Raw genomic sequence first — 57,081 nt, 5'->3', positions numbered from 1 at the left:
ATGGCAATGTATATTTGCGGGACGTTATACGGTGCAGTTTGGATGGGTGTTATCGCCAGTGTTATCGCAGGACTCGATATTATGAGCCCACTTGCTTTAGCCATGGGTGCTGGTGTGGGTAGTGGTTCGATGCTAGCAGCATCTGTTGCCCCATTATTGGAACTTTATCCTGAACACGCCGCAGATATTCAAGCATTCTCATCCTCTGCAAACTTGATGTCTTCGGTATTAGGTCTGTACATCTACATCTTCTTCTCCTTACCGTTTGCCTCTTTCTTGTACAACAAGTTGAAAAGAAAACGTGCAACCGCATCAGCAGATACAGAATAAGGATATAAGATCATGAAAAAGATGGCAGAAATTGCAATAATCATCGTGTTAGTCATCATCTTCACTTCACTGGGTGATGCACTCGGCGGTTCAATTTATGGCCGTGGTAGCTTTGGCGCAGTCTTTAGTGACTCACTTATCGCCATGGCATTATTAGGGGGTATGTCATTTGTGGCATACTTAATTGCACAAATCCCACCTTTAGGTAAGTTACCCGTGATTTTCTGGGTATCTTTAATTGCGGCGGGTCTGTGTTCACCGTTATTCCCTTACGATAAAGAAATGATCGCAATGACAGGTAAAATCTCACTTGCCGTCATCAGTACGACAGTACTTGCCTTTGCTGGTCTTTCACTCGGTAAAGATATCGACAAATTTAAAGCCATTTCATGGCGGATCATCCCAGTTTCACTGGCGGTCTTTACGGGAACATTCTTATTCGCTGCACTTATTGGTCAAGTGACACTTTCATGGAGCGGCGTTATCTAACAATAGGAAATATTTACCATGACAATGACCAAAGACCAATTGAAAGCCATCGTCTGCGAGACAATTGCATCCCATAAAGGGGATATCAAAAAATTGGCTGAAGATATTTGGGCAGAACCTGAGCTCGGCTATAAGGAAGTTAAAACAGCAAAAAAAGTGGAAGCTGCATTTTCTGCCTTAGGCGTTAATTACCGTAACCAACTCGCATTGACGGGGGTTAAGGCTCGCCTTAAGGGTGGAAAAGGGAGTAAACATAGTATTGCTGTGATTGGTGAGCTCGATGCAATTATTTGTGCGGAGCACCCAGAAGCTGATGATTTAACGGGCGCTGCCCATTGCTGTGGGCACAATGCACAAATAGCTAACATGATGGCAGTCACTATTGGTCTGGTTAAGTCAGGTGCTATGCAATACCTCGCGGGAGACGTCGTTCCTTTCGCCGTTCCCGCAGAGGAATATGTTGAACTAGCTTATCGTAATAAACTGATTGAGCAAGGAAAAATCAGTTATATCGGCGGTAAACCTGAGCTGATATCTCTTGGTGAGTTTGATGATATCGATATGGCAATGCAAATTCATTTAACCAGTGTCAAACCTGAACGTGAGACTGGTTTTATTGAAATGTCGACCACCACCAATGGGTTTATTGGCAAGCTGATTAACTACAAAGGCAAAGCATCCCATGCGGCGGCGGCCCCTCATCTGGGCGTTAATGCACTCAATGCGGCAATGATGGGGATCATGGGGGTGAATGCAATTCGCGAAACCTTCCAAGAAAAAGATTATATTCGTTTCCATCCTATCATCACACAAGGCGGTGATTTAGTGAATGTCACCCCAAGTGATGTCCGTATGGAAAGTTATGTCCGAGCGTCAAATGTTCCCGCAATGATTGATACGAATGAGCGTATTACTCGCGCATTGGTTGCTGGCGCAATGTCAGTCGGTGCAGAAGTAGAAGTCAAAGATTTACCGGGTTACCTGCCGCTATATAACAACGATACGTTAAACGACTTATTGCAGCACAATGCCCACGACTTGATTGGCGAAGAAAATGTTTGGGTTGCTGGCCATATGACTGGAAGCACAGATACAGGTGACTTATCACATATCATGCCAGTGAGTCACCCGTGGATTGGCGCAATTCGCGGTGGCTTGCACGGTAAAGATTACGTTGTTTTTGATGATGATATGGCCTACATCCGCCCTGCGCAAATGATGGCAATGGCAATTATTGACCTATTATTTGATGATGCATCCCAAGCTGACGAAATGTTAGCTGATTACACCCCATTGATGAGCAAAGAGGAATATCTCTCATTTATTGGCTCTTTTAAGAACTAATTATAGAAACATGCCCCTTATTAATGCGTTAATCGCAATAAGGGGCATATAATCTTTCCAGCTTTAATCCTATCTTTATAGTTTCCCCTCTCATTAATTCAATATATTTTATATTCGTCATCTCATGTAAAATAATTTGTAAAGCCATGCTATCTACATCCTATTTCAAATAATAAAATTTAGCGTAAACTCAATAACCGCCTCTCTTAAATATAAAAATTTTTAATATAAAAACCAGAAAATACAAATTTAACATGCTGATATTAAAGGGATTTAATTATCTTTACATTTCCTGATGATTATTTTATTAAATTACCATCCTTATTATTCATGAGCCATGCAATACTGATATGATATAAATACGATCTCCATCACGCTCACTTTTTTAATATCCACGTTAAAATTCACTCTATGAATTGTTAGATAAAATAACATCTAGCAGAAGTGACTTATTTCTGAATCTAGCGCTTAAAATATACATAAATTAAATGAGTACGCTGTTTCTTATTCATGCTCACACCAGGGGCTCCTTAACAGCATTAAAAACGCTTTTTGTATACGGGATAAAACGTAATGACCAATAAATACAATATCAGTGAAAAGCTCTTTGCTTTAGAAACGTTTAGCAAAAAAACACGTCAGGATTTACATAAGATCCCTGAATTATCTGGGCAAGAATTCAAAACCTCACAATATTGCCGTGAATTGATGGAAAGCTTTGGCTATAACATCCGTTTATTTGAAGGTTACACCGGTTTTACCGCTGAATTGATTATCGACCCAGCAAAGCGCTTGATTGCCTATCGTACCGATATTGACGGCCTTGAAATGCCTGATTTAACATGCAATGAGCACAGCTCTGTCCATGAAGGTTGCGCTCATAACTGTGGCCATGATACCCACATGACCATCGCCTTAACGGCAGCAAAATACCTTAGCGAAAACCGTTCTGAACTCACTCATAACGTCCGTTTTATCTTCCAAATGGCCGAAGAAGACATGCGAGTACCGGGCGCTAACAAAATGGTAGAAATGGGCTGTATGGAAGGTGTTGATGAGGTTTACGGCTTACATAATGATGCCGCTTTTGAAACAGGTTATATTAAATTCAATTCAGGGGTTATGTCCTCTTATGGCTCAGCGTGGACGCTAGATGTTCATGGCGTTTCAGCCCACGGTTCAACCCCACATAAAGGGTTAGATGCTATCCGCGAAGCAACACGTATCATTGATTATATGGACTACATTGTTGCCAAAAAAACCGATCCTTTCAGCCCTGCCGTATTTGGTTGTGGAATGATTAACGGTGGAACTATTCCAAATGCGTTGGCTGATCATGTTCAGGCACGCGGTACCATCCGTTCAATGGATGAAGAAACCGACAAAATTTTAAAAGCCAGCTTTCATGAAATTGTCGCTCGTAGTGAAGCCGGCGGGTTTAAAACCACATTAGAAGCAAGCGGTTATCCCGCTGTCGTCAATCACCCGCAAGCCGCAAAAGTGATTTATGATGCTGCTGCTGCATTCTTACCTACTGAACAGATTGATGCGAATGGTAAACCAATGACGGGTAGTGAAGACTTCAGTTATATGATCAATGCCACTAAAGATAAACTCGGTGCCATGTACTTTTTAGGAAGTGGTAATCAAGCAAAAGGGATTAATAATTATTTACACGCTAACCCTTACTTTGTTGATGACGATTTTTTGCTGATTGGCGCTCAAATTTTTATTAATATTGCCACTCGTTAGAATAAAAATAACACACACAGTAATTTCAAAGCCGAGTAAATCATATTACTCGGCTTTTTTCTTATAGCTCAGGTAATTCTCTATATAACCTATCTCGCTCATTTTGTTCTGTAGGCACCCATTGATTCGGTTGATGAATATAGTTCAAATCAAGGTGAGGTGCATAATTAGAGATAAAATCATACATATAATCTTTTAAATGCATATGCCGGTTAATGCATACATGTGTATAACTTGGCTTCACTAAATGGCTAATATCAATACAGCGTAATGTCTCGCTATCTTCCTCTGGGTCAAAAGCCACCGTTGAAATAATACCTACCCCAGCACCACGTTTTACATAGTATTTAATAATTTCGGTATCTACCGCAGTTAAAACAACATTTGGCGTTAATTTATGTTGGTAAAAAACTTGGTCAAGTTTTGAATGCCCGGTAAAACCAAATACATAGGTAATTAATGGGTAACCAGCAAGGTCTTCAATAGAGAGCTGTTCACATTGAGCTAGCGGGTGGTCATGGGGCACAATAATACTGCGCGACCATTGGTAGCAAGGCATCACCAATAAGTCATCATAAAGGTGCATAGATTCGGTCGCAATAGCAAAATCCACATCCCCATTATTCACCATTTCTGCTATTTGGGCGGGAGCCCCTTGGTGAAAATGCAGTGAGATATTGGGGTAACGTGCGTTAAAACGTTCAATCACTTGGGGTAATTTATAGCGGATTTGTGTGTGTGTGGTTGCGATATGAAGATTTTGTTTTATCGTGGTATCTTCATGTGAAACGATACTTTTAATTTTATCGAACTGCGCCAGAATATCACACGCGACATGATGAACTTTCTCCCCAATCGGGCTAAGAGACAATAAGTTATTATTTTTTCTATTGAATAATGAAACGTTCAGTTCATCTTCCAATATTTTAAGTTGCTTACTGACAGTCGGCTGAGAGGTATATAATTTTTCAGCCGCGTTGGTGATATTGAAATCACTTCTAACCACTTCAACAAAACTTTTAAGCTGACTAATGTTCATTGCTGATTTATCCAATGCAAAATGGATTAAAAAATAGAGATATAAATCCAGAGTAAGATGCGACACCTTGGTTGTTATGTACAGTAATTATACCATAACGAATGGATTAGCAAGAACTACACTGTTGCTTATTCCCAAGCAAATCACCCCTCTTTTATAATAAAGCAACCTAACATTAGTAAATGAAAAGCAAATTATTCACTCAAGATCACTAAAATTAAATTAATCACAAAATAAATAGTCATTTTGTGATAGCCATCTTACTTACTTTGGTTTTTACGCCATTTTCAAAAATATCTGGCTAAACAATACAATTAATCCTAATTCATTTTACTTAGATTGGGGGCGCCAATTTCTTATTAATCAATTGGTAGACAGGTTAATTATGCCACTAAGAATGGCATTATAAATAAATTATAGGTGCAAACATGAAAAGAATTAAAACCAAGTTTCTTTTGTTATTTTATATAATTATTTCAATAACCTCCACCAGTGCTTTAGCTACATCAGATAGCGATGCCCTTTATTTTTACCTTGTTAGACATGGACAAACTTATTCTAATATTAAAGAAATGACCATTGGTGGAGGCGGTAATGCTCAGCTTACAACCAAAGGGCGCTATGATGCACGCAGCCTTGGTTTAGGTTTAGAAGATGTCGATTTTATCGCCGGATACAGCAGTACATTAGGTCGAGCTCATGAAACCGCCAGTAATATTTTAACTGGCCGTAACATGGATATTATTGAGATTGAGAACTTAAAAGATATTTCTTGGGGTAACGCTGAAGGCGGTAGAATTGATGACTTAACGAGCCAATACGGCCATTCTGGTAATGAATTTGAATACTACTTTGGGAACTATAAAGATAAAAACTTCAAATCTGTCGTCAACACTGAAAACATGTATGACTTTTCCCAACGCTTCGAGTCTGCATTATTAGATATTGCTAACCGTCATAAAAATGAAACTGGTAATATTTTAGCCGTTGGCCACTCATCAATGGCATTTTACTTGCAGAAATATCGTCAAGATAAGCCATTATCAGGGTTAAGCAATACTGCCGTTTCGGTATTAAAATATAAAGATGGTCAATTTACGCTTATCGACTTTAATAATACGGATTATTTAAAATCAGGTTATGCAAAACAAGAGAAACTTCCGCCTCTTGAAATCTCGATTGTCATCAACCCAATGACTATTTTAAATGATGCCAATGTAATGGAAGGCACTTCAGACTCCGATCTCAGTAAATCAGGTGTTGCGGCGGTTAATCAATTGAAACAACACATTAACCCTACTGACTATTTGGCGGTTTATAGCAGCACATTAAATAGAGCCAAATATACTGCAAACCACTTATTTGAAAATAGCACCCTACCAATCCAAATTAATCGTAATTTAGATGAAATTTTCCTTGGCCTTTGGGAAGCGGAGAAAATCAGCACATTAGAAAAAGACCCTAAAGGCCAGTTTACCAAATTACATTCAGGAAAAAATGTGTTGAGCTTTGAATCCCCAGTCGATGGTGAAACAGGAGCTATTGCAGCCTACCGATTAGAAAGCTTACTTAGAGATATTGGTATCCAAAATGAATTCCATACTGGAAAAATCATGGTGGTTACTCACCCGATTATTTTCAGTGCGTTTTTAAATAAAGTTCAGCCAGAGTACCAATTCATCCCTAAAAAAGACTTACAACTGATTACCCTGCAATATAAAAATGAAAAATTCAGTGTCAAAAACATCCAGTCTTTTAATGGTAAATAAGAGAAATTAACACCTTATAATCGCCAATAAAAAACCTCGCCATTGCGAGGTTTTTATCTCTTCAGAAAAGCTCAAAACGAATTATACATTTTTCCTTTCGATAGTTTCTTCCCCCCAATATAGCCTATCCGCAGTGGTCTTCGAAAAGGCCAAAGGTAAAACTTCATCAGAACCTTCCTCCCAAATTTGTTCTGCTAACACTTCATCATTATTCGCTAACTCAAAAATAGCTTGAGCAATTTCAATTGAGGTTTCTCTAACTTTAGCCCATTCAGCTATATCGTGAGGCTCTTTCATTATTCGCTCCTGATTAAATGGTTCTGGTAAAAATACTGAGAGATTTCAAGTCTGTGAATAAGATCACTACGACTTTAAATATATTGCCATTTTTCCCTTTTAGTGGCGCTCCATTGAACGCGCTCACTATTCACTCTCTCTAGTATATGACTATAAGTTAAGTAATAGAGATAAAAAAGTCATGAATATTCGCCATGTTGTTGCTATTGATTTAGGCGCATCTAGCGGTCGAGTCATGTTGGCTTGCTATGATGTGCATAATAAAAAATTATCATTAGATGAAATTCATCGTTTTACAAACCATTTGATCACTGAAGGCAACCATTGCTATTGGGATCTTGACGACATTGAGAACCAAATCCTGATTGGCTTACACCGTGTAGAACAATCTGGCATCAACATTGACAGCATCGGGATCGACACTTGGGGTGTTGATTATGTCCTACTTGACCGTGAGGGTCATACCATTGGTCGCAATTTCTCCTACCGAGATAACCGCACGCAAGGTGTCATGGAACAAGTTCAAACCGATCTCGGTGTTCAAAATATCTACCAAAAAACAGGGATCCAATTTCTCCCTTTCAATACCTTATATCAATTGAAGGCATTGCAACAATCACACCCTCAATGGTTGAAACAAGCACACCATTTATTATTGATTCCTGATTATTTAGCATACCGTTTGACCGGGCAAGTCAACCATGAATATACCAATATTACCACCAGCCAAATGGTTAACCTGCAAACAGGTGATTGGGATGAGGAGTTAGTCGAATATTTACAATTGCCACGCCGTTTATTAGGTGAAATCAAGCAACCGGGTAATGTCATTGGCTATTGGATCACACCGAAAGGCCAAAAAACCCCCGTGATCGCCGTAGCAAGCCATGATACGGCCAGCGCTGTCATTGCGGCTCCAATAGCCGATAGCCATAGTGCTTACTTAAGCTCAGGAACTTGGTCATTAATGGGCCTCGAGCGCACATCCCCTTGTACATGTGAAAATGCATTTGTTGCCAACATTACCAATGAAGGAGGAATTAATGGCCACTACCGAGTCCTAAAGAATATTATGGGGTTATGGTTATTCCAACGCATTTGTCTTGAACACGATGTGCAAGATATTTGCAACCTCATTACCTCAGCAGAAGCTATCCCAGCATTCACGTATCTGATCAACCCGAACGATAACCGGTTCTTGAACCCGGAGTCGATGAGCCAAGCCATTAAAGAAGCTTGTCAGGAAAATCAACAATCCGTTCCAAATACTGCCGCTGAGCTAGCTCGTTGTGTTTTCGACAGCTTAGCACTGCTTTATCGTCAAGTGTTCCTTGAATTACAGCAGATAAATCATGCCCCATTACAACAACTGCATATCGTCGGTGGCGGCAGCCAAAATGCCCTACTTAACCAACTCTGCGCCAACACTTGCGGGGTTCCTGTGAGCACAGGTCCGATTGAAGCCTCCACCTTAGGAAACATTGGGTATCAGTTGATTGCCCTCAACACCATTCCAGATGTACCAACCCTGCGCACCATTATTGCAGAAAATACCGAACTTTGTTGGTTTCAACCTCAAAGCATCGCACTGGATGAACCTTGGAAACGATTTAAAACCATTACGGGCTAACTCAAGTTATTAACCGTATATCGATAAGTTATAAGGAAAATTTCATGTCTAATTACAAAGAAAGTTATCTTATTGCCAAACAACGTTTTGCTGACCTTGGTATCGATACTGAACTAGCGATGCAAGCTATGGCTGACTTGCCTGTATCAATGCATTGCTGGCAGGGAGATGACGTAGCCGGCTTTGAAAAATCAGCAACCGCTTTAAGCGGCGGTATTCAAGCTACAGGTAATTACCCCGGCAAAGCGACTAATGCGATTGAATTACGTGCAGATATGGATAAAGCAATGAGCTTAATTCCGGGCCCTAAACGCGTTAATCTGCACGCTCTTTACCTCGAAGCTGATACCGCCGTCGAACGTAATGAAATTGAACCTCGCCATTTTGCCAATTGGGTTGATTGGGCGAAAAAAAACCATATCGCGCTCGATTTTAACCCATCTTACTTTTCCCATCCGCTAAGTAGCGAAGCGACGCTGACTCACAGTAATAAGGAAATTAGAGACTATTGGATTGGTCATGGACAAGCTTGCCGCCGTATTTCTACGTATTTTGGTGAGTCATTAAACAGCGCTTCCGTGATGAATATTTGGATCCCTGACGGCATGAAAGATCTCCCTATTGACCGCTATGCCCCTCGTCAACGCTTAGTCGAGTCATTGGATGAAATTATCAGTGAAAAAATTGATATTAAATATCATATCGATGCCGTCGAAAGTAAATTATTCGGTATTGGTGCAGAATCTTACACCGCAGGCTCCAGTGAGTTTTATTTGGGCTATGCCATCACACGTAAAACCGCTTTATGTTTAGATGCGGGGCATTTCCATCCAACTGAAGTCATTTCGGATAAAATTTCAGCGGTCATTCCTTATGTTGAACGTCTATTACTGCACGTCAGCCGTCCTGTGCGTTGGGACAGTGACCACGTCATTTTACTCGATGATGAAACTCAAGCCATTGCCAATGAAATCATTCGCCATAACTTAAAGAACCGTGTGCATATTGGCCTCGATTTCTTTGACGCATCAATTAACCGTATTGCCGCTTGGGTCATTGGGACTCGTAATATGAAAAAAGCGTTACTTCGCGCCTTACTTGAACCAACCACAAGACTACGCCAACTCGAAATTGAAGGAGACTTCACAGCTCGCCTCGCGCTGTTAGAAGAACAAAAATGCCTGCCATGGCAAGCTGTTTGGGATGAATACTGTGAACGCAACAATGTTCCTGTCGGCGAAAAATGGTTAGATGAAGTTAAAAAATACGAAAAATCAACATTATTAACACGTTAAGGTGAATTGTATGCAAGATATTCTGACATCTTGGTTTGTTCAAGGAATGATAAAAGCCACCAGCGATATGTGGCTCAAAGGCTGGGATGAACGTAATGGCGGTAATGTGAGCTTACGACTCACTGAAGATGATGTTTCGCCATTTAAACACACTTTTCACGCTGACCCACGTTATATCGAAGCGACAGAGCCAGTTAAAGAGCTCGCAAACCAATATTTTATTGTTACAGGCTCCGGTAAGTTTTTCCGTAACGTTGCCTTAGACCCCGCAGATAACTTGGGTCTGGTTCGTATCGATAACGAAGGTCAGGGTTACCACATTGTTTGGGGCTTTGTGAATGGTGCAATACCAACCTCTGAATTTGCTGCACACTTTCAATCGCATATCACACGTATGCAAGCCACTAATGGCACTAACCGAGTCATCATGCACTGTCATGCAACTAACATCATTGCATTAAGTTATGTTTTACCGCTCGATAGTGCATCCATCACTCGTCATTTATGGGAAATGAGTACTGAATGTTTGGTGGTTTTCCCTGATGGTATTGGTGTGCTGCCATGGATGGTCCCCGGCACAGATGGTATCGGTTTAGAAACAGCGGAACAAATGAAACAACATGGCTTAGTACTTTGGCCATTCCACGGTATTTTTGGCTCTGGCCCAACTTTAGATGATGCTTTTGGTTTAATTGATACCGCAGAAAAATCTGCGGAGATATTGGTAAAAGTTCTCTCCATGGGTGGTAAAAAACAAACTATTTCAACAGAAAATCTGATTGCGCTTGCCAAGCGATTTAATGTCACACCAATGTCTGATGCATTGAAATAAAACCTGTTTCTCTGTGGATACCCCTTTCCTTCCACAGAGAAATTAAAACGATAATAAACAGTGAGGAATAGTTCATGGGCAGTGGAATTTTACTCGGTATTTTTTGGCATTTTGTCGGCGCAGCTTCAGCTGCCTGCTTTTACGCACCATTAAAGAAAGTTAAAAACTGGTCATGGGAAACGATGTGGTCCATTGCCGGTATTTTTTCGTGGATTATTTTACCTTGGACCATCAGTTATATTTTACTTCCTGACTTTTGGGCCTATTACAACTCTTTCAGTGCAAGTATTCTGATCCCTGTATTTTTATTTGGCGCCATGTGGGGGGTTGGTAATATTGGTTATGGCTTGACCATGCGCTATTTAGGTATGTCAATGGGGATTGGGATTGCCATTGGTATTACACTCATTGTTGGTACCTTGATGACCCCTATTATTCAAGGCACATTTGGCGAGTTGATTGCCTCGACTGGCGGAAAACTAACGATTCTTGGTGTCTTAGTGGCTGTTCTAGGGGTTGCTATCGTTTCCTATGCCGGGTTACTGAAAGAAAAGGCGACCGGAGTGCAAGCTGAAGAGTTTAACCTGAAAAAAGGCTTATTACTGGCAGTCATGTGCGGTATTTTCTCAGCCGGTATGTCATTCGCCATGAGTGCAGCCGTCCCTATGCACGAAGCTTCCGCTGCTCTCGGCGTTTCTTCTCTTTATGTCGCATTACCAAGTTACGTCATCATCATGGGTGGCGGCGCATTAATCAACTTAGGTTATTGTTTTATTAGGCTTATTTATCGCCAAGATATCTCTTTCAAATCAGATATCTCTGTCCCCAAAGCCCTACTGATCAGCAATATTTTATTTGCCATTTTGGGTGGCGGTATGTGGTACTTCCAATTCTTCTTCTACGCATGGGGACACGCCAATATCCCATCACAATACGGCTTTATGAGCTGGATGCTACATATGAGTTTTTATGTTCTGTGTGGCGGTATTGTGGGGTTAGCCCTAAAAGAATGGAAAGGCACTGGCAGAAAACCTGTCCGAATTTTATGTTTAGGCTGCTTAGTGATTATCTTAGCTGCAAACATTGTTGGCTTGGGAATGGCAGCATAACGTAACGACTTTTTATTTTAATCGATCGGGAGGTCAGCGATGACCCATAGAATGATACTCAATGAAACCTCATACTTTGGCGAAGGGGCTATTAACCACCTTGTAGAGGAAATTCAAAAACGCCAATTTAACAAAGCACTGATTGTTACGGATGCGGATCTGGTTAAATTTAATGTTGTCAGTAAAGTCACCCAATTATTAGATAACGCTAAATTGGACTACGCCATTTATGATGCCGTTATTCCTAACCCAACCATTGATACCGTCCAACAAGGACTAAAACACTTCAAACAATTTAATGCAGATTATCTTATCGCTATCGGTGGTGGTTCCCCACAAGACACCGCTAAAGCGATTGGGATTATTATCAATAACCCACAGTACGAAGATGTGGTGAGCTTAGAAGGTGTCGCTCCAACCCAAAACCCAGCGGTTCCAATTATCGCCATCCCAACGACTGCAGGAACCGCGGCTGAAGTCACGATTAACTATGTCATAACGGACAACAAACTGTGCCGTAAATTTGTGTGTGTTGACCCCCATAGTATCCCTATAGTAGCCATTATTGACCCATTAATGATGGCATCCATGCCTGCAAGCTTAAAGGCTGCTACTGGCGTTGATGCCCTCACTCATGCCATTGAAGGCTATATCACGAAAGGAGCTTGGGCACTTACCGATGCTCTGCACCTTAAATCCATAGAGTTGATCAGCAATTCGTTACGGCAATCCGTTAAGGGCGACCCGCAAGGCGTTGAAACAATGGCTCTTGCACAATATATGGCTGGAATGGGCTTCTCTAACGTTGGTTTAGGGTTGGTGCATGGTATGGCTCACCCACTTGGGGCGTTTTACAATACACCTCATGGCGTCGCCAATGCCATTTTATTGCCTCATATCATGGCGTATAACGCAAATTATACAGGGGAAAAATACCGCGATATCGCCCGTGCAATGGGCGTAAAAAATATAGACTCCCTACCACTTCAAGAAGCCAGAGATACCGCCATTGCAGCTGTCTTTGCGCTAAACAAAAACGTTGGTATTCCTGAAAAACTGCGTGAAATCGGCATGAAACCAGAGGATATTCCATCCCTTGCTCAAGCCGCCTTTGATGATGTGTGTACTGGGGGTAATCCACGTGATGCAACATTAGAGGATATCGCTGAATTATATCAAGCGATTTATTAGAGGACAGTATCATGATAAAAAAAGCATTTGTGATGCAAGTTGCTCCTAACGCTCACCAAGAATACCAGCGCCGACACGATGAAATTTGGCCTGAATTAGTGCTTACACTCAAAGAACACGGTGCACATCACTATTCTATTTTCTTAGATAACAATCGAAATTTATTGTTCGCCTATGTGGAAATTGAATCACAAGAACGCTGGGATAGCGTTGCACAAACAGAAGTATGCCAAAAATGGTGGAGGTATATGTCGGATATTATGCCATCAAACCCTGACAACAGCCCTATCAGTGATGAGTTAAGATCGGTATTTTATTTAGACTAATATCCCCCAGACAGTGCTAGTCTTTGGCTAGCACTTACCTCAATTTATTTTTCTGTAAAAAACAGCGTCGATATGCGCTTGCGGTCATATTCATTTTTCTATGGAAAACACTCGAAAAATAATTACTATCCTCATAGCCACATTGCCCCGCGATTTCACTGATAGACAATGAAGTACTACGTAATAATAATGTCGCTTGGCACAGACGTAATTGTTGCAGATATTCCATTACCGTCATTCCTGTTTTCGACTTGAACAAACGCTGTAATGAACGCGCGGACAACTGGTGTTCCTGAGCAAAATTATCTAATGAAAATGGTGTATTTATACTTAAATTTAAACAGTTTATTAGCTGATCCATTTGATGTAATAAGCTTATTGGCGCTTGGTCAGGCTGATACCTTAAACGGTAAATATAAATTGCCAGTTGTAAGAATAACCCTTCACAAAGATGAATCGATGGAATATCAGGCTTTTGGCATTCTGATGCTATTTTTTCAATAATTGGCGTTAATGTTGGTAAACTCGAAGGCGGTAGCTTCCAATGCCTAGATATTGCTGGCTGATGGCCTAATGGCACATACTTTTCAATAGATTGTTGAATCAAAAACTCATTAGGCTTATATAATATATTTACCAGTTTTAAATTATTTACAGAGTGATAGCCATGACGATCCTCTGCGTTAATATAAAACAGATCACCACACGTAATCGGATAATCATCACCATTCCAATGGTGTAAGCCATTCCCGGAAAAAACAATCACAAACTCATTAAAATCATGGCTATGAATAATAAAATCTTCCTGAGAATTCCGTTTTTCTACCGTCACGGTATTTTCAGTTCGAATAAAATAATCGCTGCTGTTGAGAGTGATAATTTTTTGTATCATGGTCACCTCAAAAAAGTGTAAAGATGATCATGGCGATCTTTGTTAATTACTGCAATGACGCAGGTCACGAGGTGTGAAATTATACTCGCTCTTAAAACGCGTTGAAAAATACGCACTATCATTAAAACCACTTTCCAGCGCAATATCTGTAATAGTTTTCTCTGAAAAACGGATTTGATAATATGCTTCAGATAGCCTTAATTTTATTAAATAATTTTGTGGCGATATGCCTAAATTATTTTTCATATATCGATGAAAAGTACGCAGCGAAACCGAAAACTGAGTGGTTAAACTTTCCCAATCAATTTCTTCCATAAAGTTTGCATTCAACCATCGTAACATCTGAATAATACGCTGTTCATTATTCCCCTCACCTACGTGGTTATAACGTCCCTCTTGCAAGTTCATAATTAACTGTAAGAACAAACTTTCAGTATAAGCAGGGTCAGAACCATCACTTTCGTTAAGTTTATCAATAAGCTGTTGCGCTTTATTGCAATGCTCTTTATTTAATAGCCAATGGGAAATGTTTTTTTCAGTGTCGGCAGGAAAAAAATGACTGATATTGTTTAAATAAGTAAAGGCAGAGTCTGAACGATATAACACATTAGTTAAATTGAGGTTAGAGACATTATCAAATAAGTGATAATCGCTGGATTTAATGTAACACACCATACCTGGGCATAATGTATAAGGCCGCCCATTAAGTACATGCAGGCCAACGCCTTGAGTCACCAAAAAAATCTCACTAAAATCATGTGTATGCTCAGGAAAAATAGGCTGAGGTACCCTTGGTTCAACCGCAATGTGCTGCTGTGGTGTGATAAAAAAATCTTCGCTATAGAGTTTCATGAAAGATCTCCCAATAAGTACTCCTCACCTGTATATTCACTGTTGGGTTTATGTCGCGATATTCCATTTACCGTAAATACCCCTACCCTTTCATTCTAGTGATCTTATCCAAAATCACCTTGAAATTACTGCCAAGCAATCACTTGTTATTGGCAATATTTTCAAGAGTTCATCGAATAAATGTGCGAAATGTGACATTGAATACACCAAAGCTACTTCATCTAAGATTACTGTTTTGTAAGAGAAGGCAATTTTCAGGTATTTTAACTCTCTGGCTTATAAAAATAGGATTGGTTATCAATAAACTGTTATCGAATGTAAACATAACCTTATGTTTTCACTTATTAGTTTCTGGATCTATGGCTCCCGATAAAGATCGGTTCATTATTACCGCCAAATGGATAAGTCTGCTTTACTATCACAATGATTTTTCGATTTTAAAGAAACTACATGAGAGGTACGTATTTTTGATCCGCAGTCTGAGTACTTAATTTCATCTATCAATTCCTATTTAAATGAAACGCCCATATCGTATTATCAGAATCGATTTCTATCAAACTGGTCGAGCTTAGTACATTTATAAGAAAGTTAATCTGATAGAAAAATAGTTTGTAGGTATTCATGAGGGCTACTTGGGAAGACTATAAGGTAAAAACCAGCTAATCCACTGAATTTCAGGTATAAAAAAAGACATCGGTTGATGTCCATTGACTTCGAAATGGTACCCCTACAGGATTCAATATAAACCCATATTACATTGATTATAAACATTTTAATTTCATTCAATTTTGTATCATGCCCCCAATTATGCCCCCTTTTTATTTTGTGACTCAAAAATTAAAAGGTTCAGGCTTCAATTTTCCCAAAGCCACCAGCGTTGCAAAAATATCATCAATGGGAATTTTATTGCATATAATGAAACAGCAACCAACCCCCTACCCGTAACTTTCCCGCCTTTTCACTAGCCTTGCTCCAAGCAGAACAATAGCAACCGAGAAATTTTCATCAGATAAGCATTATCATATATAGAAAAAATCGCGATCTGTTACAGAATATCACTCAATAAAACTTGATAATTACATTGTTATCCATTTAAATCATATGTATTGTTCATCATAAAAAACTTATTCTGCTTAGTAATATAAAGGATAGAAATAGGAACTATGAAGGAATTTATTATGATGTCTATTATGGATGAATTTAAATTTGCTATTAATGAAAAATATAAGCAAATAAACACCTCATTTACAAATAAAGAATTATCAGAACTACTATTTCGAGAATCTATTTTCTCACATCACGAAAATTATACATCTGCACATATTCATACCATCCATCAACAGCTAGAGATTTTAAGCAATGAACCTTTCCTAAAGCATGACATTCTACAACTAGAATATTGTAAAAGTTTAACTCTTTTCAATAGTATCACAGAATCACTTAACACAAATGCAAGAGTTTATGGCGATAATTTCATAGCTAGTTGCAACTTTTACTATGACTCCATCGGCTCATACAAAAATTACATTTCATCATACTATCAAGGTGATATGAATTTCTCTTGTATTCCATTAAAAATTCGACTGGCAATAGAAATTTATTTCAAGAATATGATTGGCTACATCTCATCAGTTCAAGAAATCTTAACCGGGAAAAAAAAAGGGGAAATATGTGATTACCCATTATCTATTTCTAAGCTTATCAGTTTTTTTCAAAAGGAAGAAAATAATAAATACCTAGATTCATTTCCAGTCGAATTAAGTATATTGCAAGATATCAATTTTTGGGCAAACAACCTGGTTCATACAGGTATTATAAGCTATGCTTGGCAAAACATAGCTGCTATTGAATTTATTAAACCATTATTTAAAACACGCATTGATAATATTACTTTCCATATGGAAGGGTTTAATTATCTTTCACCGAATTACAAACAAGAAGATCTAATTAGTGATTTAAACTCTTTTTTGTCTACAAAATTCCGAAGAGTGACAGTATCATGCGAAATATTTAAGGATAAACCTTTAGAAGGAGCATTCTATTCACCCAGAAAGTAATAATATCATTAAATAATCGATTAAAACGAATGACCAGCTATTGAGCGTTAACTATTTATGATATTGCAGAATTATCTCTTCTATAGTCATAATCCGTTAATTATATTTGAGTCAATAGAATTAACTTACTTAATTCTGCCACAGAACCAGATTAACGCTCATTGGTCATCGTTTCAGTGACCAATGGTAATAGGTGGCAACGCATTGTTTTCATTACTAACGGTCAATTTGACCACCTGAAATCTTAGAGTAACCTTAGTGTAAGTTTCCATTTGCTAAAGTCCGTTTTCACTGGAAACCATTGTGGAAACTTCGCCCTGATTCCTTACCGTAACCTTACCGTTATTAGCTTAACCCTCACCGTAATCTCACCGTTCAACCTTGCCGTAACCTTGCCGTAGTTCGTTATTGTCGCTACCTATCTCTCCCTCATTAGTGAGGGCAACATCAATTTTTAAATTTTGCGGTAATGTTTATTTAGGCTCCCTCATTGATGAGGGTAGCATAGTTTAAGTTGTTGATTTTTATTCAGAGTGCTTATTTGCACTGTGGGATTACTCCCTGAGGACAAATTTGTCCTGTGGTTACTTTTGGTGGTTACCAGAGTGGTTACTTTTATCTCATGGCCATTATTAGAATATTGCCAGCCAGTGACGAGCCCCCAATTTCAGAGCCTCATGACTCCTTAATCTCAAGGAGTCCTATTTAACCGCCTTAAGTGCCCTTGATATCAAGGCAACCTATAGCCTGTATACCGTCGCACTTTTTCTTGCATCGCTTAATATTTCACCATTGCGATTATCTTCGCATCACCGTTTTGGTGCTGGCTTCGTCCATTGGTAGGTAGGTGCTGTCATTCTCCGCTTGTGACGCTCTTTAGCCTGCATTGTCTGGGCTACACCTGTTCTAATTGCTAACCTATCGTGTCCATTGAGTGATTGCCCTTGCTGGTGGGCTAACTCCATCATAACGGCTTCTATTACTTCACGTTGTAACATGGCTATACCTCAAAGGTGTTGTGATTATCGCTATACCTTAATTGTGCTGGATTGGAACAATCAAAGCCTATCAATCCACTAGCATAAAACATGCTGTTTTGCTGGCAACCAGAGTGGCAACCGTCAAAGTGGCAACCAAGTTATATCCGTCAAGACCAGTCCAAACTTATTACCCTTGTTTTGCTGCGTACCATTCTGCGTACTTTTCCACAACATCATGATTTTATTTAATTATAGCGAAATGCGAGAATTAAACACATACCTACTGCGTACCTATTTGATTTTGGACGGGGCTTATAAATTTCTTTGGCGTGATGACAAGTTTTGACAAGTTTTCGACCACAACAATTAACAACATTTACTTTGTTCTCATGTCTGGTTTTGTCTGGTTCTGATGTCAACAATTGTCATCATTTAGCGGATAGAGTATCCAGTAAAATATAGCCTTTTCGGTGGATACCAAAACGGATACCTTACAATCACTATAGCAACACCATAGTACCACCGTGGTTTATATTGGTACCATTTCGGTACGTTATTACTGTGATTCTTTTTGTTATCAAAATAACTACACCGTGTTTTTTTGGGTAGTTAGCTGTACTGGCTAAAGGCACTAATTTGTGGTTTTGATATGAGGGCTTCATTTCAAGCCGTCCTCAGCATCAAGGGTAACATTTCAACTGTCACCCTTTTCGACTATGGCCATAATCACAATCGTTAACCCTCCTCAATTTTGAGGGCCCTGTTTCTATTGATAAATACAGGCTCAAAAATGAGCCGATTGATTCTATTGGTAAAATTATACTGCGCTCAAATTTGAGCTTTGCCATGTATTCAGTCAGTTACAAGGCGCAATAATACGCTTTGCTTGTTTTACAGTAAGTTACCCTAACTTTAAGTTATAGAATTAATCATTAAATCCACCAGCAATTTTACATTTTCTAATCTGTATAACAGCGTTATACACTGATATAATAAGCACTCAATGAATTAATAATGGACTATTATCATGAGTAAATCTAATCTTATTGCCTTTCGTCTACCTGCTGAACTTCAAGCTTTGTTTAATGATGCTGTATCGAACTCTGGCAGCGATAAAACAGCGTGGATAGTCTCCGCTATCAAAGAGAAGCTAAACCGCCCAGACAGCAATCCTGATGCTCGTATGTTATCGCTAGTGGAACGCCTAGAATCGTCTGTCGCGTCTTTAATTGCTGGTAAGGCAGATATCCCACCGTATACCTATAATGAGTCTGCTGTCGTTTCTGTGGTTAATTTGGTGCTATCAGAGGGCATAGATAACGGGCGCATTATCGCTGAACGGATTAATGAGGCTGGATATCAAACTAAAGGCGGTAAAGCGTGGGATAAGGATATTTATTCAGCGTGGAAGCGTCACAAAGATATTTCGAACAAGTTGAGTTTCTGATTTTTATAAGTAAATATTTATCTCAAACATCTGTCACTTGTCTACTTGTAGCAACTTAAGGGATTCAAAATGAACAATACTGAAATCTATGGGATTGAAAAAATAAATAAAGCCTATCGTTTACGCCTACAAGAGATTGAGTCTTGCCATACTTCGGGGGAGAGAATGTCTCGGATAATGGCTTGGAATGCTTTTATCAATGACCAAGTTAGATTAGATGATACTAACTCTTCAACTGATAAAGTAGCCAGTTTAAAGTATATGGAATCAATTGAGCTTAATGACGGTGATATTGGAATAAGTGAGCCTGAATTTATTAACTATTTTTTTGATGAAACTTGCGTTATCAATAAAAGGGTCACTCAAAAGAAAGTTAAATTTGTATTTTACTTATTTCTTGCTTTAGCTGCTTATGGAATTTACGCCATCTTTTTTAAATAAAATCAACATCCATAATTGCGTTTATTAACATCAAAGATAGTAATTTACTTGCGCACAAGACCTTATCAAAACTTATCACCTAGTGCGCAATTTACCGATACATTCCGATACGCATCAAACTACGCACAATGACTAAGTTTTACTAAGTTCAAAGTGTAGTTTTATGTAGTAGTAAACTGCGAACAACCTTAACATTTCTCAACAATGAACCATAACAATTGATAACAGGCCACCATTGAACAAAGCCAGACAGAAAGCGGCTTTAATGCTACATTCCCACTTCATGGCCAACTGCGAAATTCGCACTTTTGTTCGCAATTTTCAATTTGCGAATTCGCAATTTCGTTCGCAGTTTTAGTGCGCAATTTTGGCATCAATGCGCAATTTCATTTAATACTAAATACTATCTACTTATCAATGTGTTATATACCAATAACTCAAATTAACTGTTTAAAGTGCGCGTTTTGTTTTGCGCAATAGCCTCTAGTTTTCCCTAGTAGCAAGGCTAGTTTTGGCTAGTAGTAAAATATCAATGGCGTGAGGTTTCGTGAGGTGGCATTGACTGAAATATGTTATCAAATGTTATCATTTACCCTTAAGAAACCTTAAGATTTCATCTGAATTAACGTTAGGATTTGTTAGGATTTTGGCATTAGAAAAGCGTTAAGAATTGTTAAGATTTAATACCTGTAATTGCCGCCAATTCAACCCTTTTTATGGACTCCGAAAACTCTTGCTACGATGTCCGAAAACTAGCCGCTAACGTGTCCGATAATTCCATCTAACGTGTGTAAAAACTCCCGTTCTACGATGTGTAAAAACTATCTAACTATCTTTGCTAACGTGCCCGAAAATCATCATTCTTAACGTGTCACTAAATCGTCAAAGATTTACAACCTCGCGCGTGCGCGTACTGCTGCATAAATCATCAAAGTTCACGCTGTAGCTTCTCAATGATAGCCTGCCTCACAAACTCCGCACGATTGCCCCTAGTCACTCTATCGGCTCTAATGTGAATATCTACCATATCAATGACTGACTGCTCGCACGTCACGATTAGGCGCGTTGTTGGAACATCATTAAAATAACGGTTGGTTTTCTTCTTGGTTGTTTTCTGCATATTTCCCCCTCGCGCGTACTGGTATCTAAATCATCAAAGTTAACGCTTCAATTCTTCCTGAATATACTTAGCTAAATTGGGTAACGTTTCCTCTACACCTTTTTTCAGGAACTCTTTTTTAGCCGTTGGACGCTTAAAGTTCTGCTTAACTTTCGGGTCATGCACATACGCGGCATAGCTGGCGGAATAACCAATACGCCCCGTTACTCGCGTACCGTTAATGGTGACTGTGCGAAACTGGCTATTGATCAATGTTGAGGTATCGATAGGCGTATAGACTGCGGCCTGTGCTCCAGCGTCGATAAGAAACCTTTGCATAGCGCGTGATACGCGTTGCTCTACATGTTGGCAATATTGCTGGAACGATTGATTACGACCTCTTCTCTTAGAGACTTTCACTTTTATCATTGCTGTACTCCAATAAAACTAAAGGGCAGAAATCTGCCCCATTAAAATTAAAAGCTGCCTCTTGCCTTTCTGCCTAACCCATAAGCCTGACGTAAAGCATCATCTAATTTCCCACCGTTCATCACTTCATGAATAATTTCATCAAGCGTGATCGTGTTTGTCCTTGGGTCATATTGTGGCTGTCCAAATTCAACCTGAGCACTCGCAACGGTGTTATTCACATTGATAACAACATTAGGCACGCCACCGCCCCCAATATCACGATTAGGAATAACCTTGCCGCCCTCTCCTGGTAAAAGGTAATTTCTCCCTGCTGCTTGGAATATTTCAGGCTTACCACCTTCACCAAATCGATACATTTTATTCGCATCTACCGCACCACCGTTATAACGTCCACCACCAAAGCCAATCATTGACATAGACGTAGCTTTCCCTGCGGCCTGTGCGGTTGTATAGGCTGATAATCCCGTTCCTGATGCCGCCCCACCTGTTGCGATAGATGCCGCTATTGCTGCGGGTGTCCAAGCCGCTAATGCTGCCGCGCCCCCTGCTGTTGCTGCCGCTGCGTTCGCTGCCTGTGAAGCAACGCCAATTGTTTTAGTTAGGATGAAGTTTTTAAGCATCTCCACACCAACCTGAGCAATGGAATTTACAACACTGTTTAGCATCGTATTACCTAACGAACGCAACGCCTCGGACGCATCCATTGAGCCAGTAATTAACCCTGTCAGGACGTTTGAAGCATTGCCAGCCAGAGAATCAACCGCTGAGGCTAACATCTCATAACCTAAGTTCTGCTGTCTCATTAGCTCCCATTGTGCCGCTAATTGCTGCTGTTGGTACTCTTTCTCTGCTGCGGTTCTGAGTAGCTGGTATTGCGCATCGGTTGCCGCTTTGGATGCGGTGAACTGGTCATGGCTAATTTGTTGTTTTGCATAGGCTTCATTGAGTATTTGTAGCTCTTGCGCCTTGTATTCTTTCATCATGGCCAACTTCTGAGTATGCTCATTAGCCAATGCCTGAATCGGGTCAAATTTAGCGCGGTTCTCCTCAATGTAATTCACTGAGGCATTGATTTTGATATCGGTCATTCCCTGATTAAATGACACCATCGCCTCACGCCCCATGCGCTCAAAATCTTCCTTGTTGATGAAGCCCTCATCTAACAAACGTTTGAGGGTTTTCACTTCCTCACCAAAGGTATGCGCCAGTTTCAACTCTGGGGTGATTTCCTGAGCCGCAATAAAATCATTCACGCGCTGATTGAGGTCAAACAGTTCCGCTGCCTCTTTCGAAATAGCTGCTTTTTGTTTCTCTGTTGCCTGTGCTCCGAGCCGCTGAACAGCTTCATAGATTGCCATTTGGCGGTTAACATCGGCTGCGCCACTTTCCAATAATCCATAGCGTTTTTTCAGTGTGGCCAATTGCTCACTCTGACGTTTTATCGCTTCATTCGCTTGGTTGGCGGCTTTAGCTGATTTGTTGCCTTTTGATTTACTGCTTAGTGCGGCTTCTTGGGCTTCACGTAACTTGCGTATGGCTTCAATGGCTTTCGGGAGTTCGGCATTGTAGGCCGCTGAACCCTGTTGTAATCCCATCTGCATGAGGAGTAACGAGGCGTTGTATTCATCCAGTGCCGGCTTACCGTCTTTCATGCCAATAGTGAGGGCTTGGGTGCGTTGCTCAATCTCAGTAAGCGAGTTAGCAAGGTTCAAGCTGACCGTTTTATCAAACTCATCCGTTAATTCTTGGATTTTCTGTTTAAATATCTCAGAGTCTTTAACAAAGCCGTCAGCAATCAATGCCTTTTCCAGCTCTTTGATAGCCTGTTCTTTCTTAACGGCTGCCTCGCTGCCTAATTCCAGTGATCGGGCTACTTGTTGGTTAGCATCAATCACGCCTTTAGCTTGGCGTTGGTAAATTAATTCGGCTCTGGTCAGTTCATCCGTTTGTTGCGCTCTAACCTTAGCAATATCAGCAGCTTTGCCTTGTGATACCGTCCAGCGACGAATATTTTGCTCACCTTCGGATATAACTAACTCATACTGTTGCTGTTTTTTAGTAAGCTCATTAATTTCATTAACAAAATCACCTAACGAGTATGATGGGCTAACTTCTCCATCTTGCTTTTTAAGATCCTGAATTCCTTTTTCAATTCTGCCAAGTTCTTCTCTATGATTTCGTAGCTTTTCGTTTACGGCTTCAAGGCTTTTTTTCTGTCCATCTAGCTCTGTGGTTGTTTCCGCTATCTTCTCGCCTAAGCGGTTAGCGACAACACGCGCCTGTTTTGCTGACAGTTCGTCGATTTTATCAATCCACTGATCTACCCTGTCGTTAAACTCTTTAGTGGCGGTGTCATCGTTCATGGCGTTATACAGCGCGTAAACACCTGCGGCAGCTAAAAAGAATACACCAGTAGGGCCACCTAATAATCCCACTGCGCCCCGTAACCCTTGCATAGCGATAGATTGAGTTTTAGCGGCTTGGGCTGCGCGGTTATTGGCTGTGGTCACTGCGTCCGTTGTGGTCGCTAGTGTGGCTTTCGCTTTTTGCTCCAATGCTAATGCCGCATTTAATTTATGGGTTGCGTTGGCTTCAACTTCTTTCGCTTTAGCGACCTGAGCCTCAACACGCGCAATTTCTTTTCCTGTTGTGGCTAAATGCGTTTTGATTTTAGTTTCTGTGGCGTGTAGGGCGTTACTGGCTTTGGTGACTCGTTGTAGATTTTCTTCACTCGCTGCCATTTGATAGGTTATTTCGGCATCCTTGAGCTGTACCGCCTGTCGTGCTCTCAGTGACTCTAAATCACGTTGCTTGGCATCATTAGCCGCTTCTAGTGAATAAACGTGCTCTAACGCTGCCTGAGCCGCTTTTAACTCGGCTTGTGCGGATACTGTCAGATTTCTAGCGTTAATGACTTCTTGGGAGGCTGCGGCTTGTAATGCCTGTGCTTTCATTTGAATAGCGCGAGTATGTGAAACCTCGGCTTGTGTGGCGTTAATCGCCCCTTGAGTATGTTGTAAGAGTGAAGAGGTCGCACTGCCAATATTAGAAATATACCCCGCACCTAATAACCCAGAGACATTACTAATTACGCCTGTAAAACGCGCATTCGCGCTAGTCGCTCTGTCTGTAGCGGCTGACGCTGCGCCAATTTGCCCCGTTAACTCGCTCATTTGACGTGATAATCGGTTAATTTCAGGCATTTTTAACGCACTGGAAACGGCCATTGCTGTTTTATCAAAACGGTAAAAGGCTTTCGACGTATCATCAGCCTGTTTACCCATTTCAGCCATTTTCCGCTTTGTTTCTCTAATCGCTTTATTCGCTTCAAGCAAGCTCTCTGTCTCACCATGTATTTCTATTGTATAACCTTCGCCATGATACATAATGATTATTCCCTCTAATTAATGTACGGCTGATAAGCCACTGACATTACCGTCACGTAATGCAAAACGAGTCATTTCGCCAATCACATAAATACACTGATCTGTGATGGAATAAGGCTTGGTAAATACGTTTAGGTAAGGAAGCAATAAATCACATGCCTTACTCTCAACATCGAACGACTCACCACGAGACTTAACAATCGATACCGCATTATCAAATAGCCCTGCTGCCAGCAATTCAGGGATCACCTCGCCTGTAATGCCGTTATACGTCACTAATGTTGTTCCCGTTTCCGCTTTTAGCCCATCAACATAAATCTGAGCTATGGTGTTTGCTAACTGCTGTAACTTTTCCATTAGAACCCCTCACGCTGCAAGGCATCGCTTAATAGCCCTTGAATTAATTGGCCTATCGCTGCTCGTCGAATGAAAAAATCTTTTTCACCCTGTTTTTCTTTAAACTTTTTGACACGCTCTACTATCTCGCTGTCAATTGCCACTGCTTTGTAGGTTCTGCTTTGCTTACTCATGATTATTTATCCACCCTGTTTTTATATACACCACAATTATAATTCAGAGTAAAAAATAAACAATAAAATTTATCCACAAATAGATATAAATATAGAAATATTTTCTATTATTTTTATTTAAATTAGAATTAAGACAACAAAAAACCGACTCAAGGTCGGCTTTTTTTGTAGGAAAGAGTTCTAGTTTTTAGGTTTTAGATAATTGGTGAGAATAGCTAATTTTTTATCTTTATTTCTTATCCCAACAGATACAGACGCCTTATAACCGTTATTGTCATATTCTGCAGATATATCACTGCATCCAATTTTATCTAAACAATCAAAGAAATTATTTTCATCATCAACTCTGACTGTCTCAGTAGTAGGTTCACCATATATCAGATTTAAGTTATTAGTAACTTTAGTAAACTTATCAATCACATCTTTTCTATCGGTTCTTGCCAGTTCCTCAGAATGTAAGATTTGTACCAGTCCAGCATCAGGTGCAAATATTAAAAATGTAATTCCATCTGTGTTATCTGGCGTATTTTCTAACGTACAAGTAGCTAAACTACACCCTTCACCCGCTAAGTTTAACTTTTGAATTTCCTCCACCGATTGCCCCCACTTAAATCCGTAGGGTGCTGGTGGACTGTTATCACATCCCGATAGAAACAAAGCCAATAGAGCCGTTATCATGATTTTTTTCATTTGGTGATCCCTTTAGTTGATAAGGCCAATTATACATAACCGCCTCGGCTTATGCGTTGGCGGTGTTCAACTAATAACTATCTGTAACGCCTAATCAGAGCCTTTCTAGCAATTTTGATTTGATCTGGCGTACCTGTAATAACCATGCGTCTAAAAATAAATCCTGAAGTTTTGACATTAACGTCAGCGATACGCCTGACGGCTTGCATGGCATATTTAATTTTATCAAGCTCAAAAATTGTATAAGCCAATTCAATTACATCTTGATTACCTTTGCTTCTGTAAATAATTTTCATAAGGCTCCTGTATCATTTCTTTAGCCACTCTATCAGTTTTTTCTCCGCTATGCTTTGTTGTTCTGGCGTAACCTCTCCGTTAGGTTGTCCGTGCGTATCAAACCGATTGCCGCCCAGAGTAAGGGCTTTCAAATATGCCTTGTGGCTGATGTATGAGCGTAATCCCAGTTTAATGTGGCTCTCTGGGATATCCAGCCCTTTCTCTTTAACCTCAGCAATCATGGCTTCCTTGATACCAATCATTAGCGGTTTTGCTTCTGGCTCACTGAATAGCGTCCAGTGCTTCGCTATACGGTCGATACGGTGTTGTTTCTTCTTCGCGTGAACATCTGCCTTGTTTTTCTTCTTCGGTTGCTGTGGGGCTTCCTGTGGCGTTTTAGCCTGTATGCTTTTTTGGGCGTTCGTCGCTGGTGGATTTTTCCGTTTTAGTGTCAGTGTTTGAGTGCTCATTTAAATATCTCTCTATAGGCGAAAATCGATTTTTCTTTGGGATAACGGGATAAGTTGATTATTTACATTTAATATCATCAGGTTAACTTATCCCAAACACCCTATTTTCTTATCCCAGACTTTTTATTTTTGGGATAACTTTGGTTTTTAATTAACATTTATAACAATTTATTATCATTACCTTTGGGATAGCTTGGGATAACATGGGATAAATAGAAGTAACCTAACTTAATAATACTGTTATCTTTTTTAGTTCTTATCCCGTTATCCCACTTATCCCAGCGTTTTTGATTCATCACAAGGATTCTGTTCTGGCTGGCTATTCTTCCTCACTATCAATTAAGACAACAAATCGCTGCTGGCTACCGTTGATGCTGATAGTTTTACCGTCTACGCGCCCTGATTCTGGTCTGACTAAAACACCTGCCTCGTCGAGTGCTTCAGCCCCTAGTTTCTTTTGGATGCCTGAGAGTATTTCATCTTCGAACACTGACGGGATAATGTGATATTCGTCCTTGCCGTCCTCTCTGCGCCCAGAAACCAAATAGCCCGCAAGGTTTGTTATCCTGCCTGCGTAAGTTCGGTCTAGGTCTCCGTTACGCTTGCCATAGGTGTATGGCTGAAAGCGATTCAATCCATAGCGTTGAATGAAATCCCTTGCCCGTTTAACAACTTGGTATTTTTCGCGGTTCCCTGTGCCGTAGTTCTCCAGCCACTCATTGAAGCTATTACGAATAAAACGGCTACATTCGGCAATATCCCAACCCGTTATTGATGTTGCTAGCTCTGCTGTAGCGTCCAACATGGCAAAACGGGTAGCGACTCGTTTAACCTGCGGTGATGCTTCTTCGGGTAAACTCGATAACCATTCGTTTTCTTTGAAGGTTACTTTCTGGTTGGCCATGTCCTGATTGTTGGCTAAATATTCAATCCATGCCCTACCGACTGCCCCGCAATGCTGCGTTGATGCGCGTTTTATTGCTCGTGAATGCAAATCACCATCATCAAGGCTGTGAAACTCAACAGTATCGGTAAATGGCACGCTAACCAACCGCACTAATTGCCCTGCTTTGGGGGTAACGCCATTACGAATGAGGTAAGTTTCAAAATCTTCCTCACCCGTTGATAACGCCACAATCGCCCAACGTAAAACGGCTTTGTTTCCACCGTCTTTATTGCCTTGTATGCGCCCCGTACCATTGAATAGGCTGTAGGCACTTCCTGCGACATGCCGCACATCGTTACCCTGTCCAATTTCATCAATCGGCATAAACCCATCATTTCGTGAAGCGGCTTCAATCGTTAGCCCGTACTTCGTCGCATCCCATGTTAATTTCAGTTCATCGGGTACACCGTAGATACTTGAGGCAGCTTCTACAGTGGTGGTTTTCCCTGCTGAGGATTGAGCAAATAAGTGAATGCCAAACGAGCTACCGCCCGATAATGAGTTCAGAGGGGCAGCTAACGCGACTAAACCACCTAAAATCATGGATTGGTTGCCTTTCATTAAATTACCGACATTCTTCCGCCAGCTTTCCGCGGTTCCCCTGACGATATAACCCGCAACGGCAGACGTTCCGCCACAAAAAGCAACAGGGCGGCTAGGTGTGCCAATAATATGACCATCAGGCATCACGTATGCCCCATCATGCCAACCAGCGGTATGTGTGATCGTCCATTCGTCGCGCGTTCCTTTTCGCTGAAGATAGTTAGCCAGTAAATCCAATTGACCGCGCTTAGTTGTGATATTTACGCCACGGGAGCGCAATCTTCCCCATCCTTGAGGTGAGCCTAATTCACGCCTCGGAATGGCTTCATAAATTATGCGGTTGCTGCCCTCTTGCTTCATTTGGATAACTAAATAACTGTCTTTGCCATCAGAGCCAATGCCTACCGTTGCCATTTCATCCGAAAACCATGTTTCTTTTTCGTCAATTTCGCCCGTCGTGTTGTTTTGTTTGCGTTCGATGTAATACAAACCACCGTGACGCTTATCAAAAAATGGGGCTAAATCATCGTGTGTTCTAACTTTCTTTTTCGCGTCAATTTGGATCACGTTATCCTCTTTCACTTCCTCACCTTCCTGCTGACCCACTTGAGCATTAAATGCCTGTCTTGCTGCCTCAATACCGTGTGATAAGCGATAATCATCCCAATCGGCTTTATCATCGGTAGGCGGTAAAACCGTAATGCCATTGACTGCCTTAGCTGCCCTTTCTGCAGCCAATTTCCCTGTATTGTCTTGGTCTGGCTTAATATCGTTGTCACCTGCAATGATAATCTTGCTCTCTGGGTACTTCGCCCGCATCACCTTAGCCACATGAATTAAGTTACCCGCATCAATTGCCGCTACTGTGTGCGCTTCTGGTTGAATTAACTGGCACGTCATGGCGGTTGCCAATCCTTCAGCGATAATCACCGTAGAAACATTTACAGGCTCATTGATAGGGTAATAGCTGCCATTCTTCGTACTATCGAGTAATAGCCGTTTATCGCCATTGGGTTTAATGGTCTGTGCGGCTGTAATTGTGCCGTCAGTGTCTATCAATGGAATAATTAGCGAACCATCAGACAATAGAGTCACGGTGGTACTATCAAACCCTTTCGCCTTGAGATACTCAGACTCGCCCTGTTTAGCTTTGGCAATAGTGCGGTTGTATCGCGCTGTAAAACGTTTATGCTTCTCTATCTGCTCGTTAGCTTGGCTCTGGGCTTGCTGCGCTTTCAATGCGTCCTGTTGCGCTTTTACCTCATGGCTACGGTAGGCTGGTGGATTATCTGAACGGGTATCAATTCCAATCATGCCAGCCACTTCATACGCGGCTTCTGTCACGCTACTACCCAGAACACGCTGAACTAAGTCCAACCCATCACCCGAGCCGCACTGACTACAAATAAATGTGCCGTTGCCGTCTTTGTCGTCAAATCTAAAACGGTCTTTACCGCCACAGTGAGGGCAAGCCGTGTGCGTGTTTAGGGGCACTTCTGCCCCGAGGTTAGATAATATGTTTTGCCATTGGCCGTTAGCTTTCAGCTTTACATCACGGATAACATCAATCGGCTTCATTCTCTGCGCCTCCAGCTGGTTCAGCCATTTCATGAGACACACTTAAAACAGATTGATATAACGCCTCGCCTTCCAGAGTAAGACGCCCACAATCTACCGCTTTAGTTAATGCTTCTAATGCGGCCGTTTCGTATTCCTCAAACTGGTCTATTAGCGGCTCAATAAAGCAAACCTCAGTTAAGAAACAAAGGTACTCAATCGGTGAAATTTGTTGTTTGTTAGTACGGCCTTGGCATGTTTCCGTGTAGGTGTAACATTCCTCAAAGTCATTCGGGCGGCTTTTAAATACAGCAAAGGCAAAGGCTTTCAGCGCATCATCAAGCGAGTTCGCTTTGGTTTTAAATGGGATAATGTTACTCATTGAAATGCTCCTTTGTTCGCCAGTAAATGGGTTAAATTATTAATCATGATCCCCCCTATCAGTGAAACACTGGCATAGTGCCAACTTCACTAGAACGAGCGATTTTCATAAGGCCATCATGCAAGATAGTTAGCCCCTTTCGCCCTTTTTCAGAGAGGCGATTTCCCACTTCTGGCTGCATATTGATAAAGTCCATGTAAGCCCTGATAACTAACTGCCGCCCCATTTCCTGCCCGTATTGCTCACAAACAAAGTCCTCCATATGCGTAGTTAACAACGCACGTTCGCCCGATGGATAAACCGATATCCCCGAACCGTTATCGCTGTAATACAGCGTGGCAATATCTTTGCCGCCTCGCTCATTGTCGAGTTCAATAACGCCATGTTGATCTCTTAACTCTTGAACAAATGACGCAGCCACTACCCAACGGCATAAAATCAACGTTTGCTCTAATGTTGGGTTAAACAAGCGTTCTCGTTCACCTTTTGAGATTGCCAATACAAGCTCAAACCCCATGAGCAAATCCGTGTCAAAATCACCAGCATCAAGGGATTTAAGCGCATCGTCGTAACTAATCACCTCGTTAAGCTGATCATTCTCACGATAAACGACCAATACACCTGTGGCACCATAGCCAAAACTGGCAACGTTACGTTTGATAAATAAGCTCATTATTTGCTCCCTGCCGCTTCGTTCATTTCATCCCTAATCGAATAAACAACAATCAACACCGCCCAGATCATGTTTCTGGTTTCGCCACACTCTTCAGCTTCCAGCCACGTAGAAAGTAAAGTAATTAGCATTAATACTTTTGCTTTGTGCGGCTCTAGTAACATTTCCACTTCGCGTTTCTGTTCCTGATTCATTACTTCACCTCACGCACATAGTTAATTCGAATACTGGTTAAACCGTCTCGTTGCGCTTCTCGCATCACTTGCGATTGAGCGTCTTTCTGGGTGGCTGATATCACACGTTTGCTAATACCTAGCGTTAAGCCTTTTGGTGTTGTGCCATATCCTGCGATTTGAAACGTTCTCATGAGCGATAATCCCCCATATCCTGAATGTGTAGCTGTGAGGCTTGTTCAATGGCCATTACCATTGGTTTAAGTGCTTTCTTCTCCTTGCGACGTAGGTTCATGGCATAACTTCCGCGCCTACCGTGACCTTGATAAGAGTCAGCCTCTAAGCGGCTAATCAAGTTCTGAGCCTCACCAATTGGCATGGCTTCAAGTTCCGCCAGCGTGGGTATTTGAATGTGTTTAATTTCGGGAAACTCAGACAAACGAAAGTAGCTGTTAACCATTGAGCGTTGGACCTGCCACGACAAATCATCAGTAAATGGCTTGGCAACCATCAAATAACCTGATTCAGTGATAAGCATTAGCTCTTTTGCTTTTCCGCCTATTTCTAGTTCGGGCAACTCGGTACGTATTACGTACTTAGTGAGCAAAAAGTAATCTACCCCATCAATGAAGTGTTTTTTATGCGTGTTAAATGTGCGCTTTGCTGTACCTTTCGGGCGTTGGTGTACCTCGTCAATCATGGCAAAGGTCACAACTCGCTTACCTTGATACATAAATGGGCTTAAGCTGGTGGCATTGATAGTGACCTGTCTCATTTCATCACCTCCGCTAACCTAGTGATTTCTTTCTGCTGAGCACACACAGGGCGGTTAACTGCTCTCAGAAGAAAATGCGTATCGGTATCAGCTTCATTCTCTACAGCGGTTAACAGTGGGATTAGTAACGCTTGGAGTTCTTCGTTAATATGTTCGACTTCTTCTAAGGTAGATAAGTGACCAACTTTTAATTTAACTGTTTTCATTTGGTCGCCTCCTCGAGGGATTCGCATATTTCTGCGTTGAAGTCATACGCAATAGAAACGAGGTCGATTAACTCACGCGAACAATCGCTACTCACTTGCTCCAAGATAACGGCAAGCAATGAATTATTTTGCTGCGCTTTGTATGCGGCTCTGTCTAATGGAATAGGCTTGCTCATGCTTCCCCCTCAGATACGGCTTCTTCTGCTGTCTTGCTGATAATTTCAATTAGCTGAATTTTGAGTTCTGCTTCATCACGTTGGTTCGATAAAGACAAAGCGGCTTCTGCTAGGCGTTGGATTTTGTTCAATGCGTCAGATAGGCGTGAAATACTCATGCTTTCACCTCCTGTGCCACAATTTCCTCTTGAAGAAATACACAAACATCACCTGATAACTTCGCCATAAGAGAAGCCAAAGTGGATATTTCACTGTCTTGTAACTGGTGCGGGTGTGATTCAATGAGCAGGTTAATTAACTCAATCTGATGCGCCTTTTCAGCGGCTTGATGAATATTGATATCTGCCATGATTAAGCCCTCCCTGCATAGGTGTATTCGTTGCTGAACTGGCTTAATGGAACAATGACAGGACTATCAAAGCCGTCTCTCTGAAAGGTCACACGGTTGAATTGAACCGATAGAACTTTGACGGTTTCGCCATTATTTTTGTGAGTGTAGAAATCATTAGGTTGAGGGTTACGCATGATGTTTACCTCCAATAGCAGGTAAGCGACCAGCGAATATCAGCATGTAATCACGTACAAGCATCAGTCTTGCACTGTTCTCGTTCGATGCTGTAACAACAATACGGCAAGGTTTAGCGGTGTAATCGCTACGGTTTAACGCGAGGAATAACCATCTGTACGATTGGTTAGGGGTGAGACTAGTCCGCCCTGTGACGGGTGTGTTATGCTTACTCATAGTTACCTCGATAGCTTCGTTATCGGTGGTGATTAGATGCCCCGTTAGTGTTCCACCACTGCGGGGCATTGTTTTTATATAGCACTTACCTTTATACTGGTTCGCACCATATACATATAAACTATCATAGTGGTTCGAACCAATGCAAGATGAAAAAGACAAAAAACCATACGACCGTGCAAACAGCACAAGAAGAACAATCCGATTTGATGATGATTTGCTCAAACAAATAGACTCAGTTATTGGTAATGAGCCATTTAGTTCATGGGTTAAGACAGCCTGTCGTAACGAGCTGGAAAGATTAGGTGTTAAGCCTAAAAACTGATATTTGCCATACCAGAGAAGTAAGCTAATATTAATATTCTCACTTGCTCGGTATTTAATATCGACGTTTCCAAGGGTAGCCGATTGGCTGCCCTTTTTTATGGACTCCAAAAACTCAATTCTGCCTTGTGTAGTGCCCCCAGATAAACCTTGCCAATGAGGATAATTCGCCTCTTTAGAAAGGTGAGAAAAATCACCTTTAGCAAATGGTGTAAATTCTCCACGTTTTAGGTTCTCGCTATTATCCCATCCTCCAACGGTGGTTAGGATTAATTGATTGGCAAAATGTTTTGCTGATTGACCTGAGAAATATTCCCCAGATTGATTTCCCGTAAATTTGGGTGATTGATTGGCATAAATTTTCGCTAATACATCGGCTAAAGTTTTAGCTGATTGCTGAGCCAAAATATTGGCCGAGTAACCAGACGAAAGTTTGTCTGATTGATTGCCAGTAATACCGTAGTTTAAAGCTACAGTATTATTAAGGGAGTAAATTAAACTTACCCCCTTACCTGCCAGTAGGGAATCATTCACTTGGTAGGCAATATTCCCCAACTCTGGGGATAATTGATTAATATTTGAACTTTGATACACCGCTTTGGGTGTACTAACCATTTGTAAGTTAATAGCCGTCATTAGTGGATTTCTCCATCAAGAAAATCAGGCTGGTACTTCTTCCATAATTCACGTTCTTCACGCTGTAAATCAGCTTTCTTTTGCTTACAGGATTGCAGGTCACGTCCATGTTTTGAGGCTGTGATTTGGTATTGTTGCTGACGCTTAGTGAAGTCATTTAACGCTGAGAATGGCACACCATACGCGCCAGTTTTACGAATAGATGGGATAACGTCACGGAATACCCAATTAGTAAAACGATGTGCGAATGTGCCTTTAGTGGTTGCCTTGCGGCTACGGGCAATTAGTTTATAGAAACCAGACTCCGCTATAACCTGTCTGTTAGGGTTTCCCTGAATACCATAGTTTAAAGCTATAGTATTTTTTTCGTCCAAGTCTAATGATTTTAAAGCATCACTTGAGTTTAATATTTCCAATGCGTCACAAACATCTTTAGCAACGAACCACGGATCATTATTAATTTTAACTATCCGTACCTCTACCCCCTCAAATCGAATAACGGAAATATCATCTGAGTTAATATTTAAAATAGGCTCTTCACTGAATTTAGGGTGAGCGAATCCACCAGCATTTAAGCTGTTATTTTTTAGTTTCATTTTCTTATTCCGTTATTTTGTCGGGTAGAGGCTTAAAATATTATTTACGTGTACTTTATCTAGCGTCTGGTAATTACCTTGTTCAGCGCGTTCATTAATTAAATTGATAACCTTCTGCGCATCCTGAGCCGTCTTAAAGCGGTAACGGTAGTGTGACCCGATACCATCAGGATTAGGCTCATCAATGCGATCCAGTGTAATATCCAACTTGCGCTCTAACTCCGAGGCGTAGTTCCTTGCTGACGATAAGCGACAATGAATTAATATTTCATTCTCTGTAAATCCATTAATGCCAGTACCTAACATATATAAACGGGCACGGTGTTTTTTGGGTGGGTTCTTTGATAGAATAGATGCTGTCGCGTTATCCTGAGAAGCCACCTGTAGCGGGTGGTTTTTCTTTTCCATTATGCCACCTCGCCTGTACGTGATTCAGCAATCTTATTTGCTACCCACTCATCGACCTCTGACTCAACAAAAGCAATAGAACGAGTGCCGATTTTTACTGATTTAGGGAATTGACCTGCTTCAATGAGGCGATAAATCCACGCTTTACCGTAGCCCGTACGACGCATAACTTCAGGTAAGCGAATGAGGTTTTCTTTTAAGGTTGTAACTGTTGGCATGGTGCCCCCTGTTATCTAGTTAATGATACGCCTTAGTAGACGTTCGTAGATCTCAGGATGGAATATACTTCGTTGAATTAGGTGTTTTCGTAATATTACAAAAATAGTTCGTAATATTACGAGTCAATATTTTTAAGCCAGCCAGAAACAGCATTTCCACTAGGTAATGAGAGGTTCAATGAGTCGAACTCTGTTCTAATTACTCCTCTTGGATTTTCAATATGAGGGCGGGGGTTATCAGCAACATCTTTGCCATACTTAGTAAAAAGTAAACCGTAAATAAATTGAGCTTGTGCGTTTTGTGTTTTTAATGAAATCTTTTTTTGGGGCTCTCGACTCTCAGAGAAAAATGATTCTATATCTTCCATCTTAATTGCAAAATATGCATTCTGAGGCAAGCTAGTGCAGGGAATAAAGCTATTTTCCATTTTGCCATGGCGAACTTCATCTCGGATATTTTTCAACTTTTCTATATGCCCAGAAAGAAAACCACTTCCCTCACCATCCTGTGATTGACTTAATTTGATTAACTCCAGTAGCTCTTTCTCAACATCAAACCCAGTGATTAACTGATATTTTTTTGTTGGTTCAGCGATGACGATCCCCTTTATGTCATATAACGACCGTGTTGGCATAGGCAATTGTTCTTCTTGCGAATATATTCTTTCCGCTTCATGTTTTGCTATACCTGTAGGCAAAGCTGACCATAAACTAGAAACCCTCATGATCTGATTATCAATAGGTGTAGCGTGAGGAACTAATGTATTAGGCAATATTGGCTCTTGGCTTAATAGTTTACGATTATCGGAAAGAGCTGTTTCTGTTTCAGATAAAACATAAGAAAGTGGCCTATCTGTAATGTCTACAGCCCTAACAAAAACTGGGGTATGAAAAAAAACAGAGGGTCTGATTACGCCATCAGCAATCAATCGCGCAACATCAGATAATCTAATCTCATTTTTTAATTTCTTACTTAAAAAGCGAGATGTTTCTTTAAGTGTTAGCCATTTTCGGCTAGCTAATATATCCACGCCTCACTCCCTGAGTTATCTGTGGTCTACTGTCGTCCATTAAGAAATACTAAAGTAAAGTGTATAGTATATCTGCGTATTATCAAGTGAACTAAATGGAGGCTACTTGTGGATAAGTTCGTTGATATTTTAAATATTTACTGCAATAACAATTTATTACAAAACAAAAAACCAGACATTTTATTATCTGGTTCTGCATGCGACTGCTGGTGGATTAAGCACATTTAAAATTGCCGTGTACAACGTTATCCCCGTTCTCTAATGCCCCCATGTAATCAGCGTACCATTGAAGCATTTCTCTACGTCCATCGATGTATTGAGCATGGTTATACGTTCCACGGATAGAGTTCTTATCAACGTGCGCTAGCTGTGTCTCAATCCATGCGGTGTTATAGCCTTGTTCGTGTAGGATGGTACTCATTGTGTGCCTGAATCCGTGACCTGTGGCTCTACCATCATAACCAATACGTTTTATGACCTGATTTATTGCCGCTTCACTCATTGGCTTAGAAGCATCATTCCTGCCATGAAAGATATACTTAAACCGCCCTGTTAAGGTTTGTATTTCTCTGAATAATTCTAACGCCTGCGTAGAGAGTGGGACCATGTGAGGGCGACGCATTTTCATACGCTCTTTTGGGATTTCCCAAATAGCCTTATCAAAATCGATTTCTGACCATTCAGCAGCTCTAAGCTCAATAGTACGAACACCTGTTATCATTAATAGTTTTGTAGCAATCTGAGTGATCTTACTTCCACTGCATACAGATAGTGCCTGTAAAAAATCAGGTAGCTCATTAACGTTTAAATGAGGAAAGTGTTTTGCCTTTGGCGTAGACAGTGCGCCAGCTAATTCTGATGCAGGGTTATACTCTGCCCGCCCCGTAACAATTGCATAGCGGAATACTTGGTTACATGCCTGTCTTATCTTCTTTAGCTTATCCAACACACCACGCTTTTCTAATTTTCTAAGCACCTCTAGCATGTCTAGCGGCTTAATTTCCGTAATGCTAGCTTTACCAATGTAAGGGAAGATATCTTTCTGGAAGGCTTCTAATAAGTCATCAGCGTAGCCTTGCGACCAATTCGGCTTTTTATAGTCGTGCCATTCAAGCGTGATTTTCTCAAAGCTATTATTTACCTGAGACTCTTTTTCTCGCTTTTCGGCTTTCTTTACCAACGATGGGTCATCACCTAACGCTAATATGCGCTTGGCTTCTTCTCTTTTCGCCCTAGCTTGTGCGAGTGATATTGATGGATATACACCTAAAGCCAGCCTTTTCTCTTTACCAGCATATCTATATTTCATACGCCAATACTTAGAACCATTTGGAGCAACTTCTAAATACATGCCCCCACCGTCAGAAAGTTTATAAGCTTTCTCTTTTGGCTTGGAAGTGTCTACTTGTCTGGCTGTTAGCTTCATTTGGGGGCACCGATTTTCATTGAACGGGGTAATGCCCCCAATTATGCCCCCACATATATGTAGATTTCAATAGACGTAACTAGACCTTGGAATACTAGGAATTCTTGTGATAGCTGATTTTATAAGGGTTTTATAGACTGTTGTAGACTTTGAAATACTTGAGAATGGTACGCCCTACAGGATTCGAACCTGTGACCTACGGCTTAGAAGGCCGTTGCTCTATCCAACTGAGCTAAGGGCGCATTGATAATGCGGGTAGCCTATCTGGCTGATGGCGTTGAATTATACGGTTGCTGCGCGCTGAGTCAATGGCTTTTCGCTACTAAAATAACTATATGCTCATTTTATGTAATAGTTTGAACTGACAATGACCTTAACTTCTGACAAAATAGAGTCATTACCGTGTCTCATATATGGATTAAGTTACAGATGTTAGCAAAAATTATTGATGGGAAAACGATTGCGCAGACAATTAGGCAAGAAGTTGCTCAAAAAGTACAATTACGTTTAGAACAAGGAAAACGCGCCCCTGGGCTTGCTGTGATTTTAGTTGGCGCTAACCCCGCGTCACAAATCTATGTCGGCAGCAAACGCCGTGCTTGTGAAGAAGTCGGTTTTATTTCACGTTCTTATGATTTGCCAGATACAACAACAGAAGCTGAATTACTCAAACTGATTGATGACTTAAATCAAGATACTGAAATTGATGGAATTTTAGTTCAACTACCATTACCTGCGGGGATTGATAACGTCAAAGTCATTGAGCGTATTCATCCAGACAAAGATGTTGATGGTTTTCATCCGTATAATGTCGGTCGCTTGTGCCAACGTGCGCCGCGCCTTCGCCCATGCACCCCTAAAGGAATTGTTACTCTACTTGAGCGCTGCGGTATCAACACTTATGGTTTAAACGCTGTAATTATTGGCGCATCCAATATTGTTGGTCGTCCAATGAGCTTAGAGCTTCTGCTAGCGGGTTGCACTACAACAGTAACGCATCGCTTTACCAAAGATTTAGAACACCACGTTCGCCATGCTGATTTAGTTGTTGTCGCAGTGGGGAAACCCAATTTTATTCCTGGTGAATGGATTAAACCTGGCGCGATTGTGGTCGATGTCGGTATCAACCGCTTAGATAGCGGCAAAGTCACAGGAGATGTCGATTTTGACGAAGCCGCGAAAAACGCAGCTTGGATCACCCCAGTGCCTGGTGGTGTTGGCCCAATGACCGTTGCGACTTTAATTCAAAACACCCTTCAAGCATGTGAAGAGTACCACGATATTTAATGTAATTTTGGAGTAATCATGGATATATTCAATTTAAATGGGCACCCACACGTCGAACTGTGTGATTTGCTAAAAATTGAAGGCTGGGCGGAAAGCGGTGCAATGGCAAAAGCCATGATTGCAGATGGCTTAGTTGAAGTTGATGGTGTGGTCGAAACACGTAAACGCTGTAAAATTGTCGCGGGTAAAATCGTTTCAATGGGCAGCCAAAAAATTAAAGTTGTAGAATAATACATTTAGGTAAGCTGAAAAATTTCAGCTTACCTCTCTTTGCATAATAAATAACCACCTCCCTTTCCCCCTTTGTTCAAAATAATCCGATTTATTGTAAAACGACCAAAGCTCTTTTGAGGTTTTAGAAGATTTTTTCTTTAGCCATATTTAGTGTATTAAACATTCAAATAACCAAGCATATTGATAATTTAACTTATTGGTTTACAAAAACAAAAAGCTTCAGCAATTACTTCAGCTTTGTCATAAGGCAGATAAAAAACACTCAGTTCCTCCCCTTAAAAAATTTAACTTAGCTCTCATTTTTTGTATTTCGTACCTTAGCGACATAGACAAGACTAAACGATTCAGCTAACCTTGTTAACGATAACATGATTAACAAACAATCAGATCCGCTTGCAAGTCTTCTGGCTGATCCGGCAATAAATAATAATCAGGAGAAATTATGTTTAACTTACCAATAAGCGATATCCACCTTGCAGCTGCTGCATCTGATAAAAAAAATGCAATAGAACAAGTCGCTAAGGCTCTCGAAAATGCAGGTTATGCAAAAAGCGGTTACGCACAAGGAATGCTTAACCGAGAAACCCAAGCTCCCACCTTTTTGGGTAATGGTATCGCAATCCCACACGGGACAACGCAGACACGAGACCAAGTGTTGAAAACAGGTTTTGCTGTTTTCCAATTCCCTAATGGTATTGACTGGGGTGATAACCAAACTGCTTATATTGTTATTGGCATTGCGGCTCAATCCAATGAACATCTCGAATTACTTCGCCAGTTAACCCACATTATCAGTGATGAGCACACAGCTGACGCGATGGCCAAAGCTGACACCCCTGAAGCCTTAAAGCAACTTCTAATGGGTGAACGCCAAACTCAACCAGTGAAACTTGATGACTCAATGGTCACTGTTAGTGCTCAAGTTGATAATATAAACACATTAAAAATACAGAATATTATTAACTTACAAAACGCCCGAGCTGTTAGTACTGACTTTATTACCCAAGTTCTCACCCAAACACCTTCGTATTTAGGTCAAGGTATTTGGTTAAGTGATAGCCCTATTGGAAATATTCAGAATGCGATTGCGATAACGACCGTAAAAAAAACATTTAGCTTTCAAGGTAACCCAGTCAATGCCCTAATCACTCTCTCTTACGCTAATTATCAGATAGAAACTTTTTTACTTAAAATAAATAATTTATTGAAAAATAAAGAATTAAATCTAATTAACAACACTGATAACGTTAACAATCTAATTAATTTATTGCGTAGTGAAGATTCACACACGGAAAGTGAATCATCAAGTACATCCGGAATCACTCAGGACTTCACCGTTCTTAATCCACATGGGCTACATACGCGCCCGAGCACCCAGTTAGTCACCACCATTAAGCAGTTCGAAAGCACTATTACTGTGAGTAATCTTGATGGTACTGCGACTCCCGTAAATGGTCGCAGCTTAATGAAAATCGTCAGTTTAGGCGCTAAATGTGGGCACCGTTTACGAATTCACGCAGAAGGTACAGATGCACAAGAAGCTATCGTTACCATTGGCGAGGCAATTAACTCAGGACTTGGAGAAGAAATCGCATGAGCAGAAGAGTCGCAACTATCACGTTAAACCCCGCCTATGATTTAGTTGGGCTTTTACCTGATATTCATAGAGGTGATGTGAATTTAGTCAAAACTGCTGGGCTTCATGCCGCTGGAAAAGGCATAAATGTGGCCAAAGTACTTAAAAACTTAGGAATTGATGTCACTGTTGGTGGTTTTTTAGGTAAAGAAAACCAAGATGGTTTCCAAAAAGCGTTCAGCGAAACAGGAATTGCTAACCGCTTTCAGGTTGTCGAAGGCCGCACCCGTATCAATGTAAAACTGACAGAGCACACCGGTGCAGTTACCGATTTTAATTTTTCAGGCTTCAGTGTCACTAAAGCGGATTGGCAACGTTTCGTCACCGACTCACTCAGCTGGGCGGGTCAGTTTGATATGATTTGCGTCAGTGGAAGTTTACCTCAAGGCGTTGATTTAAAAGATTTTACTCAATGGATGTTACGCCTTAGAGAACAATGCATGTGTGTCATTTTTGATAGTAGCCGTGAAGCTTTTGTTGCTGGACTCAAAGCTTCTCCTTGGTTAGTAAAACCGAATCATCGTGAACTTGAAATTTGGGCAGGAAAACCTCTTCCCACTCATCAAGATATTGTTGATGCCGCAAATCAACTTCGCCAACAAGGTATTGCCCATGTGGTGGTTTCTTTAGGTGAAAAAGGTGCCATGTGGGTCAATTCATCAGGCGCTTGGTTTGCTAAACCACCTGAATGTGACGTTATCAGCACCGTTGGCGCAGGGGACTCAATGGTAGGTGGGTTAATTTACGGGCTAATGATGAGGCAGACAAGTGAGCACACACTACGCTTAGCTACTGCCATTTCTGCACTTGCAGTCTCCCAACCCAATGTCGGTATCACAGACCGAGCGCAACTTGCACATATGATGACAAAGGTTGACTTACAACCGTTTACGGCTCAATGAGGATGAAAAACATGAAAATATTAATCGCTCCAAGCCACCAGCAAGGCCCTGCTATTTGCTGGCTAGCCATCGATGCCTTAAAGAATGTATCTGCCTTACAAAATATCACCTTCACTGAACAGCTTACTGATGCTGATATTGTGATTTGTTTTGACACTCAGTTGCCTGAAGATTTCAATTGTGCAGACAAAAAAATCTATTTCGGCCACCCCGATGTCGCTGTTAGGCAACCTGCTGAATTCCTGACATCAGCAATTAATGAAGCCACACTTTGTGAACAACAAATTGCCGAACCGCAGCACACAAAAACTTTCTCTATATTAGCCGTTACAGCTTGCCCTACAGGGGTTGCTCACACTTATATGTCCGCAGAAGCACTTGAAGCTGAAGCAAAAAAACGAGGCTGGAATATCAAAGTAGAAACCCGTGGTTCTGTAGGGGTTGGAAATGAAATTACACCAGAAGAAATTGCACAAGCTGATTTAGTCATTGTCGCTGCTGATATCGAAGTCAATGTGGATAAATTTGCGGGAAAGCCAATGTACCGCACCTCTACCAGTGCAGCATTGAAGAAAACAGCACAGGAATTAGATAGAGCGATAAAGGAGGCGAGTACATTTTCGCCACAAAATGGCAAAAACTCATCACAATCAAGCCAATCCAACGAAAAACGCGGAGTCTATAAGCACTTACTCACAGGTGTGTCTTATATGCTCCCGATGGTTGTGGCAGGAGGATTGTGTACTGCACTTTCATTTGCTTTTGGTTTAGATGCATCCAATGTAGAAGGCTCTCTGGCCTGGGCGCTTAGCCTAATTGGTGGGCAAACAGCCCTTGCATTAATGGTGCCTGTACTATCGGGTTATATCGCCTATTCCATTGCTGACAGAACAGGGCTAACCCCGGGTTTAGTCGGTGGGGTACTTGCGACCACCTTAGGTGCAGGTTTTTTAGGCGGGATCATTTCCGGTTTCCTTGCGGGCTACAGTGCTCACTTTATTAGCACTCGATTAAAATTACCGCAAACAATGGAAGCGTTAAAACCGATTTTAATCGTGCCATTGATTTCGACTTTATTTACCGGTTTAGCCATGATCTATGTGATTGGTCACCCTGTAGCGTGGTTGATGGACTGGTTAACCAACTGGCTAAATACCATGGGAACCACCAATGCAGTGATCTTAGGTGCAATATTGGGTGCCATGATGTGTACGGATATGGGAGGCCCGGTCAACAAAGCTGCTTACGCCTTTGGTGTCGGCCTATTAAGTTCACAAACCTACGCACCAATGGCAGCGATTATGGCTGCAGGTATGGTGCCGCCACTGGCAATGGGGATTGCCACATTAATAGCGAGACATAAATTTGTTCCCGCTGAACGCGAAGCAGGTAAAGCCTCTTTTGTTCTCGGTTTATGTTTTATTTCAGAAGGTGCTATTCCGTTTGCCGCCAAAGACCCTATCCGTGTTCTTCCTGTTTGTATCATTGGTGGTGCAATAACTGGGGCGCTATCCATGTACTTTGGTATTCAGTTGATGGCACCTCACGGTGGTTTATTTGTGCTGTTAATACCCGGAGCTATTAATCATGTATTGATGTATTTATTCGCGATAGTAGCTGGTACGGTGGTTTCTGGTGTGCTTTATGCCATTGTCAAAAAAGCAACGCCCAAAGAAGCTCAACAAGAAATGGCAAGTATCGCTTAATCGCTCAGATTTAAGTTCCATTCCTAGTCCCTGTTGGTAGTCTTATTCCCCCCTTAACTGGGGGGCTTTTATTTCACACTAAAAATAAAAAACGGTTAAATATCAATACCTAACCGTTTAAATATGCAGGATTTTTTAAGTCCATCAGTACTCGAAAGGATAACTTGGGGAGCATACAAAAGTATGTGACCCAAGTAGCCAAGTGATGGCAACACCGCCACAGTATGAATATGACTCTTATTAATACGCTAAATAGTTCGTGTTGTGGCTAGGCGCCGAACGCGGATAACTTGGGGAGCATACAAAAGTATGTGGCCCAAGCAGCCAAGTGATGGCAACACCACCACAGTATGAATATGACTCTTATTAATACGCTAAATAGTTCGTGTTGTGACTAGGCGCCGAACGCGGATAACTTGGGGAGCATACAAAAGTATGTGACCCAAGCAGCCAAGTGATGGCAACACCACCACAGTATGAATATGACTCTTATTAATACGCTAAATAGTTCGTGTTGTGGCTAGGCGCCGAACGCGGATAACTTGGGGAGCATACAAAAGTATGTGACCCAAGTAGCCAAGTGATGGCAACACCACCACAGTATGAATATGACTCTTATTAATACGCTAAATAGTTCGTGTTGTGGCTAGGCGCCGAACGCGGATAACTTAGGGAGCATACAAAAGTATGTGACCCAAGTAGCCAAGTGATGGCAACACCGCCACAGTATGAATATGACTCTTATTAATACGCTAAATAGTTCGTGTTGTGGCTAGGCGCCGAACGCGGATAACTTGGGGAGCATACAAAAGTATGTGACCCAAGTAGCCAAGTGATGGCAACACCGCCACAGCACGAAATATGACGCGTATTATTTGCGACGCCACGTAGTACCAGTAGCCCCATCCTCAAGCACAACCCCCATAGCTGTCAGCTCATCACGAGCCGCATCTGCTTGCGCCCAATCTTTATTTTGACGCGCATCTAGGCGTTGTTGAATTAATGCCTCGATTTTTGCCACTTCCGCATCATCTTCAGTCTGTGCGCCGCCTTTTAAGAAACTTTCTGGGTCTTGTTCTAACAAACCAAGAACGCTAGCCAGTTCACGAAGTTGTGCCGCCATCGCATTAGCCGCTGACATATCTTCTGATTTCAGACGGTTAACTTCACGTACCATGTCAAACAACACGGAATAAGCTTCTGGTGTGTTAAAGTCGTCATTCATCGCCTCAATGAAACGTGCTTTAAATTCATCACCACCAGCAGGAACTGCCGATTTATCGGTACCGCGCAATGCCGTATACATACGCTCAAGCGCAGTGCGCGCCTGTTTCAAGTTTTCTTCTGTGTAGTTAAGTTGGCTACGATAATGGCCTGATAACAGAAAATAACGCACTGTTTCTGCATCGTAATACTCAAGTACGTCACGAATAGTGAAGAAATTATTGAGAGACTTAGACATTTTCTCTCTATCAACCATGACCATACCGGAGTGCATCCAGTAATTCACATAAGGGCCATCATGAGCACAGGTAGATTGTGCGATTTCATTTTCATGGTGTGGAAACATTAAATCTGAGCCGCCACCGTGAATATCAAAATGGTTGCCTAATGTTTTACTGTTCATTGCCGAACATTCAATGTGCCAACCTGGACGGCCTAAGCCCCATGGGGATTCCCAGCTTGGTTCGCCTTCTTTAGACATTTTCCACAAGACGAAGTCCATTGGATTACGTTTTACATCAGCCACTTCGACGCGAGCACCTGCTTGCAACTGCTCTAAATCTTGACGGGATAACAGGCCATAATTTGGGTCAGTTTTCACCTCAAACATGACATCGCCATTCGCAGCAACATAAGCATGTCCACGCTCAATCAAGCTTTGGGTTAATTCAATGATTTCACCAATATGACGCGTTGCACGTGGTTCGCTATCAGGGCGTAAAATATTCAATGCATCGAAATCTTTATGCATTTCAGCCAACATACGTGTTGTTAGCTCTTCGACACTTTCATTATTTTCTGCTGCACGTTTAATGATTTTATCGTCAATATCGGTGACGTTGCGCACATAATTTAAGTCGTAACCCAAATAACGTAAATAGCGGCTAATTGCATCAAATGCCACAAATGTACGGCCGTGGCCGATATGACACAAGTCGTAGATAGTGATGCCACACACATACATCCCAATCTTCCCTGCGTGGATGGGCTTAAACTCTTCTTTTTGACGACTTAGTGTATTAAAAATTTGTAGCATCTGAACTTTTCCATTTATTTGAAAAATGATTATCGATTTCTACCGATAAAATATCATGTTATTGAACCCCGATCACCTTAAGAATGCAAGGGTTTACCCCGCTTCCTTTTCAGTTTATTCATTAGGTTTAATACACACCTATTATGCTATAAACTACCCGCTAAGCTTCCTTCCGCTTCAAGTCAGGTTTTATCTGTGATATAAACGTGCTGATCTCAACGCTTTCGCAAGTTAGCGCACAAAAAACAATTATTCAGGATAGCTATTATGGTTACATTTCATACCAATCACGGTGATATTGTTATCAAAACGTTTGACGATAAAGCCCCCGTTACAGTCGAAAACTTTTTAACTTACTGCCGTGAAGGTTTTTACAATAATACCATTTTCCATCGTGTTATTAATGGTTTCATGATCCAAGGCGGTGGTTTTGAGCCAGGCATGGAACAAAAAAACACTAAAGCACCTATCAAAAACGAAGCTAACAACGGTTTAAAAAACAGCCGTGGTACCTTAGCAATGGCTCGTACTAACGACCCTCATTCAGCAACAGCACAGTTCTTTATCAACGTTGCTGACAACGACTTCTTAAACTTCCGTTCAGAACGTCCAGATGGCTGGGGTTACTGTGTATTTGCTGAAGTGGTTGAAGGTATGGACGTTGTTGACAAAATCAAAGGTGTCTCAACTGGCCGTAGCGGTTTCCACCAAGACGTTCCACGTGAAGACGTTATCATTGAAAAAGTGACTGTCAGCGAGTAAACCTGACGCATGTCCACTTACATCATTGCAGATTTGCATTTAAGTGAAGATGAACCGGCGATCACCGCCGGTTTTATCAACTTTATTCAACAGCAAGCCATCCATGCCGAAAGCCTGTATATTCTCGGCGATTTTTTCAATTATTGGGTGGGCGATGATGACAACAACCCGCTACATCAACAAGTTGCCAACGAACTAAAACAGCTTACAGATCGCGGAATACCCTGTTATTTCATTCATGGAAATCGGGATTTTTTAATCGGTAAACGCTATGCGAAACAGTGTGGCATGACCCTATTACCGCAAGAAACATTGCTCGAACTTTATGGTAAACGTATTTTAATTTTGCATGGTGATACATTATGTATAGACGATGCCGCCTATCAAAACTACCGTAAAAAAGTTCACACACCTTGGGTCCAACGGCTGTTTCTGCTACTCCCCCTCTTTGTGCGTCGCCGTATCGCGCAAAAAATGCGACAAAATAGCCAATATGCAAGCAGCATGAAAGCCGAGTCGATTATGGACGTCAATTCGCAAGCCGTTATTGATGCATTACAAAGGCACCAAGCGCAATGGATGATCCATGGTCATACTCACCGCCCTGCTATTCATGAGGTGAATATCGGTGGTGAATTGCATTATCGAGGTGTATTAGGTGCATGGCACTATGAAGGTTCTGCTTTTGTCATTAGCGAGCAAGGCATTGAACTGATTTTCTTTCCATTCGAGTAATTTTAATTAGCCCCAGAATTTCTCATCGCATACACGACTCGTTTGCTTAATTATTAATCACGCAAACGTTTTCCTGACTGCATTACCGTGATATGATCACCTTAATTCAATTTCCCCATCTTAGGGTCATGTTTTTTTCACTACAGGAAAGCACCAAATGACTGCCCAAGTTTCTGCTCAATCTGCGGCAAAAATCGCCATTGTTATGGGTTCGAAAAGTGATTGGACGACAATGCAGCACGCGGCTGATGTATTAAATGAACTCCAAATTCCTTTTCATGTCGAAATCGTCTCTGCGCACCGTACCCCGGATAAATTATTTTCCTTTGCTGAAAATGCGAAAAAAAATGGGGTTGATGTGATTATTGCAGGCGCTGGTGGTGCCGCTCATCTACCGGGTATGTTAGCTGCAAAAACCTTAGTACCTGTCTTTGGTGTACCAGTACAAAGCGCTGCTCTCAGTGGTGTCGACAGCCTATACTCCATCGTTCAAATGCCTAAAGGTATCCCTGTCGGCACACTAGCAATCGGTAAAGCAGGTGCAGCAAACGCAGCACTGTTAGCCGCTCAGGTATTAGCAATAAGTGATACTGCTATTTTCAACCGCCTTGCCGCGTGGCGTGAAGCACAAACCAATGATGTGCTAAACAACCCAGACCCGAGGGAAGCATAATGAAACCCGTTTGTGTGCTTGGTAATGGCCAACTAGGTCGCATGCTGCGTCAAGCGGGTGAGCCATTAGGTATCGCCGTTTTTCCTGTTGGGCTTGATGCAGAGCCGGAAGCCGTTCCTTATCAGCAAAGCGTCATCACCGCTGAAATTGAACGCTGGCCAGAAACACCTTTGACAAAAGAATTAGCTCGCCATAATGCCTTTATTAACCGTGATATTTTTCCACGTTTAGCGGATAGGTTCCCACAAAAAAGTTTATTTGATAGTTTGCAACTTTCCACTGCACCTTGGGCATTATTAGAATCCCCTGAACAATGGCCTGAATTATTTGCAACTTTAGGCGATTTCCTCATTGTAAAACGCAGAACTGGCGGCTACGACGGGCGTGGTCAATGGCGTGTTCGCCCTGGTGATGAAAAAGACTTACCCGCTGAAATTTACGGTGAATGTATCGTTGAACAAGGCATCCCTTTTGACGCGGAAGTGTCTGTCATTGGGGCCCGAAATGCAGAGGGGAAATCCGTTTTTTACCCAATTACTCATAATTTGCACCAAGAAGGTATTTTGCGGACGAGTGTAGCCTTCCCTAAGTCAACTAACCCGCAACAGGAACAAGCTCAAGCCATGCTCAGCGCGGTCATGGATGAGTTAGGTTATATTGGTGTGATGGCAATGGAATGCTTTGTCGTGGGCAATAACCTACTGATTAACGAAATTGCGCCTCGAGTACATAATAGCGGCCATTGGACACAAAATGGCGCATCCATTAGCCAATTTGAGTTACATCTACGTGCCATTTTAAACCTGCCAATGCCATCACCTGAAGTGTATAGCCCTGCTGTTATGGTCAATTTAATTGGTACGGATGTAAATATAAACTGGTTAAATTTCCCCCTAGTTCACCTTCACTGGTATGAAAAAGAGGTGCGCCCTGCTCGGAAAGTGGGCCATTTAAACCTTTCTCATCGCGACTGCAATCAATTGTCTGCAACACTTGCTGCTTTAGTTCCACTTTTACCAAATGAGTACAAAAGTGGCATTGAGTGGGCAAATGCAAAATTAGACTGGTACTCTCACCAATAAATAGGGAAAATAGCCCTATTCGATGCCCGAACCTATTTTCGGGCATTATGCTATTTACGCCGTCATCCAGAAAACAAATATCCTGATTTAAGGTGTGCGGCATTACTGGAGTCAATATGTCCTCGCAGCCTTTTAGTCCGTTTTATCAGTGGTGCATTCTTGTTCTATTAGGGCTGGTTTATTTTTTAGCCACTGCAACCACCTTTACATCTCTTGGTGTGGTTTTGCCTGAGATGATAAGTGAGCTCAAATGGAGTTGGAGTGAGGCTGGATTTGGTTTTACGCTACTGGGCTTAACTTGCGGGCTTGCGAGTTTTCTCCCTTCTCTACTGATCCGTAAAGTCGGTGTACGGGCCACTTTATTGCTAGGTACTAGTGTCTTTGTTGCGGGTTTTTATAGCCTTTATTCCACGCAAGCCATCAGCACCTATTTTTTAGGCACCGCATTAATTGGTATTGGTTTCACCTTACTCGCCACAGTTCCTGGGACTTACGTACTTTCACGGCTATTTGAAAAGCAATCCCTTGCCTTTGGGTTATATTTCACCATCGGGGGTTTGGGAGGCGTTGCAGGCCCTTGGATTTACTTTTACGCCTCAAACCAGTTAGGCTCTTGGCGTATGCATTGGGTTCTATGCGCCGTTTATCTGAGCATTGTCACGTTAATCACTATTTTTATGCTGCGTGAAGGTAAACAAGAACAAGAACACGCAAAAAAAGTGATGCAAAAACAAGTGAGTGATGCGAGTAAACCCATTTATCGCACTCCAGAAGTATGGACAGTCGGCAGAGCACTACGTACATGGCAGTTTTACTTAATTGCTGCAACTTATACCTCATTTTTATGGTGTGGTATTACCGTTAATAGCTTTGCTGTTGCCCATATTGAAGAGCGTGGTTTTGGCTTGACCGTGGCGGTTTCATTGTTAAGCACAATGGCATTTGTTAATGCATTCTCAAGGCTTATTGGTGGAGCCGCTGGGGAATGGCTAGAACCAAAGAAACTATTAATTGGTAGCCTAATTACCATGGTATTAGGTGTTATCTTCCTCAGTATTGCCACCTCATGGCTATGGCTAATCTTGTTTGTGTTATGCGTTGGCATTGGCTACGGCATGACTTTTTTGGCATCAAGTGTTTTGCTTTCAAATTATTTTGGCCGAGGCCCATACCTAGAACTATTCTCTGTGGTGAATTTAATTTCAACCGTTGCTTGTTTAGCGCCTTTTATTGCTGGTGCAATAAAAGATTTCACAGGGAGTTTCACCCCTGCATTTTTGATTATTGCTGCGCCTGTTGTCGTGATTTTAGGTCTTACCTTGATGATGAAGCCCCCTGCACTCAATCACAAATAAAAAATCCCGAGTGCTTAGCTCGGGAAAAATTAAAACCAAAGGGAAAACAAGTTTAAGACCAGATATTGGATCAAAACATACCGCTTATTTGTGCCACCGGAAAAATCAAAATGTGGCGCAAAATCAATTATGGTTTTAACAGCTCAGGAACTTTTAATAAGATAAATTCGTTATCATCCGCTTTATTTGGTTCACGACTGGATGAGAACGGGTAGTTATTATCATTGCCAACAATAATGTGTTCGCTATCAACCACATCAACGTTCTCTATGGTAAAGAATGGGAAAGTAAACACCCCGTCATTTAAAGGTTTTCTTGCCATATTGTTCGGGTCTTTGATATTCATTAAATCAATATAAGCCTGCTTATTTACTGGTTTGCCTATATTGTTATCTGAAAATTCAATACGATAAACACGCTTGAATTTAGCTAAATTACTAAAACAATTTTCAGTATTACTGCTTCCCGCCGTGCAGGCTTTATCTGCTGTACCTTCACCATTATCACGCTCAATGATTAGGCCGTGAGTATCATCAATAAGATTAAAATCACCAATGGCGTTTTGGTTATCTTCAAAGACATATAACCAACTTCTGCCAGTCCAATCTTGTTTTTTTACATCAAATTCAAGAATACGTGCTGCACGTTTGCCATCAACATTTTCATAATCTTGTTTGTCATCAAGCCAAATCGCCCCTTCTAGCATTGGATAGAGCTTAGAACCGTCTGGCGATGATGCCATACCTTCAAAACCTTTCGAACGGTTGACTTGGAAAGTCACTTTATCTGTGGGTTTGCCCGGTGTGGTGATTTGGTAGTGGTCAGGAGAAACGACTTTCTTTCCATCTACTTGCGTTTCAAACAAGGCTAATACCTTACCATCCAAATCCATTTTGATTAAGTAAGGACCAAACTCATCACCAACCCATAAAGCACCATCCGCAAATTGAAAGCTTTCAGGATCAAAATCACTGCCTGTTAAATAGCGTTCTTTTGTACTTTCATTCGTAATATGAAAAGGGATAATTTTATCGGGATCATGGAAGAAAACCGTTTTTAATGGTGTCGTATTACCCGTTTGAAAATCAATGTCATATTGAGTGACATACAACATAGAGTCAGGAGAGTTTACTTTGTTGCCAAATCCATTATCAGTTAAAACCCAGTAAGTACCATCCGCCATGCGTTTGATACCCGAGTGCCCTTGACGTGGCTGGCCTTTAATTGGAATGTGCATTCCCGTTGGGCGATCTGCAGATTTACCTTCCACTTTCCCTAAACTATCTACACGAGCGCCTGTGGTAAATTTACCACTCACTTGCATGTCTGAAGGTGCATTTTCAGGTGTAGCGACAGTGGAATTAACCGGAAGAATGGAGTGACCCGCTAATGTAGCTGGCACTTCTTGTTGAGCAAACCCAGTGATGCTAAATGAAATTAAACTAGCCAATAAAGATAACGAGCCCAGTTTACGTTTAATAGAATAGTTATTCTGCATTATTATGTTTCCATTTTAAGGCTATCAATAATTGATGGCGGAATCATAACGTTGATGAATGAAGCTTTTATGAAGGATTGGAGACAGTTATTTTACTGAAAAACAGGTTGTTTTTAGAATATTCAATAAATAGGGGTATCAAGGTATTCCCCTAATACCACATACTCTAAATAATTCGAGTTACAGCTAGGCGACAAGCGAAGATAGACCGATGAGCATACATAAGTCTATGATCCGGCTATCTGAACGCAGTCAACAACGCTGCAACTCGAAGTATGACGAGTATTTAACTATTAGGTAAACGACGGTGCTGATTACCCGTCCCTAATAAACGCAGTCCTAACCACCCACCGCAAATAGACAATAAAATTGCCGCGCACAAAGGCAATAATACCCACATACGCCATTCAGGTTGCCATGGGAAATCAAACACTTTACTTTGCAACAGCCACAATGCAATTTCTGCTCCAAAAGCTGCGGCAAGCCCGGCCATTAAGCCAAGTAATGCAAATTCGCTCCATAGCGTTCTACGCATTAATTTTTTGCTAGCGCCTAATGTTCGATATACCACAAGCTCCCGCTCTCGCTGGCTCATCCCCACTTGAATTTGAGCCAATAGTAGCAATAACCCACAAAAAATAACCAGTACCACCATAACTTCAAGAGCTTGGCTAACTTGCTGAAGAATTTGCTGAATTTGGGTAATAATTGCGCCAGTATCGAGCACATTAATTGTCGGGTAATGACGGCTAAGTTGCGTCAATAGCTGCCCATCACCGTCATAGTGGAAGCTGCTCAGCCAGGTGGCCGGCATTTGAGAAAGACTTTCTTCAGAGAAAATAAAATAGAAGTTCGGTCGCAGGCTCTCCCAATCAACCGTACGAATACTACTGACTGTTGCACTAAAGACCTGAGCCCCTGCGTTAAATGTTAGTTTATCGCCTAATTTCAATCCGAGCTCTTTGACAACCGTTTGTTCGATCGAAACTTCTCCCGCTTTCGGTGGCCATGTCCCTTCGTCAACCACATTAGCTGGCGCTAAATCAGATTGCCAAGTTAAGCTCAATTCACGTCGCACCGTATTATTATTTGGATCACGTTGATCTGCCCATTCAATCGCTGACTGGTCATTAATATCGGTTAAGCGCGCTAACACCACAGGGTTGAACTCTGTTGGCTTGACATCAAACTCAGCCAATAACTTGGTAACAGGTTCAAGCTGTGACTGGTTCATATTAATTAAGAAATAGTTCGGGCTATCTGCGGGTAACTGTTGCTGCCAGCGATCAAGCAAATCACCACGTACTAAAATTAGCAGCGCCAATAACATAAATGATAGCGAAAATGCACTCATTTGTGTGATGGTTTGTAACGGCTGGCGCAATAGGCGACTAACGGATAAACGCAAACTTAATTGGCGAAACTTAATATGACGTAGCCCCCATAAGCCTACCCAACCAATCAGCGCAAGTAGAATGGCCACCACGACAATACCCGCTAAAATTGACCATAACAGAGGGTTTACGCCAGCAAAAATAAATAACCCACCAACCACAATTAAAATAACAATTGGCAGATAATAATACAGCGGCCAAACGGGTGATTTGGCATCTTCACGTAATACCCTTGAAGGCTGGGTTGCCATCAGTTGGTAATAAGGGCGACTGCCAACAATAATAGCAATAATGAATAATGTACCGATTGCCCAAACCCAAGGCATTAAACTCGCAGGTGGCAATTCCTTCGGCAACATAGCCCCTAAGATTTGCATTAAAATGCCTTCAAAAGCCAAACCTAATAATGAGCCGAGTAAAGCCGCAGCGATTAAAATCACTAACCACTGCCCAATAATCCACTGACGTAATGCGCTACGCCCTGCTCCTAGAGTTTTTAATACTGCGATTAGTTGATGACGGCTGCGGCAATAATGCGTCATTGAAACCACGACCGCAGCAATGGCTAGCAACAGTGTTAATAACACTGATAGCAATAAAAATTGTTGAGCACGTTGAAACGTTTTCCCTACTGCGCCGTTATCTTCGCTTAATGTATACCAACGTTGATCATTTCGCAGATCTTGCTCATATTTTTGTTGAAATGCATCAATCAGCTGACGATCACCGGCAAACATGTCGCGATACGTTAATCGGCTGCCTACTTGAATAGCCCCCGTTAGTGGCGCATCTTCAATCGCTATTAATACTCTTGGAGCAATCTGGAACGGGTTAAATCCGCTGTCGGGCTCTTGGATTAATTTACCCGAGACTTTTAGCGTTGCATCTCCGATATCAATGTTATCCCCTACATTGAGGTTCAATAATTCTAATAGCCGCGGAGCGACTAATATTTCCCCTTTTGTCGGGGTTAACCCAGCGGGTTCAGTGATAAGCTCGCCATATAATGGATATGCCTTATCTGCAGCTTTCACTAACACCAATTGTGGCCGAGCGTCTTCATCTTCTGTCGCATAAGCCATGGTAGAAAATGATATTTGTTGGCTGAGCGCTAAGCCCTCTTTTTGGGCTTCCTGTAACCATGTAGGATCGCTTGGATGAGAAGAGCGTAAAACTAAATCCCCCGCTAACAACTCACGGCTTTGGTAGCTCATGCTATTTTCAATGCGATCGCTAATTCGCCCTAAAGCCAATACACAGGCAACTGCAAGAGTAAGCGCAAGCCAAACAATCAATAAAGAGGGTGTTTTCCATTCACGCCAAAACCAACGCCAAATCATGCTTCTTCCCTCAACTGCCCATCAACCAAACGCAAACGACGTTGGCAACGCGCAGCTAGCTCGTTATCGTGAGTAACCAAAATCAAGGTTGTTCCATGCTCTTTGTTCATCGCAAATAATAAATCTGCAATTTTATCCCCTGTATGGCGATCGAGGTTACCCGTTGGTTCATCAGCAAATAAAATCTGAGGGCGGCCATTAAAAGCTCGAGCAAGTGCAACGCGTTGTTGTTCCCCCCCTGACAACTGTGGTGGCATGTGTTTTAAGCGATCTTTTAAGCCTAAATCAGTCAGTAAACTCGCCGCGTGTTGATAACTTTCAGACTCAGATTCGCCACGTAGCAAAGAAGGAAGTTGCACATTTTCAATGGCATTTAAGGTTGGGATTAACATAAAAGATTGGAACACAAAACCGACACTTTGTGCCCGTAAACGTGCCCGTTGCTCTTCATCCATTTTAGTGAGGTCTTGGCCTAATAAATTAACCGTTCCACTGGAGCCGTCATCCAACCCCGCGATAATCCCTAACAAGGTTGATTTCCCCGAACCAGACTCCCCAATTAAAGCAATTGTTTGCCCGGACTCGACAATTAGCTCAACACCTTGCAATATAGTCAGTTCATGTTCACCTTGGCCAACACGTTTAATGAGATGATGAACTTCAAGAATATTATTCGCCGACATATATTGGTATTTCTCCTGTTACTGACTGCAAGTGGGCACGCACTTGCGTCAACTAAGCTATTAATCTTAGGTGATAGCCTAAGTGCAGGCTACCGTCTACCGGCTGAGCAGGCTTGGGCCTCTTTGCTTGCCGAACGTTGGCAGAAACTTTCCCCACCCGTTGCTATTATTAACGGTAGTATTAGTGGGAATACCTCTGCGCAGGGGTTAGAACGCCTTTCCATGTTACTCGAACAAAACAAACCTAACTGGGTATTGATTGAGTTAGGTGCAAATGACGGCTTACAAGGTCTCCCAGTAGAACAACTTGAAGCTAATTTACAACAGATTATTAAGCAAATCGTGCAATCCGGTGCGAAACCGCTCTTAATGCAAATTCGTATTCCACCTAACTATGGAAAACGTTATACGACAAGTTTCGAAAAAGTCTATCCGAAATTGGCGCAAAGTAATCAAATTCCATTACTGCCATTTTATATGGAAACCGTGATAACTAAGCCTGAATGGATACAACAAGACGGTATTCACCCGACGGTTGAAGCCCAGCCATCCATTGCTGATTTTATGGAAAAACAACTTTCTGAACATATTTTACCGTCTAGTCAATAAAACAGACGTTAAACAAGGGGGATTAAAACGCTCTTTTATACCCGAAATATATTCAGTTGCATGAAACCAAGGTAAAGTTATGCAAACATCAGCACGAAACAAAAAATCAGTCCTAGTCACAGGTGCTTCAAGCGGTATTGGCTTTTGTGCTGCACAAACACTTCGCCAGCGTGGCTACCATGTTATTGTTGCCTGCCGTAAAGAAAGTGATATTTTGCGCCTGAAAGAACAGGGTTATGACACCGTCTCCCTTGACCTCGATGATAAAGATAGCATAGAAACAGCGGCTCAAACGGTGCTAACACTCTGTAATCATCGCCTTTACGGGTTATTCAACAACGCCGGTTTTGGGGTGTATGGGCCATTAAATAGTGTCAGCCGCGAGCAACTCGAAGCACAATTTTCCACTAATTTTTTTGGTGTTCACCAGTTAACTTTTTTGCTATTACCCGCCATGAGCGCGCACCATGAAGGCCGAATTATCCAAACCAGTTCGGTAATGGGGGTGATTTCAACCCCCGGCCGTGGCGCTTATGCAGCCAGTAAATACGCACTGGAAGCATGGTCTGATGCCTTACGCCTAGAGTTGGCAGGAACGGGGGTAAAAGTAAGCTTAATTGAGCCCGGCCCTATTCATACAGCATTTACTCAAAATGTTGAACAAACTCAAAAAGATAAGCCTGTTAAAAACCCAGGTATTGCCTCACGTTTTACCTTAACACCGGAACATGTGGTAGAAAAATTGATCCATGCGTTAGAAAGCCCGCGCCCAAAAGTACGCTATTCTGTCACGTTATTAACTGTCGCTGTGCGTATCTTAAAGCGTATTTTACCTGACAAAATAATGGATAAAATACTGGCAAATCAGGGGGAAAAAGCTTGAAAAAAGCAAAATCAGCCCCATTTTATTACCATCGCCCAAAAATTCTATTGATAACAAATTCAAAAGAGACTTCTTATGTTTGCTAACGCTCAGATAATTGATATTAACGAAACCAACCTACACCAAGTCATTGAACAATCAATGAACTTACCTGTCATGTTTTACTTTTGGTCACCGCGTAGCCCTCATTGCCAAGATTTCGGTACTATGTTGGAAAAAATTGCCAACGACTACGCAGGGTCATTTATTTTAGCTAAAGTTAATTGTGATGAAGA

The 57,081-nt window shown here is 41.5% G+C and carries 62 protein-coding genes and 1 tRNA gene (2 of these 63 running past the window's edge); 27 read left to right on the top strand and 36 right to left on the bottom strand.

Features of this window, described 5'->3' with window-relative positions; all coding sequences use genetic code 11:
- From ACU696_RS07785 to ACU696_RS07770, 4 genes are all read left to right on the top strand, one after another.
- Positions 1-330 carry the 3' end of a DUF3100 domain-containing protein gene (locus tag ACU696_RS07785; RefSeq protein ID WP_004913472.1) on the top strand. 459 nt of this gene lie to the left of the window's left edge, so the window shows 330 of its 789 coding nt (coding positions 460-789); its start codon lies beyond the left edge, outside the window; its stop codon occupies positions 328-330.
- A 12-nt stretch (positions 331-342) separates the two neighbouring features.
- Positions 343-819 (top strand): hypothetical protein, encoded by a 477-nt coding sequence (locus ACU696_RS07780; RefSeq protein ID WP_004262394.1) that lies wholly within the window; start codon positions 343-345, stop codon positions 817-819.
- A gap of 18 nt (positions 820-837) precedes the next feature.
- Positions 838-2,163 carry an amidohydrolase gene (locus tag ACU696_RS07775; protein ID WP_196718815.1) on the top strand — a complete coding sequence of 442 codons (1,326 nt, stop codon included), beginning with the start codon at positions 838-840 and terminating at the stop codon, positions 2,161-2,163.
- Positions 2,164-2,736: 573 nt separating this feature from the next.
- Positions 2,737-3,915, top strand: a complete 1,179-nt coding sequence (locus ACU696_RS07770; RefSeq protein WP_209102439.1) for a M20 metallopeptidase family protein — start codon at positions 2,737-2,739, stop codon at positions 3,913-3,915.
- Positions 3,916-3,976: 61 nt separating this feature from the next.
- On the opposite strand, the gene ACU696_RS07765 is transcribed toward ACU696_RS07770, so the two are convergent.
- Complete coding sequence (locus tag ACU696_RS07765) at positions 3,977-4,954, bottom strand: LysR substrate-binding domain-containing protein (protein ID WP_109912087.1); 978 nt, start codon at positions 4,952-4,954, stop codon at positions 3,977-3,979.
- Positions 4,955-5,382: 428 nt separating this feature from the next.
- On the opposite strand from ACU696_RS07765, the gene ACU696_RS07760 reads away from it, so the two are divergent.
- Complete coding sequence (locus ACU696_RS07760) at positions 5,383-6,723, top strand: 2-carboxy-D-arabinitol-1-phosphatase (RefSeq protein WP_196723740.1); 1,341 nt, start codon at positions 5,383-5,385, stop codon at positions 6,721-6,723.
- A gap of 81 nt (positions 6,724-6,804) precedes the next feature.
- Here the strand turns inward: ACU696_RS07760 and ACU696_RS07755 are convergent, their stop codons facing one another.
- A complete protein-coding gene (locus tag ACU696_RS07755) occupies positions 6,805-7,020 on the bottom strand; it encodes a YccJ family protein (RefSeq protein ID WP_004913488.1) in 216 nt (71 codons plus the stop codon).
- A gap of 181 nt (positions 7,021-7,201) precedes the next feature.
- Here ACU696_RS07755 and rhaB point away from each other — a divergent pair, with 181 nt between their 5' ends.
- The 6 genes from rhaB to rhaM all read left to right on the top strand — a co-directional run bounded on the left by rhaB (position 7,202) and on the right by rhaM (position 13,403).
- The gene (gene rhaB, locus ACU696_RS07750; RefSeq protein ID WP_447343058.1) at positions 7,202-8,650 is read left to right on the top strand and encodes a rhamnulokinase; all 1,449 of its coding nucleotides are present in this window, start codon (positions 7,202-7,204) and stop codon (positions 8,648-8,650) included.
- A 44-nt stretch (positions 8,651-8,694) separates the two neighbouring features.
- Entirely contained in the window at positions 8,695-9,945 is a 1,251-nt protein-coding gene (locus ACU696_RS07745) for an L-rhamnose isomerase (RefSeq protein WP_196723741.1), read from the top strand.
- Positions 9,946-9,955: 10 nt separating this feature from the next.
- On the top strand, positions 9,956-10,777 hold the full coding sequence (rhaD, locus tag ACU696_RS07740; protein WP_004913496.1) for a rhamnulose-1-phosphate aldolase: 822 nt from the start codon (positions 9,956-9,958) through the stop codon (positions 10,775-10,777).
- Between the two features lie 74 nt (positions 10,778-10,851).
- A complete protein-coding gene (gene rhaT / locus ACU696_RS07735) occupies positions 10,852-11,886 on the top strand; it encodes an L-rhamnose/proton symporter RhaT (RefSeq protein WP_004913498.1) in 1,035 nt (344 codons plus the stop codon).
- A gap of 39 nt (positions 11,887-11,925) precedes the next feature.
- Positions 11,926-13,077: a lactaldehyde reductase gene (gene fucO / locus ACU696_RS07730; protein WP_004913500.1), complete on the top strand. Its 1,152-nt coding sequence runs from the start codon at positions 11,926-11,928 to the stop codon at positions 13,075-13,077.
- Positions 13,078-13,088: 11 nt separating this feature from the next.
- Positions 13,089-13,403: an L-rhamnose mutarotase gene (gene rhaM, locus ACU696_RS07725; RefSeq protein ID WP_117162772.1), complete on the top strand. Its 315-nt coding sequence runs from the start codon at positions 13,089-13,091 to the stop codon at positions 13,401-13,403.
- 34 nt (positions 13,404-13,437) lie between these two features.
- Here the strand turns inward: rhaM and ACU696_RS07720 are convergent, their stop codons facing one another.
- Both ACU696_RS07720 and rhaS read right to left on the bottom strand, forming a co-directional pair.
- Positions 13,438-14,295, bottom strand: coding sequence for a helix-turn-helix domain-containing protein (locus ACU696_RS07720; RefSeq protein ID WP_004913509.1), 858 nt, complete (start codon positions 14,293-14,295; stop codon positions 13,438-13,440).
- 42 nt (positions 14,296-14,337) lie between these two features.
- The gene (rhaS, locus tag ACU696_RS07715) at positions 14,338-15,147 is read right to left on the bottom strand and encodes an HTH-type transcriptional activator RhaS (RefSeq protein WP_109912082.1); all 810 of its coding nucleotides are present in this window, start codon (positions 15,145-15,147) and stop codon (positions 14,338-14,340) included.
- A 1,178-nt stretch (positions 15,148-16,325) separates the two neighbouring features.
- Here rhaS and ACU696_RS07710 point away from each other — a divergent pair.
- Positions 16,326-17,204, top strand: coding sequence for a hypothetical protein (locus ACU696_RS07710; protein ID WP_209102437.1), 879 nt, complete (start codon positions 16,326-16,328; stop codon positions 17,202-17,204).
- 809 nt (positions 17,205-18,013) lie between these two features.
- Here ACU696_RS07710 and ACU696_RS07705 read toward each other — a convergent pair.
- Positions 18,014-18,202 (bottom strand): hypothetical protein, encoded by a 189-nt coding sequence (locus tag ACU696_RS07705; protein ID WP_209102435.1) that lies wholly within the window; start codon positions 18,200-18,202, stop codon positions 18,014-18,016.
- Positions 18,203-19,211: 1,009 nt separating this feature from the next.
- Between ACU696_RS07705 and ACU696_RS07700 the strand changes: the two genes are divergently transcribed.
- Both ACU696_RS07700 and ACU696_RS07695 read left to right on the top strand, forming a co-directional pair.
- Positions 19,212-19,631 (top strand): hypothetical protein, encoded by a 420-nt coding sequence (locus tag ACU696_RS07700; RefSeq protein ID WP_008915279.1) that lies wholly within the window; start codon positions 19,212-19,214, stop codon positions 19,629-19,631.
- Between the two features lie 69 nt (positions 19,632-19,700).
- Entirely contained in the window at positions 19,701-20,072 is a 372-nt protein-coding gene (locus ACU696_RS07695; protein WP_209102433.1) for a hypothetical protein, read from the top strand.
- A 928-nt stretch (positions 20,073-21,000) separates the two neighbouring features.
- Here ACU696_RS07695 and ACU696_RS07690 read toward each other — a convergent pair.
- The 27 genes from ACU696_RS07690 to ACU696_RS07560 all read right to left on the bottom strand — a co-directional run bounded on the left by ACU696_RS07690 (position 21,001) and on the right by ACU696_RS07560 (position 38,009).
- The gene (locus tag ACU696_RS07690; RefSeq protein ID WP_137019101.1) at positions 21,001-21,192 is read right to left on the bottom strand and encodes a toxin-antitoxin system protein; all 192 of its coding nucleotides are present in this window, start codon (positions 21,190-21,192) and stop codon (positions 21,001-21,003) included.
- A 39-nt stretch (positions 21,193-21,231) separates the two neighbouring features.
- On the bottom strand, positions 21,232-21,600 hold the full coding sequence (locus ACU696_RS07685; protein WP_209102431.1) for an HK97 gp10 family phage protein: 369 nt from the start codon (positions 21,598-21,600) through the stop codon (positions 21,232-21,234).
- A gap of 47 nt (positions 21,601-21,647) precedes the next feature.
- The gene (locus ACU696_RS07680; RefSeq protein WP_209102429.1) at positions 21,648-24,989 is read right to left on the bottom strand and encodes a hypothetical protein; all 3,342 of its coding nucleotides are present in this window, start codon (positions 24,987-24,989) and stop codon (positions 21,648-21,650) included.
- A gap of 18 nt (positions 24,990-25,007) precedes the next feature.
- Positions 25,008-25,346, bottom strand: coding sequence for a hypothetical protein (locus tag ACU696_RS07675; protein ID WP_154632356.1), 339 nt, complete (start codon positions 25,344-25,346; stop codon positions 25,008-25,010).
- Positions 25,346-25,519 carry a 3-hydroxybutyryl-CoA dehydrogenase gene (locus ACU696_RS07670; RefSeq protein WP_154632357.1) on the bottom strand — a complete coding sequence of 58 codons (174 nt, stop codon included), beginning with the start codon at positions 25,517-25,519 and terminating at the stop codon, positions 25,346-25,348. The genes ACU696_RS07675 and ACU696_RS07670 overlap by 1 nt, the downstream gene beginning before the upstream one ends.
- A 180-nt stretch (positions 25,520-25,699) precedes the next feature.
- The gene (locus ACU696_RS07665) at positions 25,700-26,209 is read right to left on the bottom strand and encodes a hypothetical protein (RefSeq protein WP_209102427.1); all 510 of its coding nucleotides are present in this window, start codon (positions 26,207-26,209) and stop codon (positions 25,700-25,702) included.
- Positions 26,210-26,286: 77 nt separating this feature from the next.
- On the bottom strand, positions 26,287-26,505 hold the full coding sequence (locus ACU696_RS07660) for a tryptophan synthase subunit alpha (protein WP_137019060.1): 219 nt from the start codon (positions 26,503-26,505) through the stop codon (positions 26,287-26,289).
- A 12-nt stretch (positions 26,506-26,517) separates the two neighbouring features.
- Positions 26,518-26,955: a ProQ/FINO family protein gene (locus ACU696_RS07655; RefSeq protein ID WP_209102425.1), complete on the bottom strand. Its 438-nt coding sequence runs from the start codon at positions 26,953-26,955 to the stop codon at positions 26,518-26,520.
- Positions 26,956-27,113: 158 nt separating this feature from the next.
- Positions 27,114-27,251 carry a hypothetical protein gene (locus ACU696_RS07650; protein WP_165119736.1) on the bottom strand — a complete coding sequence of 46 codons (138 nt, stop codon included), beginning with the start codon at positions 27,249-27,251 and terminating at the stop codon, positions 27,114-27,116.
- A gap of 23 nt (positions 27,252-27,274) precedes the next feature.
- Positions 27,275-30,022 carry a DUF927 domain-containing protein gene (locus ACU696_RS07645; RefSeq protein WP_209122266.1) on the bottom strand — a complete coding sequence of 916 codons (2,748 nt, stop codon included), beginning with the start codon at positions 30,020-30,022 and terminating at the stop codon, positions 27,275-27,277.
- A complete protein-coding gene (locus tag ACU696_RS07640) occupies positions 30,009-30,383 on the bottom strand; it encodes a hypothetical protein (protein ID WP_004265397.1) in 375 nt (124 codons plus the stop codon). Before ACU696_RS07640 ends, ACU696_RS07645 begins: the two co-directional genes overlap by 14 nt.
- A 58-nt stretch (positions 30,384-30,441) precedes the next feature.
- A complete protein-coding gene (locus ACU696_RS07635; RefSeq protein WP_181488330.1) occupies positions 30,442-31,056 on the bottom strand; it encodes a hypothetical protein in 615 nt (204 codons plus the stop codon).
- Positions 31,056-31,250: a hypothetical protein gene (locus ACU696_RS07630; protein WP_181488332.1), complete on the bottom strand. Its 195-nt coding sequence runs from the start codon at positions 31,248-31,250 to the stop codon at positions 31,056-31,058. The genes ACU696_RS07635 and ACU696_RS07630 overlap by 1 nt, the downstream gene beginning before the upstream one ends.
- Positions 31,250-31,423, bottom strand: coding sequence for a hypothetical protein (locus ACU696_RS07625; protein ID WP_165880165.1), 174 nt, complete (start codon positions 31,421-31,423; stop codon positions 31,250-31,252). Before ACU696_RS07625 ends, ACU696_RS07630 begins: the two co-directional genes overlap by 1 nt.
- Positions 31,420-32,004, bottom strand: a complete 585-nt coding sequence (locus tag ACU696_RS07620) for an ORF6N domain-containing protein (protein WP_181488334.1) — start codon at positions 32,002-32,004, stop codon at positions 31,420-31,422. Before ACU696_RS07620 ends, ACU696_RS07625 begins: the two co-directional genes overlap by 4 nt.
- The gene (locus ACU696_RS07615) at positions 32,001-32,210 is read right to left on the bottom strand and encodes a hypothetical protein (RefSeq protein WP_209102420.1); all 210 of its coding nucleotides are present in this window, start codon (positions 32,208-32,210) and stop codon (positions 32,001-32,003) included. Before ACU696_RS07615 ends, ACU696_RS07620 begins: the two co-directional genes overlap by 4 nt.
- Positions 32,207-32,386, bottom strand: coding sequence for a hypothetical protein (locus ACU696_RS07610; protein ID WP_004255431.1), 180 nt, complete (start codon positions 32,384-32,386; stop codon positions 32,207-32,209). The genes ACU696_RS07615 and ACU696_RS07610 overlap by 4 nt, the downstream gene beginning before the upstream one ends.
- On the bottom strand, positions 32,383-32,544 hold the full coding sequence (locus tag ACU696_RS07605; protein WP_004255433.1) for a hypothetical protein: 162 nt from the start codon (positions 32,542-32,544) through the stop codon (positions 32,383-32,385). Before ACU696_RS07605 ends, ACU696_RS07610 begins: the two co-directional genes overlap by 4 nt.
- Positions 32,541-32,735 (bottom strand): hypothetical protein, encoded by a 195-nt coding sequence (locus ACU696_RS07600; RefSeq protein WP_165119740.1) that lies wholly within the window; start codon positions 32,733-32,735, stop codon positions 32,541-32,543. The genes ACU696_RS07605 and ACU696_RS07600 overlap by 4 nt, the downstream gene beginning before the upstream one ends.
- Positions 32,736-32,737: 2 nt before the next feature.
- Positions 32,738-32,911 (bottom strand): DUF4222 domain-containing protein, encoded by a 174-nt coding sequence (locus ACU696_RS07595; RefSeq protein ID WP_004265088.1) that lies wholly within the window; start codon positions 32,909-32,911, stop codon positions 32,738-32,740.
- A complete protein-coding gene (locus tag ACU696_RS07590) occupies positions 32,904-34,088 on the bottom strand; it encodes a host cell division inhibitor Icd-like protein (RefSeq protein WP_421667217.1) in 1,185 nt (394 codons plus the stop codon). The genes ACU696_RS07595 and ACU696_RS07590 overlap by 8 nt, the downstream gene beginning before the upstream one ends.
- Positions 34,088-34,684 carry a BRO-N domain-containing protein gene (locus ACU696_RS07585; protein WP_181488336.1) on the bottom strand — a complete coding sequence of 199 codons (597 nt, stop codon included), beginning with the start codon at positions 34,682-34,684 and terminating at the stop codon, positions 34,088-34,090. The genes ACU696_RS07590 and ACU696_RS07585 overlap by 1 nt, the downstream gene beginning before the upstream one ends.
- Before the next feature lie 12 nt (positions 34,685-34,696).
- Positions 34,697-35,092 carry a hypothetical protein gene (locus ACU696_RS07580; RefSeq protein ID WP_181488337.1) on the bottom strand — a complete coding sequence of 132 codons (396 nt, stop codon included), beginning with the start codon at positions 35,090-35,092 and terminating at the stop codon, positions 34,697-34,699.
- Positions 35,092-35,310 (bottom strand): helix-turn-helix transcriptional regulator, encoded by a 219-nt coding sequence (locus ACU696_RS07575; RefSeq protein ID WP_172767332.1) that lies wholly within the window; start codon positions 35,308-35,310, stop codon positions 35,092-35,094. The genes ACU696_RS07580 and ACU696_RS07575 overlap by 1 nt, the downstream gene beginning before the upstream one ends.
- A 116-nt stretch (positions 35,311-35,426) precedes the next feature.
- A complete protein-coding gene (locus ACU696_RS07570) occupies positions 35,427-36,341 on the bottom strand; it encodes a hypothetical protein (protein ID WP_094960711.1) in 915 nt (304 codons plus the stop codon).
- A 214-nt stretch (positions 36,342-36,555) separates the two neighbouring features.
- Positions 36,556-37,767 carry a tyrosine-type recombinase/integrase gene (locus ACU696_RS07565; protein ID WP_181488339.1) on the bottom strand — a complete coding sequence of 404 codons (1,212 nt, stop codon included), beginning with the start codon at positions 37,765-37,767 and terminating at the stop codon, positions 36,556-36,558.
- Positions 37,768-37,932: 165 nt separating this feature from the next.
- Positions 37,933-38,009 (bottom strand) — tRNA-Arg (locus tag ACU696_RS07560).
- Between the two features lie 187 nt (positions 38,010-38,196).
- On the opposite strand from ACU696_RS07560, the gene folD reads away from it, so the two are divergent.
- The 5 genes from folD (at position 38,197) to fruA (ending at position 43,532) form a co-directional block, all read left to right on the top strand.
- Positions 38,197-39,054 (top strand): bifunctional methylenetetrahydrofolate dehydrogenase/methenyltetrahydrofolate cyclohydrolase FolD, encoded by an 858-nt coding sequence (folD, locus tag ACU696_RS07555; RefSeq protein ID WP_004913518.1) that lies wholly within the window; start codon positions 38,197-38,199, stop codon positions 39,052-39,054.
- Positions 39,055-39,072: 18 nt separating this feature from the next.
- Complete coding sequence (gene ybcJ / locus ACU696_RS07550; RefSeq protein WP_004913522.1) at positions 39,073-39,285, top strand: ribosome-associated protein YbcJ; 213 nt, start codon at positions 39,073-39,075, stop codon at positions 39,283-39,285.
- Between the two features lie 445 nt (positions 39,286-39,730).
- Positions 39,731-40,885, top strand: coding sequence for a fused PTS fructose transporter subunit IIA/HPr protein (gene fruB, locus ACU696_RS07545; protein WP_123382354.1), 1,155 nt, complete (start codon positions 39,731-39,733; stop codon positions 40,883-40,885).
- Positions 40,882-41,826: a 1-phosphofructokinase gene (gene fruK / locus ACU696_RS07540; protein WP_109912080.1), complete on the top strand. Its 945-nt coding sequence runs from the start codon at positions 40,882-40,884 to the stop codon at positions 41,824-41,826. The genes fruB and fruK overlap by 4 nt, the downstream gene beginning before the upstream one ends.
- Positions 41,827-41,837: 11 nt before the next feature.
- Positions 41,838-43,532, top strand: coding sequence for a PTS fructose transporter subunit IIBC (fruA, locus tag ACU696_RS07535; protein WP_004913531.1), 1,695 nt, complete (start codon positions 41,838-41,840; stop codon positions 43,530-43,532).
- 871 nt (positions 43,533-44,403) lie between these two features.
- Here fruA and cysS read toward each other — a convergent pair.
- Positions 44,404-45,792 carry a cysteine--tRNA ligase gene (gene cysS / locus ACU696_RS07530; protein ID WP_123382355.1) on the bottom strand — a complete coding sequence of 463 codons (1,389 nt, stop codon included), beginning with the start codon at positions 45,790-45,792 and terminating at the stop codon, positions 44,404-44,406.
- Positions 45,793-46,059: 267 nt separating this feature from the next.
- Between cysS and ppiB the strand changes: the two genes are divergently transcribed.
- From ppiB to ACU696_RS07505, 5 genes are all read left to right on the top strand, one after another.
- Positions 46,060-46,554: a peptidylprolyl isomerase B gene (gene ppiB / locus ACU696_RS07525; protein ID WP_004913539.1), complete on the top strand. Its 495-nt coding sequence runs from the start codon at positions 46,060-46,062 to the stop codon at positions 46,552-46,554.
- Between the two features lie 9 nt (positions 46,555-46,563).
- Complete coding sequence (gene lpxH / locus ACU696_RS07520) at positions 46,564-47,289, top strand: UDP-2,3-diacylglucosamine diphosphatase (RefSeq protein ID WP_110732201.1); 726 nt, start codon at positions 46,564-46,566, stop codon at positions 47,287-47,289.
- Positions 47,290-47,446: 157 nt separating this feature from the next.
- On the top strand, positions 47,447-47,962 hold the full coding sequence (gene purE / locus ACU696_RS07515; RefSeq protein WP_004913545.1) for a 5-(carboxyamino)imidazole ribonucleotide mutase: 516 nt from the start codon (positions 47,447-47,449) through the stop codon (positions 47,960-47,962).
- Entirely contained in the window at positions 47,962-49,044 is a 1,083-nt protein-coding gene (gene purK / locus ACU696_RS07510) for a 5-(carboxyamino)imidazole ribonucleotide synthase (RefSeq protein ID WP_109912076.1), read from the top strand. Before purE ends, purK begins: the two co-directional genes overlap by 1 nt.
- A gap of 116 nt (positions 49,045-49,160) precedes the next feature.
- On the top strand, positions 49,161-50,399 hold the full coding sequence (locus ACU696_RS07505) for an MFS transporter (RefSeq protein WP_004913552.1): 1,239 nt from the start codon (positions 49,161-49,163) through the stop codon (positions 50,397-50,399).
- A gap of 127 nt (positions 50,400-50,526) precedes the next feature.
- Here ACU696_RS07505 and ACU696_RS07500 read toward each other — a convergent pair whose 3' ends face one another.
- The 3 genes from ACU696_RS07500 to ybbA form a co-directional block, all read right to left on the bottom strand.
- Positions 50,527-51,897 carry an esterase-like activity of phytase family protein gene (locus ACU696_RS07500; protein WP_109912075.1) on the bottom strand — a complete coding sequence of 457 codons (1,371 nt, stop codon included), beginning with the start codon at positions 51,895-51,897 and terminating at the stop codon, positions 50,527-50,529.
- A 286-nt stretch (positions 51,898-52,183) separates the two neighbouring features.
- Entirely contained in the window at positions 52,184-54,631 is a 2,448-nt protein-coding gene (ybbP, locus tag ACU696_RS07495) for a putative ABC transporter permease subunit YbbP (RefSeq protein WP_109912074.1), read from the bottom strand.
- Complete coding sequence (gene ybbA, locus ACU696_RS07490; RefSeq protein ID WP_004913560.1) at positions 54,628-55,314, bottom strand: putative ABC transporter ATP-binding protein YbbA; 687 nt, start codon at positions 55,312-55,314, stop codon at positions 54,628-54,630. The genes ybbP and ybbA overlap by 4 nt, the downstream gene beginning before the upstream one ends.
- On the opposite strand from ybbA, the gene tesA reads away from it, so the two are divergent.
- The 3 genes from tesA to ACU696_RS07475 all read left to right on the top strand — a co-directional run.
- Positions 55,282-55,923, top strand: a complete 642-nt coding sequence (gene tesA, locus ACU696_RS07485) for a multifunctional acyl-CoA thioesterase I/protease I/lysophospholipase L1 (RefSeq protein WP_042851644.1) — start codon at positions 55,282-55,284, stop codon at positions 55,921-55,923. The two genes, ybbA and tesA, sit on opposite strands and share 33 nt — an antisense overlap.
- 79 nt (positions 55,924-56,002) lie before the next feature.
- Positions 56,003-56,806, top strand: a complete 804-nt coding sequence (locus tag ACU696_RS07480) for an SDR family oxidoreductase (protein WP_109912072.1) — start codon at positions 56,003-56,005, stop codon at positions 56,804-56,806.
- A gap of 75 nt (positions 56,807-56,881) precedes the next feature.
- Positions 56,882-57,081, top strand: partial view of a co-chaperone YbbN gene (locus tag ACU696_RS07475; protein WP_004913567.1) — the beginning only. Its footprint extends 658 nt past the window's final position; the window shows 200 of its 858 coding nt (coding positions 1-200); it begins with the start codon at positions 56,882-56,884; its stop codon lies beyond the right edge, outside the window.

It is taken from the genome of Providencia sp. PROV_01 (assembly GCF_053098325.1).
The sequence above is the reverse complement of the archived record's forward strand: the minus strand, read 5'-3'. Positions and strand labels throughout refer to the sequence as shown.

Excerpts from the sequence above, each read along its gene's own strand:
- ACU696_RS07765 (WP_109912087.1), bottom strand. The coding sequence starts at position 4,954 with ATGAACATTAGTCAGCTTAAAAGTTTTGTTGAAGTGGTTAGAAGTGAT.
- ACU696_RS07680 (WP_209102429.1), bottom strand. The coding sequence starts at position 24,989 with ATGTATCATGGCGAAGGTTATACAATAGAAATACATGGTGAGACAGAG.
- ACU696_RS07565 (WP_181488339.1), bottom strand. The coding sequence starts at position 37,767 with ATGAAGCTAACAGCCAGACAAGTAGACACTTCCAAGCCAAAAGAGAAA.
- rhaS (WP_109912082.1), bottom strand. The coding sequence starts at position 15,147 with ATGAAACTCTATAGCGAAGATTTTTTTATCACACCACAGCAGCACATT.
- ACU696_RS07700 (WP_008915279.1), top strand. The coding sequence starts at position 19,212 with ATGAGTAAATCTAATCTTATTGCCTTTCGTCTACCTGCTGAACTTCAA.
- ACU696_RS07755 (WP_004913488.1), bottom strand. The coding sequence starts at position 7,020 with ATGAAAGAGCCTCACGATATAGCTGAATGGGCTAAAGTTAGAGAAACC.
- ACU696_RS07760 (WP_196723740.1), top strand. The coding sequence starts at position 5,383 with ATGAAAAGAATTAAAACCAAGTTTCTTTTGTTATTTTATATAATTATT.
- ACU696_RS07690 (WP_137019101.1), bottom strand. The coding sequence starts at position 21,192 with ATGCAGAAAACAACCAAGAAGAAAACCAACCGTTATTTTAATGATGTT.
- ACU696_RS07665 (WP_209102427.1), bottom strand. The coding sequence starts at position 26,209 with ATGAAAAAAATCATGATAACGGCTCTATTGGCTTTGTTTCTATCGGGA.
- rhaT (WP_004913498.1), top strand. The coding sequence starts at position 10,852 with ATGGGCAGTGGAATTTTACTCGGTATTTTTTGGCATTTTGTCGGCGCA.
- ybbA (WP_004913560.1), bottom strand. The coding sequence starts at position 55,314 with ATGTCGGCGAATAATATTCTTGAAGTTCATCATCTCATTAAACGTGTT.
- ACU696_RS07500 (WP_109912075.1), bottom strand. The coding sequence starts at position 51,897 with ATGCAGAATAACTATTCTATTAAACGTAAACTGGGCTCGTTATCTTTA.
- ACU696_RS07635 (WP_181488330.1), bottom strand. The coding sequence starts at position 31,056 with ATGAGCTTATTTATCAAACGTAACGTTGCCAGTTTTGGCTATGGTGCC.
- folD (WP_004913518.1), top strand. The coding sequence starts at position 38,197 with ATGTTAGCAAAAATTATTGATGGGAAAACGATTGCGCAGACAATTAGG.
- ACU696_RS07670 (WP_154632357.1), bottom strand. The coding sequence starts at position 25,519 with ATGAGTAAGCAAAGCAGAACCTACAAAGCAGTGGCAATTGACAGCGAG.
- ACU696_RS07625 (WP_165880165.1), bottom strand. The coding sequence starts at position 31,423 with ATGAGAACGTTTCAAATCGCAGGATATGGCACAACACCAAAAGGCTTA.
- ACU696_RS07640 (WP_004265397.1), bottom strand. The coding sequence starts at position 30,383 with ATGAGTAACATTATCCCATTTAAAACCAAAGCGAACTCGCTTGATGAT.
- purE (WP_004913545.1), top strand. The coding sequence starts at position 47,447 with ATGACTGCCCAAGTTTCTGCTCAATCTGCGGCAAAAATCGCCATTGTT.
- purK (WP_109912076.1), top strand. The coding sequence starts at position 47,962 with ATGAAACCCGTTTGTGTGCTTGGTAATGGCCAACTAGGTCGCATGCTG.
- ACU696_RS07615 (WP_209102420.1), bottom strand. The coding sequence starts at position 32,210 with ATGAAAACAGTTAAATTAAAAGTTGGTCACTTATCTACCTTAGAAGAA.
- ACU696_RS07590 (WP_421667217.1), bottom strand. The coding sequence starts at position 34,088 with ATGACGGCTATTAACTTACAAATGGTTAGTACACCCAAAGCGGTGTAT.
- rhaM (WP_117162772.1), top strand. The coding sequence starts at position 13,089 with ATGATAAAAAAAGCATTTGTGATGCAAGTTGCTCCTAACGCTCACCAA.
- ACU696_RS07745 (WP_196723741.1), top strand. The coding sequence starts at position 8,695 with ATGTCTAATTACAAAGAAAGTTATCTTATTGCCAAACAACGTTTTGCT.
- ppiB (WP_004913539.1), top strand. The coding sequence starts at position 46,060 with ATGGTTACATTTCATACCAATCACGGTGATATTGTTATCAAAACGTTT.
- ACU696_RS07605 (WP_004255433.1), bottom strand. The coding sequence starts at position 32,544 with ATGAGTATTTCACGCCTATCTGACGCATTGAACAAAATCCAACGCCTA.
- ACU696_RS07580 (WP_181488337.1), bottom strand. The coding sequence starts at position 35,092 with ATGGAAAAGAAAAACCACCCGCTACAGGTGGCTTCTCAGGATAACGCG.
- ACU696_RS07775 (WP_196718815.1), top strand. The coding sequence starts at position 838 with ATGACAATGACCAAAGACCAATTGAAAGCCATCGTCTGCGAGACAATT.
- ACU696_RS07600 (WP_165119740.1), bottom strand. The coding sequence starts at position 32,735 with ATGGCAGATATCAATATTCATCAAGCCGCTGAAAAGGCGCATCAGATT.
- lpxH (WP_110732201.1), top strand. The coding sequence starts at position 46,564 with ATGTCCACTTACATCATTGCAGATTTGCATTTAAGTGAAGATGAACCG.
- fruK (WP_109912080.1), top strand. The coding sequence starts at position 40,882 with ATGAGCAGAAGAGTCGCAACTATCACGTTAAACCCCGCCTATGATTTA.
- rhaB (WP_447343058.1), top strand. The coding sequence starts at position 7,202 with ATGAATATTCGCCATGTTGTTGCTATTGATTTAGGCGCATCTAGCGGT.
- tesA (WP_042851644.1), top strand. The coding sequence starts at position 55,282 with ATGATGAACTTCAAGAATATTATTCGCCGACATATATTGGTATTTCTC.
- ACU696_RS07575 (WP_172767332.1), bottom strand. The coding sequence starts at position 35,310 with ATGCCAACAGTTACAACCTTAAAAGAAAACCTCATTCGCTTACCTGAA.
- ACU696_RS07630 (WP_181488332.1), bottom strand. The coding sequence starts at position 31,250 with ATGAATCAGGAACAGAAACGCGAAGTGGAAATGTTACTAGAGCCGCAC.
- ACU696_RS07710 (WP_209102437.1), top strand. The coding sequence starts at position 16,326 with ATGATGTCTATTATGGATGAATTTAAATTTGCTATTAATGAAAAATAT.
- ACU696_RS07780 (WP_004262394.1), top strand. The coding sequence starts at position 343 with ATGAAAAAGATGGCAGAAATTGCAATAATCATCGTGTTAGTCATCATC.
- ybbP (WP_109912074.1), bottom strand. The coding sequence starts at position 54,631 with ATGATTTGGCGTTGGTTTTGGCGTGAATGGAAAACACCCTCTTTATTG.
- cysS (WP_123382355.1), bottom strand. The coding sequence starts at position 45,792 with ATGCTACAAATTTTTAATACACTAAGTCGTCAAAAAGAAGAGTTTAAG.
- ACU696_RS07480 (WP_109912072.1), top strand. The coding sequence starts at position 56,003 with ATGCAAACATCAGCACGAAACAAAAAATCAGTCCTAGTCACAGGTGCT.
- ACU696_RS07770 (WP_209102439.1), top strand. The coding sequence starts at position 2,737 with ATGACCAATAAATACAATATCAGTGAAAAGCTCTTTGCTTTAGAAACG.
- ACU696_RS07655 (WP_209102425.1), bottom strand. The coding sequence starts at position 26,955 with ATGAGCACTCAAACACTGACACTAAAACGGAAAAATCCACCAGCGACG.
- ACU696_RS07675 (WP_154632356.1), bottom strand. The coding sequence starts at position 25,346 with ATGGAAAAGTTACAGCAGTTAGCAAACACCATAGCTCAGATTTATGTT.
- ACU696_RS07650 (WP_165119736.1), bottom strand. The coding sequence starts at position 27,251 with ATGAATCAAAAACGCTGGGATAAGTGGGATAACGGGATAAGAACTAAA.
- ACU696_RS07595 (WP_004265088.1), bottom strand. The coding sequence starts at position 32,911 with ATGCGTAACCCTCAACCTAATGATTTCTACACTCACAAAAATAATGGC.
- ACU696_RS07660 (WP_137019060.1), bottom strand. The coding sequence starts at position 26,505 with ATGAAAATTATTTACAGAAGCAAAGGTAATCAAGATGTAATTGAATTG.
- ACU696_RS07685 (WP_209102431.1), bottom strand. The coding sequence starts at position 21,600 with ATGATAAAAGTGAAAGTCTCTAAGAGAAGAGGTCGTAATCAATCGTTC.
- ACU696_RS07620 (WP_181488334.1), bottom strand. The coding sequence starts at position 32,004 with ATGAGACAGGTCACTATCAATGCCACCAGCTTAAGCCCATTTATGTAT.
- ACU696_RS07585 (WP_181488336.1), bottom strand. The coding sequence starts at position 34,684 with ATGAAACTAAAAAATAACAGCTTAAATGCTGGTGGATTCGCTCACCCT.
- fucO (WP_004913500.1), top strand. The coding sequence starts at position 11,926 with ATGACCCATAGAATGATACTCAATGAAACCTCATACTTTGGCGAAGGG.
- ACU696_RS07705 (WP_209102435.1), bottom strand. The coding sequence starts at position 18,202 with ATGTTACAACGTGAAGTAATAGAAGCCGTTATGATGGAGTTAGCCCAC.
- fruB (WP_123382354.1), top strand. The coding sequence starts at position 39,731 with ATGTTTAACTTACCAATAAGCGATATCCACCTTGCAGCTGCTGCATCT.
- ACU696_RS07610 (WP_004255431.1), bottom strand. The coding sequence starts at position 32,386 with ATGAGCAAGCCTATTCCATTAGACAGAGCCGCATACAAAGCGCAGCAA.
- ACU696_RS07720 (WP_004913509.1), bottom strand. The coding sequence starts at position 14,295 with ATGATACAAAAAATTATCACTCTCAACAGCAGCGATTATTTTATTCGA.
- ybcJ (WP_004913522.1), top strand. The coding sequence starts at position 39,073 with ATGGATATATTCAATTTAAATGGGCACCCACACGTCGAACTGTGTGAT.
- rhaD (WP_004913496.1), top strand. The coding sequence starts at position 9,956 with ATGCAAGATATTCTGACATCTTGGTTTGTTCAAGGAATGATAAAAGCC.
- ACU696_RS07645 (WP_209122266.1), bottom strand. The coding sequence starts at position 30,022 with ATGAAGCCGATTGATGTTATCCGTGATGTAAAGCTGAAAGCTAACGGC.
- ACU696_RS07505 (WP_004913552.1), top strand. The coding sequence starts at position 49,161 with ATGTCCTCGCAGCCTTTTAGTCCGTTTTATCAGTGGTGCATTCTTGTT.
- fruA (WP_004913531.1), top strand. The coding sequence starts at position 41,838 with ATGAAAATATTAATCGCTCCAAGCCACCAGCAAGGCCCTGCTATTTGC.
- ACU696_RS07695 (WP_209102433.1), top strand. The coding sequence starts at position 19,701 with ATGAACAATACTGAAATCTATGGGATTGAAAAAATAAATAAAGCCTAT.